General features: G+C 55.2%; 46 protein-coding genes and 4 pseudogenes (2 of these 50 running past the window's edge). 27 read left to right on the forward strand and 23 right to left on the reverse strand.

The window, feature by feature from the left end:
- From ABLU96_RS12560 to ABLU96_RS12580, 5 genes are all read left to right on the forward strand, one after another.
- Positions 1–526, forward strand: partial view of a phage minor tail protein L gene (locus tag ABLU96_RS12560; protein WP_025107965.1) — the 3' portion only. It extends 227 nt beyond the left edge of the window; only the last 526 of its 753 coding nucleotides appear in the window; its start codon lies off the left edge, out of view; the stop codon is at positions 524–526.
- Position 527: 1 nt separating this feature from the next.
- Positions 528–1,262, forward strand: coding sequence for a C40 family peptidase (locus tag ABLU96_RS12565; protein WP_004850353.1), 735 nt, complete (start codon positions 528–530; stop codon positions 1,260–1,262).
- Between the two features lie 167 nt (positions 1,263–1,429).
- Entirely contained in the window at positions 1,430–2,044 is a 615-nt protein-coding gene (locus tag ABLU96_RS12570) for a tail assembly protein (RefSeq protein WP_004850357.1), read from the forward strand.
- A 47-nt stretch (positions 2,045–2,091) separates the two neighbouring features.
- Complete coding sequence (locus tag ABLU96_RS12575; RefSeq protein ID WP_348862550.1) at positions 2,092–12,426, forward strand: carbohydrate binding domain-containing protein; 10,335 nt, start codon at positions 2,092–2,094, stop codon at positions 12,424–12,426.
- A 283-nt stretch (positions 12,427–12,709) separates the two neighbouring features.
- Positions 12,710–12,982, forward strand: coding sequence for a DUF333 domain-containing protein (locus ABLU96_RS12580; RefSeq protein WP_004101621.1), 273 nt, complete (start codon positions 12,710–12,712; stop codon positions 12,980–12,982).
- Here ABLU96_RS12580 and hslJ read toward each other — a convergent pair.
- The 3 genes from hslJ to ABLU96_RS12595 form a co-directional block, all read right to left on the reverse strand.
- Entirely contained in the window at positions 12,979–13,419 is a 441-nt protein-coding gene (gene hslJ / locus ABLU96_RS12585; protein WP_014229134.1) for a heat shock protein HslJ, read from the reverse strand. The two genes, ABLU96_RS12580 and hslJ, sit on opposite strands and share 4 nt — an antisense overlap.
- 125 nt (positions 13,420–13,544) lie before the next feature.
- Complete coding sequence (locus tag ABLU96_RS12590) at positions 13,545–14,534, reverse strand: 2-hydroxyacid dehydrogenase (RefSeq protein WP_004112629.1); 990 nt, start codon at positions 14,532–14,534, stop codon at positions 13,545–13,547.
- Positions 14,535–14,683: 149 nt separating this feature from the next.
- Complete coding sequence (locus ABLU96_RS12595) at positions 14,684–15,181, reverse strand: DedA family protein (RefSeq protein WP_004850371.1); 498 nt, start codon at positions 15,179–15,181, stop codon at positions 14,684–14,686.
- A gap of 195 nt (positions 15,182–15,376) precedes the next feature.
- On the opposite strand from ABLU96_RS12595, the gene ABLU96_RS12600 reads away from it, so the two are divergent.
- Genes ABLU96_RS12600 through ABLU96_RS12610 form a run of 3 tightly spaced genes read left to right on the forward strand, consistent with a single transcriptional unit; the run spans position 15,377 to position 18,532 of the window.
- The gene (locus ABLU96_RS12600; RefSeq protein ID WP_046877237.1) at positions 15,377–18,016 is read left to right on the forward strand and encodes a YdbH family protein; all 2,640 of its coding nucleotides are present in this window, start codon (positions 15,377–15,379) and stop codon (positions 18,014–18,016) included.
- Positions 18,016–18,201 (forward strand): YnbE family lipoprotein, encoded by a 186-nt coding sequence (locus ABLU96_RS12605; RefSeq protein ID WP_004121063.1) that lies wholly within the window; start codon positions 18,016–18,018, stop codon positions 18,199–18,201. The genes ABLU96_RS12600 and ABLU96_RS12605 overlap by 1 nt, the downstream gene beginning before the upstream one ends.
- Positions 18,202–18,208: 7 nt before the next feature.
- Positions 18,209–18,532 carry a YdbL family protein gene (locus tag ABLU96_RS12610; protein ID WP_014838317.1) on the forward strand — a complete coding sequence of 108 codons (324 nt, stop codon included), beginning with the start codon at positions 18,209–18,211 and terminating at the stop codon, positions 18,530–18,532.
- Here the strand turns inward: ABLU96_RS12610 and feaR are convergent, their stop codons facing one another.
- Entirely contained in the window at positions 18,533–19,441 is a 909-nt protein-coding gene (feaR, locus tag ABLU96_RS12615; protein WP_025107961.1) for a transcriptional regulator FeaR, read from the reverse strand.
- Between the two features lie 235 nt (positions 19,442–19,676).
- On the opposite strand from feaR, the gene ABLU96_RS12620 reads away from it, so the two are divergent.
- Positions 19,677–21,176, forward strand: a complete 1,500-nt coding sequence (locus ABLU96_RS12620; protein ID WP_049082367.1) for an aldehyde dehydrogenase family protein — start codon at positions 19,677–19,679, stop codon at positions 21,174–21,176.
- A gap of 156 nt (positions 21,177–21,332) precedes the next feature.
- On the opposite strand, the gene ABLU96_RS12625 is transcribed toward ABLU96_RS12620, so the two are convergent.
- The 4 genes from ABLU96_RS12625 to ABLU96_RS12640 are packed head-to-tail and all read right to left on the reverse strand — an operon-like array spanning position 21,333 to position 25,343.
- On the reverse strand, positions 21,333–22,064 hold the full coding sequence (locus ABLU96_RS12625) for a class II aldolase and adducin N-terminal domain-containing protein (RefSeq protein WP_032720803.1): 732 nt from the start codon (positions 22,062–22,064) through the stop codon (positions 21,333–21,335).
- A gap of 4 nt (positions 22,065–22,068) precedes the next feature.
- The gene (locus ABLU96_RS12630) at positions 22,069–22,899 is read right to left on the reverse strand and encodes an ABC transporter substrate-binding protein (RefSeq protein WP_064406336.1); all 831 of its coding nucleotides are present in this window, start codon (positions 22,897–22,899) and stop codon (positions 22,069–22,071) included.
- 23 nt (positions 22,900–22,922) lie between these two features.
- A complete protein-coding gene (locus ABLU96_RS12635) occupies positions 22,923–23,795 on the reverse strand; it encodes a phytanoyl-CoA dioxygenase family protein (RefSeq protein ID WP_064406338.1) in 873 nt (290 codons plus the stop codon).
- Positions 23,796–23,822: 27 nt separating this feature from the next.
- Positions 23,823–25,343 carry an amino acid ABC transporter permease/ATP-binding protein gene (locus ABLU96_RS12640; protein WP_064406340.1) on the reverse strand — a complete coding sequence of 507 codons (1,521 nt, stop codon included), beginning with the start codon at positions 25,341–25,343 and terminating at the stop codon, positions 23,823–23,825.
- A 487-nt stretch (positions 25,344–25,830) separates the two neighbouring features.
- On the opposite strand from ABLU96_RS12640, the gene ABLU96_RS12645 reads away from it, so the two are divergent.
- The 6 genes from ABLU96_RS12645 to ABLU96_RS12670 all read left to right on the forward strand — a co-directional run bounded on the left by ABLU96_RS12645 (position 25,831) and on the right by ABLU96_RS12670 (position 31,307).
- Positions 25,831–26,748, forward strand: coding sequence for a LysR substrate-binding domain-containing protein (locus ABLU96_RS12645; RefSeq protein ID WP_009653045.1), 918 nt, complete (start codon positions 25,831–25,833; stop codon positions 26,746–26,748).
- 169 nt (positions 26,749–26,917) lie between these two features.
- Complete coding sequence (locus tag ABLU96_RS12650) at positions 26,918–28,177, forward strand: NAD(P)/FAD-dependent oxidoreductase (protein ID WP_064406342.1); 1,260 nt, start codon at positions 26,918–26,920, stop codon at positions 28,175–28,177.
- 23 nt (positions 28,178–28,200) lie between these two features.
- Positions 28,201–28,635, forward strand: a complete 435-nt coding sequence (locus ABLU96_RS12655; protein WP_004139129.1) for a RidA family protein — start codon at positions 28,201–28,203, stop codon at positions 28,633–28,635.
- A complete protein-coding gene (locus ABLU96_RS12660) occupies positions 28,632–29,306 on the forward strand; it encodes a DUF1028 domain-containing protein (RefSeq protein WP_014229145.1) in 675 nt (224 codons plus the stop codon). Before ABLU96_RS12655 ends, ABLU96_RS12660 begins: the two co-directional genes overlap by 4 nt.
- On the forward strand, positions 29,299–30,468 hold the full coding sequence (gene argE / locus ABLU96_RS12665; protein ID WP_064358481.1) for an acetylornithine deacetylase: 1,170 nt from the start codon (positions 29,299–29,301) through the stop codon (positions 30,466–30,468). Before ABLU96_RS12660 ends, argE begins: the two co-directional genes overlap by 8 nt.
- A gap of 23 nt (positions 30,469–30,491) precedes the next feature.
- Complete coding sequence (locus ABLU96_RS12670; RefSeq protein ID WP_064406344.1) at positions 30,492–31,307, forward strand: phytanoyl-CoA dioxygenase family protein; 816 nt, start codon at positions 30,492–30,494, stop codon at positions 31,305–31,307.
- 110 nt (positions 31,308–31,417) lie between these two features.
- Here the strand turns inward: ABLU96_RS12670 and ABLU96_RS12675 are convergent.
- Positions 31,418–31,731, reverse strand: a pseudogene (locus ABLU96_RS12675) (DUF4158 domain-containing protein); the annotation flags it as partial.
- A gap of 378 nt (positions 31,732–32,109) precedes the next feature.
- Here ABLU96_RS12675 and ABLU96_RS12680 point away from each other — a divergent pair.
- On the forward strand, positions 32,110–32,907 hold the full coding sequence (locus ABLU96_RS12680; protein WP_064375766.1) for a hypothetical protein: 798 nt from the start codon (positions 32,110–32,112) through the stop codon (positions 32,905–32,907).
- 351 nt (positions 32,908–33,258) lie between these two features.
- Here the strand turns inward: ABLU96_RS12680 and ABLU96_RS12685 are convergent, their stop codons facing one another.
- The 6 genes from ABLU96_RS12685 to ABLU96_RS12710 form a co-directional block, all read right to left on the reverse strand.
- Positions 33,259–33,795: a dihydrofolate reductase family protein gene (locus ABLU96_RS12685; RefSeq protein ID WP_064406346.1), complete on the reverse strand. Its 537-nt coding sequence runs from the start codon at positions 33,793–33,795 to the stop codon at positions 33,259–33,261.
- Between the two features lie 72 nt (positions 33,796–33,867).
- Positions 33,868–34,986: an aspartate-semialdehyde dehydrogenase gene (gene asd, locus ABLU96_RS12690; protein ID WP_014838326.1), complete on the reverse strand. Its 1,119-nt coding sequence runs from the start codon at positions 34,984–34,986 to the stop codon at positions 33,868–33,870.
- 373 nt (positions 34,987–35,359) lie between these two features.
- Complete coding sequence (locus ABLU96_RS12695) at positions 35,360–36,160, reverse strand: hypothetical protein (RefSeq protein WP_064406348.1); 801 nt, start codon at positions 36,158–36,160, stop codon at positions 35,360–35,362.
- A 110-nt stretch (positions 36,161–36,270) separates the two neighbouring features.
- Positions 36,271–37,194 carry an HlyD family secretion protein gene (locus ABLU96_RS12700; protein WP_064406350.1) on the reverse strand — a complete coding sequence of 308 codons (924 nt, stop codon included), beginning with the start codon at positions 37,192–37,194 and terminating at the stop codon, positions 36,271–36,273.
- On the reverse strand, positions 37,191–37,406 hold the full coding sequence (locus ABLU96_RS12705) for a DUF1656 domain-containing protein (RefSeq protein ID WP_014229155.1): 216 nt from the start codon (positions 37,404–37,406) through the stop codon (positions 37,191–37,193). The genes ABLU96_RS12700 and ABLU96_RS12705 overlap by 4 nt, the downstream gene beginning before the upstream one ends.
- Entirely contained in the window at positions 37,396–39,435 is a 2,040-nt protein-coding gene (locus ABLU96_RS12710) for an FUSC family protein (RefSeq protein WP_064406352.1), read from the reverse strand. The genes ABLU96_RS12705 and ABLU96_RS12710 overlap by 11 nt, the downstream gene beginning before the upstream one ends.
- A gap of 77 nt (positions 39,436–39,512) precedes the next feature.
- Here ABLU96_RS12710 and ABLU96_RS12715 point away from each other — a divergent pair, with 77 nt between their 5' ends.
- A complete protein-coding gene (locus ABLU96_RS12715) occupies positions 39,513–40,307 on the forward strand; it encodes a helix-turn-helix transcriptional regulator (RefSeq protein WP_009653008.1) in 795 nt (264 codons plus the stop codon).
- 74 nt (positions 40,308–40,381) lie between these two features.
- Here the strand turns inward: ABLU96_RS12715 and ABLU96_RS12720 are convergent, their stop codons facing one another.
- The gene (locus tag ABLU96_RS12720; RefSeq protein WP_025107948.1) at positions 40,382–40,756 is read right to left on the reverse strand and encodes a helix-turn-helix domain-containing protein; all 375 of its coding nucleotides are present in this window, start codon (positions 40,754–40,756) and stop codon (positions 40,382–40,384) included.
- Positions 40,757–41,091: 335 nt separating this feature from the next.
- Between ABLU96_RS12720 and ABLU96_RS12725 the strand changes: the two genes are divergently transcribed.
- Together ABLU96_RS12725 and oqxB are read left to right on the forward strand one after the other, a co-directional pair.
- On the forward strand, positions 41,092–42,267 hold the full coding sequence (locus ABLU96_RS12725) for an efflux RND transporter periplasmic adaptor subunit (RefSeq protein ID WP_032720794.1): 1,176 nt from the start codon (positions 41,092–41,094) through the stop codon (positions 42,265–42,267).
- A gap of 24 nt (positions 42,268–42,291) precedes the next feature.
- On the forward strand, positions 42,292–45,444 hold the full coding sequence (gene oqxB, locus ABLU96_RS12730) for a multidrug efflux RND transporter permease subunit OqxB (protein ID WP_049082234.1): 3,153 nt from the start codon (positions 42,292–42,294) through the stop codon (positions 45,442–45,444).
- A 63-nt stretch (positions 45,445–45,507) separates the two neighbouring features.
- Here oqxB and ABLU96_RS12735 read toward each other — a convergent pair whose 3' ends face one another.
- Complete coding sequence (locus ABLU96_RS12735; protein WP_004121015.1) at positions 45,508–45,987, reverse strand: Rrf2 family transcriptional regulator; 480 nt, start codon at positions 45,985–45,987, stop codon at positions 45,508–45,510.
- 248 nt (positions 45,988–46,235) lie between these two features.
- On the reverse strand, positions 46,236–46,856 hold the full coding sequence (locus ABLU96_RS12740) for a histidine phosphatase family protein (protein ID WP_064406354.1): 621 nt from the start codon (positions 46,854–46,856) through the stop codon (positions 46,236–46,238).
- A 283-nt stretch (positions 46,857–47,139) separates the two neighbouring features.
- Between ABLU96_RS12740 and ABLU96_RS12745 the strand changes: the two genes are divergently transcribed.
- From ABLU96_RS12745 to ABLU96_RS12765, 5 genes and pseudogenes are all read left to right on the forward strand, one after another.
- Positions 47,140–47,829 (forward strand): YafY family protein, encoded by a 690-nt coding sequence (locus ABLU96_RS12745; RefSeq protein WP_025107944.1) that lies wholly within the window; start codon positions 47,140–47,142, stop codon positions 47,827–47,829.
- Between the two features lie 70 nt (positions 47,830–47,899).
- Entirely contained in the window at positions 47,900–48,646 is a 747-nt protein-coding gene (locus ABLU96_RS12750; RefSeq protein WP_025107943.1) for an SDR family NAD(P)-dependent oxidoreductase, read from the forward strand.
- Positions 48,647–48,944: 298 nt separating this feature from the next.
- A pseudogene (locus ABLU96_RS12755) lies at positions 48,945–49,091 on the forward strand (cytochrome b); the annotation flags it as partial.
- A gap of 111 nt (positions 49,092–49,202) precedes the next feature.
- Complete coding sequence (locus tag ABLU96_RS12760) at positions 49,203–49,751, forward strand: tetratricopeptide repeat protein (RefSeq protein ID WP_046877254.1); 549 nt, start codon at positions 49,203–49,205, stop codon at positions 49,749–49,751.
- Positions 49,752–49,773: 22 nt separating this feature from the next.
- Positions 49,774–49,911 (forward strand): annotated as a pseudogene (locus ABLU96_RS12765) (RNA polymerase sigma factor); the annotation flags it as partial.
- Positions 49,912–49,998: 87 nt separating this feature from the next.
- Here the strand turns inward: ABLU96_RS12765 and ABLU96_RS12770 are convergent.
- Positions 49,999–51,495, reverse strand: a complete 1,497-nt coding sequence (locus ABLU96_RS12770; protein ID WP_064406356.1) for a PLP-dependent aminotransferase family protein — start codon at positions 51,493–51,495, stop codon at positions 49,999–50,001.
- A gap of 38 nt (positions 51,496–51,533) precedes the next feature.
- On the opposite strand from ABLU96_RS12770, the gene ABLU96_RS12775 reads away from it, so the two are divergent.
- Both ABLU96_RS12775 and ABLU96_RS12780 read left to right on the forward strand, forming a co-directional pair.
- Positions 51,534–52,301 carry an arylamine N-acetyltransferase gene (locus tag ABLU96_RS12775; RefSeq protein WP_014229167.1) on the forward strand — a complete coding sequence of 256 codons (768 nt, stop codon included), beginning with the start codon at positions 51,534–51,536 and terminating at the stop codon, positions 52,299–52,301.
- 621 nt (positions 52,302–52,922) lie between these two features.
- The gene (locus tag ABLU96_RS12780) at positions 52,923–53,894 is read left to right on the forward strand and encodes a hypothetical protein (protein WP_014229168.1); all 972 of its coding nucleotides are present in this window, start codon (positions 52,923–52,925) and stop codon (positions 53,892–53,894) included.
- A gap of 291 nt (positions 53,895–54,185) precedes the next feature.
- Here the strand turns inward: ABLU96_RS12780 and gap are convergent, their stop codons facing one another.
- The 3 genes and pseudogenes from gap to ABLU96_RS12795 all read right to left on the reverse strand — a co-directional run bounded on the left by gap (position 54,186) and on the right by ABLU96_RS12795 (position 56,700).
- Positions 54,186–55,196 carry a type I glyceraldehyde-3-phosphate dehydrogenase gene (gene gap, locus ABLU96_RS12785; RefSeq protein ID WP_064406359.1) on the reverse strand — a complete coding sequence of 337 codons (1,011 nt, stop codon included), beginning with the start codon at positions 55,194–55,196 and terminating at the stop codon, positions 54,186–54,188.
- Between the two features lie 78 nt (positions 55,197–55,274).
- On the reverse strand, positions 55,275–56,255 hold the full coding sequence (locus tag ABLU96_RS12790) for a helix-turn-helix domain-containing protein (RefSeq protein ID WP_014229170.1): 981 nt from the start codon (positions 56,253–56,255) through the stop codon (positions 55,275–55,277).
- Positions 56,256–56,488: 233 nt separating this feature from the next.
- Positions 56,489–56,700, reverse strand: a pseudogene (locus tag ABLU96_RS12795) (hypothetical protein).
- 200 nt (positions 56,701–56,900) lie between these two features.
- Here ABLU96_RS12795 and ABLU96_RS12800 point away from each other — a divergent pair.
- On the forward strand, positions 56,901–57,353 hold the full coding sequence (locus ABLU96_RS12800; protein ID WP_014229171.1) for a GNAT family N-acetyltransferase: 453 nt from the start codon (positions 56,901–56,903) through the stop codon (positions 57,351–57,353).
- A gap of 287 nt (positions 57,354–57,640) precedes the next feature.
- Here the strand turns inward: ABLU96_RS12800 and ABLU96_RS12805 are convergent, their stop codons facing one another.
- A protein-coding gene (locus ABLU96_RS12805) for a LysR family transcriptional regulator (protein ID WP_025107939.1) crosses the window boundary here: on the reverse strand, positions 57,641–57,671 show its final stretch. 881 nt of this gene lie beyond the right edge of the window; 31 of the gene's 912 nt are visible here — the last part of the coding sequence; its start codon lies beyond the right edge, outside the window; the stop codon is at positions 57,641–57,643.

Genomic DNA, 57,671 nt, shown 5'->3' on the forward strand with positions numbered 1-57,671 from the left:
GATTGAATCCTCTACCAGCGGTCGGGACGCGCAACCATCGCTGAAGGTGGCAAATATTGATGCTTCGATTACCGCGCTGTGCTTGTATTACGATGACCTGGTTCAGGCGAAAGTCACCATTCACGATACGCTGGCAAAATATCTCGACGCACGTAATTTCCCTGAAGGTAATGCGAGAGCCGACCCCACGCAGGAAAAACGAAAAGTCTTCTTTATTGATGCCAAAAGTGAGGAGACCAATGAAGCGATTGAGTTCACTCTTGCCAGTCCAATGGATTTGCAAGGAATAATGATCCCAACGCGTCAGCTGCATTCTATCTGTACCTGGTGTATCAGGAATAAATACCGCAGCGGCGATGGTTGTGATTATACAGGTCAGCGATATTTTGATAACAATAATACACCTGTTACCGATCCGGCGCTGGATGTTTGTAACGGCACTTTGTCGGCCTGTAAATTACGCTTTGGCGAAGACAATGAGCTGCCTTTTGGTGGTTTTCCCGGCACATCTTTAATTCGGAGCTAACATGCGCCAGAAAGTTATCAGGGCTATTCAGGTGCATGCTCAGGAGCAATATCCTCGAGAATGCTGCGGTGCGATTGCCCAAAGGGGGCGGGTAGAGCGCTATTTCCCCTGTCGTAATATTGCCGATGCCCCACAGGAGCATTTTGTTCTTGCGCCGGAGGATTATGCACGGGTAGAGGATTGGGGCACCGTAACGGGGATCGTCCACAGTCACCCCGACGCGACGACCCAGCCAAGCGAGTTGGATAAGGCTCAGTGTGACGCGATGTTGTTACCCTGGCATATTTTCAGCTGGCCGGAAGGCGATTTTCGTACCATTTATCCGCGAGGAGAATTGCCGCTGCTGGAACGTCCGTTCGTGCTTGGCCATTATGATTGCTGGGGACTGGTAATGAGCTATTTTCGCCAGCAGCATAATGTTGAGTTGACGGATTATCGTGTGGATTATCCGTGGTGGGAAGATGGCTACCCTGATAACTTTTATCATGATTGTTGGTATGAATGTGGCTTTCGCGAGTTTGATGGCCCGCCGCAGCCGGGAGATATGATTATCATGCAGGTACAGGCAAATAAGTGGAATCATGCGGGTATTCTCCTTGAGGGAAATATGCTGCTGCATCACCTGTATGGTCATTTAAGCCAGCGAGTGCCGTATGGGGGATACTGGCAGGAAAGAACGGTGAAAGTTTTGCGCTATCATATTAATGATAATGCGTTGACTAATGAAAAAATCTGAAAGACGTTGGGATTTTAAATCACCCGATATGAAATGCGTTAGCAAGTGAATGTGATTCAACATCAGAGGGCTGGACTTGCTCTCGAGTCAACTCAGCGTACGATATTATCAATGGCGGAATAGATGCTTATGATTTATTCATAATGTCTGCTGCAGATGGAGTATTTATGCAAGAACATATGGTCAGAATAGAGTTGGGCGGTATTCTTGGTAAGAAATTTGGCAAATCTCATTGTCGGATGGTGGCAACGGCATCTGAAGCGATAAGGGCTTTATGTTGTACTATCAATGGATTTGAAAAATTCATGAACAACAGCAAAGCTATGGGATTAACCTATGCTGTTTTTAAAGGAAAGAAAAACATTAGCGAGGATGATATTCCTTTCCCCATCAACGATAAAGTAATACGAATTGTTCCTGTCGTTATTGGTAGTAAAAAAGCTGGCGTGCTACAGACGATATTAGGTGTTGCATTGATCGCGGTCGCTTCAATCGCCACTATGGGCACTGGAGGGATATTCGCCGCGATTGCTGCCGGCTCCGGGTGGGGAAGTGCCGCAATGCTGGGGGCCTCAATGGTACTTGGTGGTGTTCTTCAGATGCTTTCTCCTCAGGTTCCAGGTTTAGCCAGTCAACAATCTCCTGAAAATAAAGCCTCCTACGCATTTGGCGGGGTCACGAACACCACCGCTCAGGGATATCCGGTACCGTTGTTATACGGCAAGCGGCTTATCGGCGGGGCAATTATTTCAGCGGGAATTTATGTAGAAGACCAGCAGTAAAATATCCGGCTTCTCTCATTTCAGACCACCTTTGAGGTGGTTTTTTTATGGACAAAATATCTATGACACAGCATCTCATTAAAGGTTGTAAGGGCGGGAGTTCAAGCCCGCGTACCCCAACGGAACAGCCTGATGATTTACAGTCTGTTGCGAAAGCAAAAATTCTCATTGCGCTGGGCGAGGGTGAATTTGCCGGTGCGCTTACCGCAAAAGATATTTACCTTGATGGTACGCCACTGGAAAATTCCGACGGCTCGCAAAATTTTAGCGGTGTCGCCTGGGAGTTTCGACCGGGAACTCAGGCACAGAATTACATCCAGGGGATCCCCGGTTCAGAAAATGAAATTAACGTAGGAGTGGAAGTCTCCAGCAAAACGGCCTGGTCCCGCTCTTTTAGTAATACCCAGCTTTCCGCCGTCCGCCTGCGCTTAAAATGGCCATCTTTACTGAAACAGGAAGATAATGGCGATCTGGTAGGGAACGCCGTCAGCTATGCCGTTGATTTGCAAACCGATGGTGGTAGCTGGCAGACGGTGCTGGAGAGTGCGGTAAGCGGAAAGACCACTTCCGGCTATGAACGATGCCACCGCATTGATCTCCCCCGGGCGACGACGGGTTGGGTTTTGCGCCTGCGTAAGGTCACGGAAGACGCAAATACCTCAAAAACTGGCGATGTTATGATGCTGCAAAGTTATGCTGAGGTGCTTGATGCAAAACTACGCTATCCCAACACGGCCCTGCTTTACGTTGAATTTGACTCTCGTCAGTTTAATGGCTCTATTCCAAAAATTGCCTGCAGTCCTCGCGGGCGGGTGATCCGCGTTCCTGATAACTATGACCCGGAGACCCGCCAATATTCAGGCATCTGGACCGGAGCATTCAAATGGGCGTGGACGGATAACCCGGCCTGGATTTTTTACGATCTGATCGTCAGCGATCGTTTTGGCCTGGGGAATCGTCTTACCTCAGAAAATATTGATAAATGGACGTTGTATCAGGTAGCACGATATTGCGATGAACCCGTCCCCGATGGTAAAGGTGGGGAGGGTACCGAGCCGCGCTATTTATGTAACGTCTATGTTCAGGATCGCAACGATGCCTATACGGTGTTACGCGATTTTGCGGCCATTTTCCGTGGCATGACCTGCTGGAGTGGCGATCGGGTGATTGCTCTGGCGGATATGCCTCGTGATATTGATTACACCTATACCAGGGCTAACGTCATCAATGGTCGTTTTCACTATGCCAGCAGCAGTAGCAAAACGCGCTATACCAACGCGCTCGTCTCATGGTCTGATCCAGAGAATGAGTATGCGGATGCGATGGAGCCGGTTTTTGAGCAGCCGCTTGTCGCCCGCTATGGATTTAATCAGCTAGAACTTACGGCGATTGGCTGTACCCGTCAGTCGGAGGCCAACCGTAAAGGGCGTTGGGGAATTCTGACCAACAATAAAGATCGCGTAGTGACTTTTTCAGTCGGACTGGACGGTAATATTCCACAACCCGGCTATATCATTGCGGTGGCGGACGAAATGCTGGCGGGAAAAGTCAACGGTGGCCGTACCCGCGAAGTGGATGGCTGCGTTATTACGCTCGATCGTAAAACGGAAGCGAAAGCCGGGGACCGTCTGTTATTGAACCTGCCATCGGGGGGGACGCAAGGCCGAACCATTGAGAGCGTCGATGGACACGTCGTCACCGTCACCGCTGAATATGCCGAAAGACCAGAACCGGAATGCGTATGGGCCATTGAGTCTGACTCTCTGAGGGTCCAGCAATATCGTGTTGTGGGTGTTAAAGATAATAACGATAGCACCTTTGCAATTTCCGCAGCCGCTCACGATCCGGATAAATACGCCAGGATTGATTCCGGTGCGATTATTGATAGTCGGCCAATCAGCGTTATTCCTCCAGGGAAGCAAAGCGCGCCAGCTAATATCGTTGTTGAGTCTTATTCCGTGGTTAATCAGGGGATTAGCGTTGAAACGCTGCAGGTTCACTGGACGGCAGTACAGAATGCCATTGCTTATGAAGCACAGTGGCGCCGCAATGAAGGCAACTGGATAAACGTGCCCCGGAGTTCCGTTGCCTCGTTTGATGTCAGCGGAATTTATGCCGGCCGATACATCGTAAGGGTGCGCGCTATCAATGCCGCGGAAGTGTCGAGCGGCTGGGCATATTCGCAAGAGAAAACGCTGACCGGCAAAATCGGCCTGCCTTCGGCACCTGTTTCGCTGACCACAACATCCCTTCTGCATGGCGTTCAACTAAACTGGGCGTTCCCGGAGGGAAGTGGCGATACGCAAAAAACCGAGCTGCAGTACAGCCCAAATCCAACCGGCAACGGCGCGATGGCGCTTTCTGACGTAACGTATCCGGGAAACTCGTATCAGCAGATGGGCCTGCAGATTGCGGCGACGTTCTGGTACCGGGCACGCATTGTCGATCGCCTTGGTAACGAAAGTCCGTGGACCGTCTGGGTGCAGGGGATGGCCAGCGACGATATCGGGGAGTATTACGACAAGCTGACCGATGCAATTAAGGACACCGAAGCCTGGCAAGAATCTCAGCGGGATATGGAGGAAACCCACAAAACGCTGACGGAAACCGCTGATGCCATCCGTGAAGAGGTCGAGCAGCAGGTTAACGAAATAAACCAGAGCATTAATGAGACCGCCGGGGGGATCCGTAAGCAGGTTGATGGGCAGATAGCGACGGTCAATAAGTCGATGACAGAGAATATTGACCTCGTTAATCAGACCCTCAATGACGCCATCTCGACAGTAAACAAAAGCATCAACGATGCTGTGAGTGATATTAATACTTCCGTCGACCAGCAGATAGCAGATGTCAATAAAGCCCTGACTGCGGGGGACTCGGCGTTAAAATCCCAGCTGCAGACGGTTGAAAACGGCCTGAAACAGTCCATTGCTCAGGCAAATACGGGCTGGGATAAAGCGGTAAAACATGAGACCGCTGACCGCATTGCGGACGTCAACGCGAAAGCGGCGCAGGTGGCAGACCAGCTGCTCAATGAAAAAAATGAGCGGGTGGCCGCCATCGATAATCTGCAGACAATTATTCAGGATGGGGACGAGTCACTGGCGCGTCAGATCGCTGAAATCTCTGCCGGTAGTGGGCAGCAGTTTGATTCATTCAGTATCTGGTACTTCGATAAAGACAATGAAGGGTGGACCGAGGACGATGGCGGTCAGGTGCCGATGCAAATCACGGACGAAGGCTGGCTGAAAGCATCGAACAGCACGGCCTCCTGCCGTTCGCCAAACGGGCAAAAAATCCCGGGTTCCTCCTATCGCACCGTCATGCTGCGTATTAAGCGCGTGGGTAATCCGGCATGGAAAGGGCGGCTTTACTGGATTGGTACAGAGGAAACCGGCTGGAGTGATGCCCGCTCGGTGACTATCGCCGAGCAGGAGTTTGATGGCGAGGGTATCAGCGTGGTGGCCATTTCCGACGTGAACTGGAACGCGTCCGGCACGGTTCGCCGTTTTCGTCTCGATCTGGCCCAGGGGCAGAATGCCGACAACTATTTTCTGATCCACTGGATATCCGTTGGGCGCCCGGCGCCGGCAGCAAGTACGGCAGCTCTGCGTAATGAGGAGATGGCGCGGACGCAAGCGGATGAGGTAGAGGCGCTGAAACGTTCCACGCTGGCGGCTCAGATCAGGGGAACCTCTGACAGTAACAGCCTTGCAGACCTGCGCTCCGGCCTGCTGTATCAGGAGATGAACGCGCGTATCACCGCCGATAAAGCAGAGGTGACGGCCAGAGAATCGCTGCAGGCGCAGTTCAACGACAATAAATCCTCGGTGGCGGAGGAACTGAGCTCCCTGACGACAGCGCAGAGCGCGCAGGCCAGCAAAATTAGCGGTCTGGAAACCAGTCTGGGTAAAAAAGCCGACGCAACCGCGCTCCAGACGCTGACGCAAAAGGTCGAACAGCAGGGCACCACGTTAACCAGCCAGGGAAATACGCTGACCTCGCTGTCTAACCGCGTCGGGAAAACGGAATCGGGCGTGGCCGCAAACAGCAATGCCATTACGGGCCTGCAGTCCAGCGTCAGCCAGCAGGATAAAACGCTGACCAGCCAGAGCAGCGCCATCGCAAAGTTGCAGAACGACCTGACCACGACGAATGCCAGCGTCAGTAAAAAGGCTGATGCCAGTGCGGTCACTGCCTTAACCAATCGTGTGACCGGGACGGAAGGAAACCTGGCCACGCAGTCTGGCCAATTGACAATGCTGAAAAACTCCCTGGCTGAGGGGAGCCTGGTCAGCAATGGCGGAATGAATGTTGATTTATCCTTCTGGGAAAACTCCGGTACCGGTTCGGCGTTCACTTATGATTCGGGTGAAAAAGCCCTGAAAACCACGACTGGCTCCATTCGCGTCGCCAACGTCACGCGTATCCCCGTTGAGGCCGGACTGACTCTCACGGTCTCTTTTGAGTACCGGACTTCGGAAACGGTTAACAGCGTATCGTCTGACACCGTCGGTGTGATAGCGGATTTAGGCAATCCGATCGCCTGGTTATCGTCTATATCACCGTGGCTGAGTGGGGTAACGACCAACTGGCAGACGAAAACCGTGGAACTGACCATTCCGGCCAATTTTACCGGGCGTTACGTTTATCTGCGATTTGCCGCCGGGGGCTGGACACCGTCAAACAGTGCACGTCTGTATATCCGTAAAGTCGACGTCTTTTCATCGACCGGGGTGTCAAAGAAAGCGAATGCATCGGCGGTAACAGACCTGACCAGCCGGGTCGACTCGGCGGAAGGGAAACTGGTCAGCCAGAGCCAGGCGATCGCAAAGCTACAGAATGATCTGACAACGACCAACGCCACCGTAAGTAAAAAGGCGGATCAAAGCGCCCTGACGTCACTGACCGGACGAGTGGAGAAGACGGAAAGCGGCCTGACTGCAGCGAATGGTAATATTACTTCCCTGACCAGCGCGATTGGTGCTGCAAAAGCTGCAGGGGATGATTATATTCCTAACCCGGCGCTTGAACCTTCCTACGACCGCATGGGTTATGACGTCGTTTCAGCCACTGCTGCGGGTGTACCTGTAGATTGCCCGTTTGCGTATGTGGTTCGCCTGGCCGGTCGCGACCATGTACCTAAAATCAACAATGTTGCGGTGACTCCGGGTGATGTTTTCGAGATGTCGGCGGTGGTTGCTTGCGGAACCGGACAGGCGGATTTTAATCTCTATATCGCTAATGCCACTTCAGCGACAGGTGGTATCAAAGCGAGACTTTCCGGCGGGAATACCAAAGTCACCGCAGCGTGGAAACGCGTGACATGGCGCTTTACGGTGCCGGCCGATACGAATTTTATGCGTCCCTTCCTGCAGGTTAATCAGAGTTCACCCTTTGGTACGGTCTGGTATGCGGCAGACTGGCATCTGCGCAACGTTACTGCAGCGCAGAGTGCACAGAAAACCGCTGATGCAACAGCAAAAGCGGTGGACTCCCTGACGACAACAGTCTCTGTGCAGGGCGATACGCTGAGCAGCATCGGTAGCCGGACCACGGCGCTGGAAAACGGTCTGTCAACGACGAATGCCAGCGTCAGTAAAAAAGCGGATGCGAGCGCGCTGCAATTGTTGCAGAACACAGTCACCGAACAGGGCAAGACGCTGACCAGCCAGGGCAGCAGTCTGACGAAGCTGGATAACAGCCTGAAGGAAACTGTCGCGGCTGTTGATGCCACAAAAGCTGATGCCGATGCTTCCCGGGCGATAGTCGGAAATCTGTTAACAAATCCGTCTTTTGAACGAGGTAAAGATGGTTACAGCGGCTGGCAATCAGCGACGTCAATACTCACAGCTTCTTCGCCGCATAGTGGCACCCAAATTCTTAAAGTGGTTCCAGGCAGCAGTGTCGTCTCGTTGCTTCAGAAGATTTCGTTTACCAAAGATCGCACCTACAAAATAGGTATCTTCACGCGTGTTTCAGGTGGAACAACAATGCCGTCAGGCACCGCTGGCAACAATAAGCTGCGTATTGGTGATTCTGACGGGCCACTGAAGGAGGTTCAGTTTAACCCCGCGACGCTGCCCACGAGTTCTGTCTGGCAGGAAATTTCGGGCACATGGAAAGCCACGAAAACCGCAGTCCTTGACGTCTCGCTCATGGTGCTGCTGGCGACGGGAGAGCAGTATTTTGATGATTTCTATCTGGTAGATGTGACTGATGAAACCAATATTGCGGTCAGCGCCACCGCCATCAGCAACCTGACAAACCGGGCCAGTAGCGCTGAAGGAAAGCTTGAGAGCCAGAGTCAGTCCATCACAAAACTGCAAAACGGACTTGCCACTGCCGACCAGAACATCGAGAAAAAAGCCGATGCTTCAGCCGTCGCTTCGTTAGGCAACCGGGTTACTGAAGCTGAAGAGAAGCTGACGAGTCAAAGTAACAGTATTACCCAGCTAGAAGCTTCACTCGATAGCGCTCGCGATACCGGTGAGAATCTGGTTGAAAACTATGATTTCAGAAACCAATTAAATGCGTGGAATCTGCAGAATGCCGGGCGCATTGTGTGGGGAGCATCAAACGGGGAGGGTGCTCCCGGTGTGATAATCACGCATACGGGTGACGCAAGTAATCCTGGATTAATGTCGAATAACGCTAAATGGTTCCCGGTAAGTTCATCACGCCGGTTCCGTTTTAAGGTACGTGCAAAATTAATCTCAGGTTCAGGTGGGATTTTATGCCGCATCTTTAATTCGAAGACCGCTGGTACTTACACCCAGACGCAGGCTGTTGTAACCAGAAAAGATGGTTTTGAAACGCTGACGGTAGATATACCCGCGTTGCCGGCCACCACCACAGACGCAAGGATTGCTTTTTATGTATATCCGTCCGCGACAGTTGTTGCCGTCGACAGCATTGCCGTTTATGACGTTACCGATGAAACCGTGGGTTCGGCCAATGCCAGCGCAATCAGTGATTTGACAACACGGGTGACCAGTGCTGAGGCGGGAATGACCTCTCAGGGAGCGGCTATTACAAAGCTGCAGAATGATCTGTCAACCACCAATGCGAATGTTAATAAGAAGGCTGATGCTACTGCATTAAACGCGTTATCTAATCGTGTAACGCAGACTGAAAAGGATATCAACAGCCAGGCTGACAGCATTACCAGCCTGAACAGCACGCTGAATATTAACGCCCGCAAAGGCTCAAACCCGTGGCTGGACGGAACGTTTGAAACTTATGACGTTAATCAGAACCTGGGTGGGTCTGCGCGAGTTATTAGCGGAGTCAGCTACTCGGGCGGCAAATGCATGCGCGTGACGCGTGCACCGAACACTACCGGTAACAGCGACGACCTAATCGGTTCACGCCTTGCCATTCGCGACGCGGCAGTATTCAGGGTTGAGTTCTGGGCGATGATGCCATCCGGTGAAACCCCCTCAGGCGGCTGGGTCACCGTGGTCGGCCTCAACGTGCAAAATGATGCGGGCGCAAACTCATGGCTGGGAGCTGCTAATGTCAGCGAAACAGCGCTGGCCGGTCGTGACAAATGGGTTAAATTTTCCGGGTATGCAAAAGCCACCGCGAAAGGTGCAACCCGTGCCGTTGTTTGGATCTCTACGCGCGGGGCGAACGGCAGCAACACGCCGGGTTATAATCTGTTTATCGACGACATGGTTATTACAGATGTAACCGACGCTTACAATGCGCAGAGCACGGCAGACGCGACCGCCTCAGCTGTTGATTCCCTGACGACACAAGTCTCTCAGCAGGGTGATATCCTGACGAGTGTCGGAAGCCGGACCACCATGCTGGAAAACGGGCTGAATACGACAAACGGCAACGTCAACAAAAAAGCCGATGCTACCGCTCTGCAGACGCTCCAGAATACCGTGACGGAACAGGGCAAAACGATGGCCAGTCAGGGTAGCAGCCTGACGCAGTTGAATAACTCCCTGAATGATGCCACGGCCAGCCTGGCTGCTGATGGTAAAATTCCCGGCAACCTGATTTCCAACGGTTCATTTGAACGCGGCCAGGAGGCTTTCACAGGATGGGGAAGCGTCGGGTCCGTTATCAGTGCACAATCGCCCAACTACGGCAGCAAAATAGCGATGTGTGGTGTGGGCCTGGCCGGGATCTCTCAGAAAGTACCGGTCGTCAAAGGCAACACATATAAAATCGGTGTGTTTGCCCGTGCGCAGGGCGGTTCGGTCATGAGTGACCAGGGTAATAACAAACTGCGTATTGGTCAGTCGTCCCTGTTGTACGATCGCCAGTTCAACACCGCGAACCTTCCAACCAGTTCATCATGGATTGAATTGACCGGAACATGGAAGGCAACGGTAGACGGGATGGTCGATGTGGCGATCTACTCCTCCCTGAAGTCTGGCGCGCAGTATTTTGACGACTTCTATTTTGTTGATGTTACAGATGAAGTAAATATCGCAGCCAATGCCGGGGCCATCAGTAGCCTGACCACGCGTGTGACGAGCGCTGAAGGGAAGCTGACTAGCCAGGGTAGCAGTATCACGGAGTTGACGAACGACCTGACTACCACCATTAACAACGTTAATCACAAAGCGGATGCCGCCGCGTTGGCTGCTCTGACCAACCGGGTGACGAGTGCTGAAGGAAAGCTGGAGAGCCAGAGCAGCAGCGTCACGTCGCTGAATAACAGTATTGCGGCCACTCAGTCTGATGCCGACGCAGCAAAAGCGATTCCGGGAAATATGCTGGCGAATAACTCATTCGAGCGCAGTTTTGACGGATGGGTGAACTCAGGCTGGAGCATACTGGCGGCGCAGAACCCTAAGTCCGGAAAGTACATTATCCAGGCGACAAAGACATCCAGCGGCTCTACGGCCTGCGATCAGAACGTAAACCTGATTGCGGGGCATACATACCGCATTGGCGCGTGGGTGCGCAAGTCGGGTGACTTTGCGGTCAGCAATGCCAGTAATACTAAAATCAGCATCCGTAATAGCTCAGGGCCGCTGAAAGATATTCCGATAACAACCAGCATCGGAACCGGCTGGACGGAGATCTTTGGGGACTATAAACCGTCCTCCGATGCTGCACTGACTATTTCCCTGCGTTCCAGCCTGTCGGCCGGTTATCTGTATGCAGATGATGTATTTTGCATTGATGTCAGCGATCAAGTGGCAAATACAGCGAACGCTTCGGCACTTACTGCCCTGAATACACAGGTCAAAATTGACGGAGGAAATATTGAGGCTAATACCCGGGAGCTTAAAAGCCTGAAAGCTGATTTAGGGACCAAAGCGACGGCCAGTGCAGTGAGCGATCTGAACGCCAATGTGCAGGAAATCGACGGTACATTAAAGGCTAGCGTAGAGAAGGTAGATGGCCTGGATATAACGGTCGGAGAACTGAAGGGTAAAGTTAAGACCCAGGGAGAGACGATAGCGGATTCGGAAGGCAAAATTAACTCGATGTACTCAATTAAAGTTGAGACAAAAGGTGATAAGAGAGTTGGCGCAGGGATGGTATTAGCCAGTGATGGTTCGACAAGTGACATCATTTTTAATGCTGATCGTTTCTCTATTTTTAATGCCATCAGCAAAACCGCCGTGCCGGTGATGATTGCGGAAGGTAACGAGTTGTATATTGATTCGGCGCGAATTAAAAACGGCACGATTGATATTGCCAAAATCACAGATCGACTTTCCTCTACTAATTATGTGGCCGGATGGAGAGGCTGGAGTATTACCAAGAGCGGAAGTAGTGAATTCAATAACGTTGTGGTTCGCGGTGAAATTCAGGCTGATACAGGTACTTTAAATAATGTAGTTATTAATGAGAGTTGTAATATCCTGGGAACCGTAAGGGCTAATAAGATTATTGGAGATGTTGGCTCATGGGCAATCAATATTGCTCAGCACCGCTCCCGTCGAATTGCGAAAGCACAATGGGCCTGGTTCGATTTGCTTGCTGTTGATCGCCAGCCGTTCGAGCAACGAGTGCAGCTTTTAGGCGCGCTTCGCCAGGACGACTCAATTAATATTACGGGTGGAGGTAAATTAACGGCAGGTATGGAGTACAAGAGTTATGAAGGTGGCTCGTTGAGTATGGGTAAACTAGGGTACTGTATTCTCATGCTGGGTACCGGTGATACTTCAGGTGGCGGTCCCATGACCTGTGCGCTCTCTATTGATGGCGTTTTATATAAGCAGGAAAATGGGAGTATGGAAATTCAGTCAATGGACTTCATCGTTCCGCCAGGTACCGGCCAGACTGTTGTGCGTTATGGGTACTATCTGGACAGAAACGGTGGTATGACGGGCGTAATCTTGTCACGTTTTCACGCGTTTGTTATGCGTAATTCAAATATTATTCGAGGCGTTTCAAGTGATTAAAAGGCTAAGCTCTGTTCTAAGGTGATGATTTACCAGACCACGGATTGCGCAGTGAGTTAAATTTAATAGCCTGAAATACAAACCGAAACGGCGCCCTCATCATGGATGACATAGTGAGGGCGCTTTGCGTTCTGAAACTGAGGATGAATAAAAGCGACCAAAAAATTTGCTAATAAATGTTAATACAGCGCATAAATACGTACTTCGCCTCTCGACGCGGCGCGCTGAGCTGCCTATTATCCTTAGGCTTGTTCATTTTAAGATGTATCTGAGGGGAGAGAAGATGCGAGCTGCGTTTTTAGTGGGATGTGCTGCGCTGTTACTGTCGGCGTGTAGTAGCAATGATGAACCTGTTCAGCAGGCAACGGCGGCGCACGTGTCGCCGGGAATGCGTGCCGCGATGAGCAGCTCCGGCCAGGCAAACTGCGCCATGGTTGGCGGCTCGTTATCGGTCGCCCGCCAGCTTGATGGCTCCGCTATCGGCATGTGCGCATTGCCGAACGGCAAGCGCTGCAGCGAGCAGGCGCTGGCAGGCGGAAGCTGCGGTAACTATTAATTCATCAGGTCGGCGAGCTTATACACCAGCGTCTGGTCGGCGGTCGCCAGCGTTAGCTGCGTTTCCGTCAGGTCGACCTGCGCGCCTTCGCGCAGCATTTTGCTCAGCGTGGCGTCCAGCGCGTTCAGCTGCGAGTCCGTGCAGAGCATGCGGGTCATCGCCAGCTCTTCAACCTTCAGCTCGCCGTCCGAGACTTTGCCCGTGCCGCTGAAGCGGTTGCACATATTACCTGAAACAGACATCTTGCCCGTAATGGGCATTTTTTCGCCGAAGCTCAGCTCCTGCGGCTTATCCGCGGCATTCAGCGGCTGCCCGTTAACGCTGGTCAGCACAAAACGGTGATGCTGAAGCTGTTCCGCTCTGGTTGACACCTTGCTGTTATAAACGCAGCCCGATAGCAACATTCCCGCCGCCAGCAGCGCAGCAAACTTGTTCATTTAGTCTCCATAAATATTTATCGTATTAATAAATGAAGGGAATTGTAACTTTATCGCAGGCGATTACTGTGGGGATTATCTGAATGTGCCCCCCGCAGAGGAGGAGCACAAAAGGGAAAGGAATATCAGACCAGCGCGTTAGGGCAGGTTTCGCCAGCATCCACCTGACGCAGGTTGTCGAGGGTGGTTTGTGAAATGCTGATCAGCGCTTCCGCGGTCAGAAACGCCTGGTGACCGGTAAACAGGACGTTATGGCAGGCAGAGAGACGGCGGAACACATCATCCTGAATCACGTCATTAGACTTATCTTCAAAGAACAGATCGCGTTCGTTCTCATACACGTCCATCCCCAGCGCGCCAATTTTCTGATGCTTTAGGGCGTCGATTGCTGCCTGCGAATCGATGAGCGCGCCGCGGCTGGTGTTGATGATCATCACCCCGTCTTTCATGCGATCGAACGCGGCATGGTTCAGCAAATGGTAGTTTTCATCGGTCAGCGGGCAGTGCAGGGAAATAACGTCAGACTCCCGGTACAGGGTTTCAAGATCGACATACTCCACGCCCATATCCAGCGCGGCGGCGCTTGGGTAGGGATCAAATGCCAGCAGACGCATACCGAAGCCTTTCAGAATGCGCAGCGCGGCGACGCCGATTTTACCGGTACCGATAACGCCGGCGGTTTTACCGTGCATGGTGAAACCGGTTAGTCCTTCAAGGGAGAAGTTCGCATCGCGGGTGCGCTGATAGGCGCGATGAATGCGGCGGTTTAGCGACATCATCATGCCGATCGCGTGCTCTGCGACCGCTTCCGGTGAGTAGGCGGGGACGCGCACCACGCGCAGGCCCAGCTCTTTCGCGGCATCGAGATCAACGTTGTTGAACCCCGCGCAGCGCAGCGCGATGTACTTCACGCCGTGGGCTTTCAGTTCTTCGAGTACCGGGCGGCTACCGTCATCGTTTACGAAGATGCACACCGCTTCACAGCCGTTGGCGGTTTTGGCGGTCTTTTCGGTTAGCAGGAAGTCAAAAAATTCCAGTTCAAAGCCGTATGCATCATTGACGTGCTGCAGATACTTCTTGTCGTACTGTTTCGTACTGTATACAGCGATTTTCATAAGACTTTTCTCCAGTGATAATACCGTCACGGTAGCATAATTAAAATAATCTTACAAATGTTAAAAACTAGTTTAATCAGCAGGTTATAGTATTAATTCTAGAGCATATCGTAGAGTTAAGAAATCTCTTTAAAAGACAATACGTTTCATTAAAAGTTGAGGCTCAGCGCCCCTGGCGCCAGCAGGACCAGCGGCCAGAGTAAACCTGAACTGACGTTAGCGAGCTGAAACTGCCAGAGAGAGGTCCCGCTGGCGCCGGTGACCAGCGGCACGGTGGCGCGCAGCGGAGAGAGAAAGCGGCTAAAAAAGACCGCCCACGCGCCGTGGCGGCGCAGGAATAGCTGGCCGCGAGCGAGGCGTTCGGCATTAAGCCAGCGGATACGATGCAGATGGTGCCGGTAGCGGTAGCCCGTCAGCCACGAGAGCCAGAATCCGCCGATGGCGCCGAGGCTGGCGCTCATCCACATTAACAAAAAATGGCCGACGCTGGCCGATGCCAGGGTGCCGAACAGCAGCAGTCCGGAGGTACCGGGGATCAGCAGCGAGATAACGGCGCAAGATTTCGTGAACGTCAGCAGGAAAACCATCAGCAATACCAATGAATAGCGGCTCTGAGCGTATTCCATCAGCGAGATAATTAAGTCCACAGCACCATCCGTTTACGTTCGCAGGTGTGGACCAGTGTCGCAGGCGAAAACTAAACCCCGGTTAAATAGCCGGCTGGTGAATCACATGGCGGCGACTACGCTTAAACGGGATGGAAACTTTAACTCACAGGTCGAACGTGCCACAATAGCGGCCTCTCGGCTTTTACTTATTTCGAATCAGGATATTAGCTGCCCATGAAGGGTAAATATAAAGCCGCCATCGCGCTATTATTAGCCCTCGTGCTGCTACCGCTGGCTTTGCTATTAACGCTCACCCACTGGGTGCCCACGCTGGCAGGTATCTGGCTACCGGCGGGAACCCGAATCTCACTTAATGAAAGCCCGCGACTGACGCGCTCCGCGCTGCGTATTCCGGATCTGCGCTACCTGGTCGGCGACTGCGAAATCGCGCGCGTCGCCAATGCCTCGCTCTCGCGTCCCAGCCGCTGGCGTTTACATATCAGCGAGCTGGATATAAACAGCGCCTGCCTGAACAAGCTCCCGGAAAGCGAAGCCGCGCCGGGGGCGCCGAAAACCCTCGCCGAATGGCAATCAATGCTCCCTTACAGCTGGCTGACGATTGACAATCTGCGCCTGTCGCCGTGGGAGAAATGGCAGGGGCGGCTGGTGATGTCGCTAACGCCACAGCAGCAGGATATCGGCTATGCCGGTAAAGAGGTTACCCTCCAGGCGCGGCTGCGCGGCCAGGCGCTGACGGTCAGCGATTTTTCCGCGCGTCTGGTGGAAGACCAGGCGCCGGTGAAGCTGGTGGGCGAGTTTCAGATGCCGCTGGTGCCGGACGGTTTGCCGGTCGACGGCCACCTGTTCAGCACCTTTGAATTTCCACAAACCCCCGGTCTTGTCGATGCCGAGCTGGAGTGGCAGAAGAACCGCGGGCAGCTGCTGGTCACGCCGCGCGGTGAAGTGGAGCCGATGCTTGACCTGCCGTGGGAAATCACCCCGGATCGTATCGTCATCAGCGATGGCCGTTGGCACACCGAATACGCGGGCAACGCCTTGAGCGGCCGGGTTGCGCTTTCGCTGGGCAACTGGCAGCAGGGCACCGAGCAGATGCAGGTCAGCGGGCGTCTTAACGTGCTCACTCAGGGCCAGGCCGGGAAGGGCAACGCCGTGCTGAATATCGGCCCCGGTAAGCTGAGCATGGACAGCAGCGACATGCCGCTACAGCTGACCGGCGAGGCCAAGCTCGGCGATCTGATTTTTTATGCCCGACTGCCCGCGCAGCTGAGCGGGCCGCTTACCGCGCCGGTGCTCAATTTTCACCCCGGCGCGCTGCTGCGTTCGCGCGGGCGGGTCATCGATTCGTTGAATATCGATGAAATCCGCTGGCCTCTGGCGGGCGTTAAAGTGACGCAACAGGGCGTTGATGGCCGCCTGCAGGCTATTCTGCGCGCCCATGAGCAGGAGATGGGGGATTTTATCCTGCATCTTGATGGCCAGGCCGACAACTTTATGCCCGACCGCGGCCGCTGGCAGTGGCGCTACTGGGGCGATGGCCATTTCACCCCGATGCAGGCGCGCTGGGATGTTAAAGGCGCGGGCGAATGGGTTGATAGCGCCATTGTGCTCAACAGCCTGTCGACCGGCTTCGATAAGCTGCAGTATGGATCCATGCTGGTGAGTACCCCGCGCCTGACGCTGGAAAAACCGATCCACTGGCTGCGCGATGAGCAGCATCCTAAACTGACCGGCGCGCTGTCGCTGGATGCCGGGAAAACCACCTTCAGCGGCGGCAGCGAACTGCCGCCGTCAACGCTTAAGTTCAACATTGATGGCCGCGATCCGACCCGGTTCCGGTTCAGCGGCTCCCTGCATGCGCAAAAAATTGGCCCCGTGCGCGTGACCGGGCGCTGGGACGGCGAACGTCTGCGCGGCGAGGCGTGGTGGCCAAAACAGTCGCTGACCGTTTTCCAGCCGTTGGTGCCGCCGGAGTGGAAGATGAACCTGCGTGAGGGAACGCTCTACGCGCAGGTGGCATTCTCTGCCGCCGCCGAACAGGGCTTCGAGGCGGGCGGTCACGGTGTGCTCAAAGACGGCAGCGCCTGGATGCCGGATAACCAGATCAACGGCGTCGATTTTGTGCTGCCGTTCCGCTTTAGCGACGCCACCTGGCAGCTTGGCACCCGCCATCCGGTATCGCTGCGCATCGGCGAAGTCGTCAACCAGTTCACCGCGCGCAATCTGACGGCGGATCTCCAGGGCGCCTGGCCCTGGAGTGAAGACGCACCTTTACAGTTAAGCAACGTCAGCGTCGATATTCTCGGCGGCAAGCTGACCATGCAGCAGCTGCGGATGCCGCAGCACGATCCGGCGCTGCTGCGTCTGCAAAACATCTCCAGCAGCGAGTTAATTAGCGCGATTAAAGTGAAGCAGTTCGCCGTGTCCGGCCCGTTTAACGGCGCGCTGCCGCTGTGGCTGGATAACGATAAATGGATTATCAAGGACGGCTGGTTCAGCAATCCGGGGCCGATGACGATGCGTCTTGATAAAGACACCGCTGACGCGCTGGTGGCCGACAACGTCTCCGCCGGGGCGGCCATTAACTGGCTGCGCTATATGGAAGTGGCCACCTCGTGGACGCGGATCAACCTCGATAACCTCGGCGTACTGACGCTGAAGGCGACGATTAGCGGCACCAGCCGGGTAGAAGGCAAAAGCAATACGGTGCACTTAAACTACTCCCATGAAGAGAATATTTTTGACCTGTGGCGCAGCTTGCGTTTCGGCGACAATCTGCAGGCGTGGCTGGAGCAGAACGCCAGGCTGCCCGCGCCGCGCTGTCAGGACAGTCATACCTGTAAGGAACAACAATAATGATCAAACTATTCGCCGCCTTTCTGGCCACCGCGCTGCTGGCGGGCTGTACGCCACGTATTGAAATCGCGGCATCGAAAGAGCCGATCACCATCAATATGAACGTCAAAATTGAGCATGAAATTCATATCAAGCTGGATAAAGACGTTGAGAATCTGCTCAAATCGCGTAGCGATCTGTTCTGAGGCGATGATGAGAATACGACTGATAACCGCCGCGCTGGCGCTGGTGCTGTTCAGCGCTCAGGCGCAGGCCCTGACCCTGAATGAGGCTCGCCAGCAGGGGCGGGTCGGCGAAACCCTCAACGGCTATCTTGAACCGCTGCGTCAGGATAAAGAAACCCTTGAGCTGGTGAAGCAGATCAACGCCGCCCGCAGCGACAGCTATCAGCAGCTGGCGGATGACAATAATCTACCGGTGGATCAGGTGGCGAAAATGGCCGGTCAGAAGCTGGTCGCCAGGGCGCAGCCGGGCGAGTACGTGAAGGGCCTTAACGGCAAATGGCTGAAAAAATAGCTATCGGCAGCGCTTGCGATACTCCCCCGGCGAGACGCCGAAGCGCTGCTTAAAGGCGGTGGAAAAATGGCTATGATCGCTGAAGCCCCAGCTGTAGCCGATCCCCGCCAGCTTTTCGTCATCATGGGCGCTTTGCAGCGCGCGGGCGCACAAATCGAGCCGACGATTTTTGATATATTGCGCCACCACCAGCCCCTTTTCCGCAAACAGCCGATAGAGGCTGCGCACCGACATGCCGGTTTCGCTGGCCAGCCACTCCGGGCGCAGATGTTCCGCCTGAATCGACTCATCGATTAACGCCATGATTTTCTGAAACTGCTTATCGCGCCGGGACGGCTGGGCCTCCTGATGATGCAGCATCGGGCGCAGCAGGCAGACGATGGCCTCCAGCGCCGCTTTGCTTTCGCTGGCCGAGAGTTCGGGGCTGTTCATGCTTTCATGCAGCAGGCGCTGGCTGAGCTGGACCATCGGCAGGCTTTTCGCCAGCCGGGTAGCTATGCTGATTTCACTGCCGCGCAGCTGTTGCTCCAGCAGCGATCTTGGCAGCAGCAGGGAGGCCTGACGCGAGGTTTGCTGCCAGATAATTGAACAGGGACGAGACGCGTCGATCAGGGTGATATCGCCGCTTTCCAGCATCGCCTGGCGGCCATCCTGCTCGATCGTCGCCTGTCCCGCGAGCTGGAAGACGGTATAAAACCAGGCGTCGTTATCGCGCTGGATCTCTTGTCGGGTGCGATAAAGATTAATGCCGCAGGCGGTCACCGTGCTGACTTTCAGGTCGCCGGCATAGCTGGCGTCGATCTCACCGTGGAAATTATCAGCCAGCGGACGGGCGGCAAACTGCCCGCAGACCTGATTGATTTTTGCTAACCAATGCTGGTAGTTCTGCCCACGATTTGCCGTACTCATCGCGCATCCCTTGTAATAATAATGTTTTTGCATTGTTGCACTTATGATGCCGGAGGCAAGGGTCAACGGCGGAGTATATGAAAGAACTATTACCTGCTGCACATTTTCTGTCCGCCTCATCGACTTAATTGCGGCGCCTGTCACAGCGGCAACAGCGAATGTCACAGAGAAAAAAGCGTGAATCGCGACCCCGGCATAAACTGAAACCACTATCCGTGAACAATAAGGAAGGGGTATGTCCACATCACAGGTCGCGCTACTCGCCAGCGTGCAGCAGTTTTTAGACAGACAGCATGGGTTGTATCTCGACGGTGCGCAGCAGGCGGCAGAGAGCGAAAAGCGCTTAACCGTCTGGGATCCGGCCACCGGTCAGGCTATCGCCAGCACCGCGGATGCTAACGCCGCGGATGTCGATCGGGCGGTGATGTCCGCCTGGCGCGCTTTCGTTTCCCGCAGCTGGGCAGGGCGTACGCCCGCCGACCGCGAACGGATCCTGCTGCGCTTCGCCGATCTGGTGGAGCAGCACGGCGAGGAGCTGGCGCAGCTGGAGACGCTTGAACAGGGGAAATCGATTAACATTTCCCGCGCCTTTGAAGTGGGCTGCACGCTGAACTGGATGCGCTATACCGCCGGACTGACCACTAAAATCAGCGGCCGCACCCTCGACGTATCGATCCCCTTCCCGCAGGGCGCACGCTATCAGGCGTGGACCAAAAAAGAGCCGGTGGGCGTGGTGGCCGGGATCGTGCCGTGGAATTTCCCGTTGATGATCGGCATGTGGAAAGTGATGCCCGCGCTGGCGGCTGGCTGCTCGATCGTCATTAAGCCGTCGGAAACCACGCCGCTGACCCTGCTGCGGGTAGCGGAACTGGCAACCGAGGCCGGCGTGCCGGACGGCGTTTTTAACGTGGTGACCGGCAGCGGCGCCGGGTGCGGCGCGGCGCTGACCTCTCACCCTCAGGTCGCCAAGGTGAGCTTTACCGGATCGACCGCTACCGGTAAACAGATTGCCCGCGTGGCCGCTGACCGCCTTACCCGGGTCACGCTGGAGCTGGGCGGCAAGAACCCGGCCATCGTGCTGAAAGATGCCGATCCGCAGTGGGTTATTGAGGGATTAATGACCGGTAGCTTTCTGAATCAGGGGCAGGTGTGCGCCGCCAGTTCGCGAATTTATATCGAAGCGCCGCTGTTCGATACGCTGGTGAGCGGCTTCGAGCAGGCGGTGAAGTCGCTACAGGTTGGGCCCGGTATGCTTGAGAGCAGCCAGATTAACCCGGTAGTGTCGCAGGCGCACTGCGCAAAAGTGGCGGCCTATCTTGATGAAGCCCGTCAGCAGAAGGCAGAGCTGATTAGCGGTAACGTGGGGCCGAATGCGCAGGGCTACTATATTGCGCCAACGCTGGTGATTAATCCCGACGCCGGGCTGCGCCTTAGCCGGGAAGAGGTTTTCGGTCCGGTGGTGAACCTGGTACGCGTGGCCGACGGGGAAGAGGCGCTGCGCCTGGCCAACGACAGCGATTTTGGCCTGACCGCCAGCGTCTGGACCCGCGACCTGAGCCAGGCGCTGAGCTATACCGATCGCCTGCAGGCGGGGACGGTGTGGGTCAACAGCCATACGCTGATCGACGCCAACCTGCCGTTCGGCGGCATGAAGCAGTCCGGTACCGGCCGCGATTTCGGCCCCGACTGGCTGGACGACTGGTGCGAAACAAAGTCGGTCTGCGTACGCTACTAGCCGCCTGTTCCCCGGTGGCGGCTGGCGCCTTACCGGGGCTACAAGCGAGTAACTTGCGGATTCTGTCGCCAGTCCTGCGGCAAAATCCGCGCCTCGATACCTCAAATCCGGCTCATCTCCGTATGCCCTGTGGCGCCTTTCTCCGGGAGTAAACCGTCACTCCAGCAAGGACGGGTCGGCGTCGATCATCATCTGCTTCATCTCTGCAAAATGCTGGCGTGAAAAGTCGGCGATCCCCTCCCAGTCCTGCGCGGTTTTCTCCGCCACCGCATCGGAGAGCACTTTCAGCGGCTGCCCCGTTGACCAGGCGGTCACCAGAATCTGGCAGGCGCGCTCCAGAGTCCAGATATCATCGAAAGCCTCGCCAATCGACGGTGCGGTCACCAGTACGCCGTGGTTGCCCATCAGCAGCCGGCGCTTGTCGGCCAGCAGCGACGCCAGACGCGCGCCTTCCGCCGTGGTGTCCGCCATGCCGCCGTACAACCTATCGACGGCTACCCGATTGAAATAGCGCGCCGTGTTCTGATCGATCGGCGGGATATGCGGCGTCTCGAGGCAAGCAACGCTGGTGGTATACACCGGATGCAGGTGCAGTACCACCCGCACCTCCGGCAGGCGCTGGTGGATTTGCCCGTGAATCGCCCACGCCGTGGCGTCCACGTCCGCTCGCCGGGCGCAGGCTTCATCATCGGCGTCCAGCAGCAGCAGGTCGCTGGCGCGGATGCGCGAAAAGTGTTTCCACTTCGGATTCAGCAGGAATTTTTTGCCGTCCGCCGAGATGGCCGCGCTAAAGTGGTTGGCCACCGCTTCGTGCATCCCGAGATGGGCGATGATGCGAAAGGTCGCCGCCAGGTCGATACGCGTCTGTTCTTCATAAGAGCGGGCCATATGATTACTCCGCTTTCGGCATTAGAGTCTGCAGATCCTCTGGCGTCGGCGCCTGGAAGTTATATTTCTTCAGCAGCGCGGCGTATTCCGGCGTCGCGCTGTATTTCTTCAGCCCTTCCTCCAGGGCGGTTTTCACTTCGCTATTGCCTTTTTTCACCCCAAAGCCGTTGAGCACCGGATAAATTAAGGTTTCGGAAGAGATGGTCACCCGATCGCCAAGCTTGTCGATCACGCCGCGCGCCACCGCCGCATCGGTGATTTGCGCCTCAACCGCCCGCGAGAGCAGCGCCTGGGTGGTTTGCGGGTCGGTGGTGTATTCACTGAGCGCTATCGGCTTCAGGCCCTTTTTCACGCAGTAGTCGGCGGAGAGCTTTTGCAGCTGCGCCAGCCATGACGTCGCCCCCATTGAACCAATTTTATGACCGCAAAACTCTTCCGGCGTTTTCGGCTGATAGTCGCTGCCTTTCAGCGCGAGGATCGCTTCGCCGCTTTTCAGATAGGGCACCATATCGATAACCTTCAGACGCTCGGCGGTGATGTACATTGACGAGTTGGTGATATCGAAGCGTCCGCCCTGCAAGCCCGGAATCAAATTCGGAAACCGGGTATCAATATTCACCGCCTCGCGGCCCATGGTTTTCGCCAGCCCGGCAAGAAACTCGATATCGAACCCGGCGGGCTTGTTGTTTTCCATATATTCATACGGGAAAAAGGTCATATCCGAACCGGCGGTGATTTCCCCCGGCTGCTGGAAGGCCTGGGCGCTAAAGGACGACAGGGCGCCAGCGGTGCAAAGGAGCAGGGCAGCAGGGCGGAAAGCTTTAAAACGTTTCATACAACCTCCAGAGAGTGGGCAAATTACATGCTGGCGCGATCGGTACCGGCCTGCTGGACGAAAAAGGATGCGCCGCGCGGTTTTTGCGGCAGGCGTAAATGATTCACGGTACTGCGCACCAGGCCGCTCTCTTCCCCGGCAACCATCTGCCCGGCGTGCGCGCTGGGCAGCGGATTTTCGCCGTACGGCAGGGCATCTTCCGCCGCGTAGACGCTGATAAACAGCGTCCGCGGCAGGTCGGTTTCATTGGGGCTGGAGGCGTGGAGCAGACGAGTATGCATAAAGCACACCGATCCCGCCGGGCCGAAACAGGCCTGCGGCTGCTGGCAGTAGGTCGCTTCAACCTCCCGATCCACGGCGCCGGTAAAACGATCGTTTTGCCAGTGGGACCACAGCGGCCCCCGATGGCTTCCCGGCACCACGTTGAGCGGGCCGTTCTCCGGCGTCACTTCGCTGACCATCAGCAGGGCGGTGATGATGTCGTCATTGCTGTGGGGGGTAAACAGAAAATCCTGGTGCCATTTTACCTGCGTGGCGGTGTGCGGCAGCTTGGAGTTGATTTTGCTGTGATGGAAGCGGGTCCCGCTGCCGCCGATCAGCTGGCCGGCAATCGCCGCCATTCTCGAATCAAGCGCGGCGTGGCGGTAGGCGGCGGAAATCTCCGTGGGGGAACTCACACGGCGCAGCGACGGATGATGGGGCGCGTGATCGCTTTCGAGGTCGAAACGCGGCCGACCGTCCAGGGTTTCGCCCCACACCTCGCTATGCTGTCGGCTCTCTTCGACCCAGGCGTCGAAATCGGCCTGCAGCAGCGCGACATCCTCGGCGGAAAGCACCTCTTCGACAACCAGAAAACCCTGCTGATGAAACTGTTCGATTTGCCACTGCGCGATCATATTTTTCTCCTTTCGGGAACGGAGGCGTTAAGCCAAAGAGACATCTTTCAGGAAGGCGTCCACGCGCGGATGCTGGCCGTCGCGCATTGCCTGAGGCGTGTCGTCGCAGACCACGCGTCCTTTTTCCATAAACACAATTCGATCGGAAACCTTAAAGGCGAAGTTCATTTCATGGGTGACGATCACCATGGTGATGCCTTCATGGGCCAGCGATTCGATAACCTGCAGAACCTCGTTAACTTTTTCCGGATCCAGCGCCGAGGTGGGCTCATCGAACAGCATAATTTGTGGGCGCATCATCAGGGCGCGGGCAATCGCTACCCGCTGCTGCTGGCCGCCGGAAAGCTGATGCGGATATTTCCACGCGTGTTCCAGCATGCCGACTTTATGCAGCAGTTCGCAGGCGTGCTGCTTCAGCTCGCCTTCGCTGGCCAGATGGTGATAGCGCGGCGCCAGCAGCAGGTTGCCGAGTACGGTCAGGTGGGGGAACAGGTTGAAGCTCTGGAAAACCATGCCGATATTCTGGCGATGCTCGCTGTTCTCCATAAAACGCGGCTTCTGCTGCCCCTGGCGGTCAAGGTGAATAAAAGGCTGGCCGTTGATTTTGATCTCGCCGTTATCAATCTGCTCAAGGCCGTTCAGCAGGCGGATCAGCGTGGTTTTACCGGAGCCGGACGGGCCGATGACGGAGACCACTTCGCCGGGCTGAATTTGCAGGCTGACGGCGCCCAGCACTTCGACATTGTTATAGGCTTTATGCAGCTTTGACGCCTGCAGCGCCGGTTCCTGCGCGACGCTAACGCTGCGGGCCATTGCCGGACGCCGCGCGGTGGCCAGCTGCTGCATTTCTTCATCCACCAGTCGCGTGGTCTTACGCTGGGTGACGTCGAGCCAGGTCTCGAGGCGCTTAAGCAGGAAATCAAACACCGTGACGATCAGGATGTAGTAAAACGCCACCGCCGCCATGGTCTCCATGACGAGGAAATTCTGCGAATAGAGGCGCTGGCCGACCATTAAGATCTCGGTCAGGGAGATAACCGACACCAGCGAGCTGAGCTTGACGATGGCGATATACTCATTAGCCAGCGCCGGCAGGGCGACGCGCAGCGCCTGCGGGATCACCACACGCCACTGGGTGCCAGCATAGCGCAGCCCGAGCGCGCGGGCGGCTTCGCTCTGTCCTTTGGGAATCGACAGCAGTCCGCCGCGATGAATTTCAGCAATATAGGCGGCTTCGCTCAGCACCATCGCCAGCAGTCCGGCCCAGAACGGGTCGTTCAGCACCGGGGCGAAGGAGGGTAGCGCCTGCGGCATGTTGTAGACAAAAATCAGCAGCACCAGCAGCGGCATGCTGCGAAACAGCCAGATATAGAGGCGGGCAGGCGCGTTAAACAGCTTGCGCGGCGACTGTTTGGCCAGCGCCAGAATAAACCCCAGCACAATGCTGAAAGCCCAGGTCAGCAAACTTAATTTGATGACGGTCCAGGTGGCCTGCCAGAAATCGACATCGCTGAGCAGGCTTAACATATAGTTCCAGTTAAACGTCATGGGCTATTTCACTCGCCATAATTAACGGAAATTAAGGCGATTCCCCTGTTCTAAAATGGGGAGCCGCCGGCGTTCATCTTGCCATGACACTATGCTGGCTCTCTTCGACCGGTGGCAATTAGTAAATTTTTGGCCTTTAAGTTTAAAAAAACTATACAGCTATATTAACCTCAGGGAATTTAACGCAATTAATGAGAAACAGCATTGAAACAACTTAAAAACAATCACCCTTATTTTTAAACCTAATTTTTCGTAAAATGACAATTTGTGCAATATTGGGGCGCGCCGCGGGCGAATAAGGTGCAGGGCGATGCTTTATGGTGCAATAGGCGAAATCAGGCAAAAAAAGAGGGCGGGTTATTAAATAGAAACGGCGGCTATTTGCCGACGAGGTAAAGCGCAAACGGCATGGCACGATGCTTGCAGGCTGCTTATCGTAAAACTAAGCCCGTTCGTAATAAGACAATATTTTATCAATGGTGAAGCGATGAACCGATTTACCCTAAAACAGCTTAAATATTTCGTGACGGTGGTGGAAACGGAGAGTATCGCTGAGGCTTCCCGTCAGCTGCACATTGCCCAGCCGTCGATCTCTATTGCGATTAAAAACCTCGAAAGTACCTTCGACCAGCAGCTGTTTATTCGTCACCATGCGCAGGGCGTATCCCTGACCTCAAGCGGGCGGCGCTTCTACGATAAAGCTAAAGAGCTGCTGCGGCTGTCCTATGAGTTTGAGCAGAACTCGCGGGCGGATAAAGAGCTGGTATCTGGGACTATTTCCGTCGGCTGCTTTGAATCCGTCGCGCCGCTGTATATGCCAAAACTGGTAGCGGGATTTAAAAAAATGTATCCCGAAATCACTCTCCAGCTCTACGACGGCGAACAGCATGAACTGATGCACGGTCTGCACCGCGGGCGCTTCGATCTGGCGCTGGTCTACGACCTGGAGCTGGGTCACTCCATTCATAAAGAGCTGCTGAACGCCCCGCATAAACCCTATGCTTTGCTGCCCGCTTCTCATCCGCTGGCGCAGAAAAAATGCGTCACGCTCCAGGAATTAAGCCGGGAGCCGATGATTTTGCTCGATGCGGTCCCCAGCAAAAACTATTTTGTCTCGATATTTAAAGAGAAAGGTTATCACCCGGAAGTGGCCTACAGTTCGCCGTCCATAGAAATGGTGCGCTGTATGGTCGGGCAGGGATTAGGCTTTTCGGTACTGGTTACCCGTCCGCTGTGCGATATGACCTATGACGGCGAAAAGCTGGTGCAGCTGGATATTGCCGACGAAATGCCCGCATCGACATTAATTATGGCGCATCTTGCCAATAATGAACCCACGCGTCCGACGCAGCTATTTATGGATTATTGCCGCAGCATAGAATTAACGCCGCATCAGCACGCGTAATTTAATTAACGCGGCCGAAAGCGTTATTTTTTTGTCGCGTCATTCAGCCTCGTAAATTTCTATTCAGACGATCGTTTTATAATAATTTACCATTTCATCACACTTACTTAACCTGAGTTCTGTCAATCCCGGCGGATAAGCCGGACAACCGTGCTTGAAGGACACAGATATGACAGAGCAGATTACAGAGATCGATACCCTGGTGGTAGGCGCGGGGCAGGCGGGCGTCGCCATGAGCGAGCATCTGACGCATCACGGCATTCCGCATCTGGTGCTGGAAAAAAAGCGCATCGCTGAGGCCTGGCGCAGCGGCCGCTGGGATTCGCTGGTGGCCAACGGCCCGGCCTGGCACGATCGGTTTCCCGGCATGACCTTTCCCGGCTGCGACGCCGACAGCTTTGTCGCCAAAGAGCAAATCGCCGACTATTTCGCCGCGTATGCCAAAACCTTTAATGCACCGATCAAAACCGGCGTTGAGGTCTTTAGCGCCGAGCGCTTAAACGGCCGTCCGGGGTTTCGCGTGGAAACGTCACTGGGCGTGATTGAGGCGCAGCGTATCGTCGCCGCTACCGGGCCGTTCCAGCGCCCGGTGATACCGGCCATCGCGCCGCAGGATAGCGCTGTACAGCAGATTCATTCTGCGCACTATTTCAACCCGCAGCAGCTTCCGGAAGGCGGCGTGCTGGTGGTTGGCGCGGGGTCGTCCGGCGTGCAAATCGCCGATGAGCTCCGCCGGGCGGGGCGCGCGGTATGGCTCTCCGTCGGCGCGCACGATCGCCCGCCGCGCCGCTACCGCCAGCGCGATTTTTGCTGGTGGCTGGGGGTGTTAGGGCTGTGGGATGCGGCGGCCAATCAGCCCGGCAAAGAGCACGTGACGATTGCGGTCAGCGGCGCGCGCGGCGGTCATACCGTTGATTTTCGCCAGCTGGCGCACCAGGGAATTACTCTGGTCGGACAGACGCACGGCTTTACCGAGGGCAAAGCCGTTTTCCGTGCCGATCTGGGGGACAACATTCGTCTCGGCGACGCCTCCTATCTGGCGCTGCTCGACGCCGCGGATGAGTATATCGCTCGCAACGGGCTGTCGCTGCCGGAAGAGCCGGAAGCGCGCTTTTTCCTGCCCGACCCCGATTGCCTGACCCAGCCCCTCACCGAGCTCGACCTGGCAGCCGCGGGGGTGAGCTGCATTATCTGGGCTACCGGCTATACCACCGATTACCGCTGGCTGAAGGTCAACGCCTTTAATGAACAGCAGCGCCCGCAGCATCATCGCGGCGTTTCCAGCGAACCGGGCGTCTATTTCCTCGGTCTGCCGTGGCTCTCCCGCCGTGGCTCAACCTTTATCTGGGGCGTCTGGCACGATGCGAAATATATCGCCGACCAGATTGCCATTCAGCGCCAGTATCAACGCTATCAACCTTCCTGCTAATGCCTGATTTGAGGACGCAACCTATGCCAACCCATACCCGTATTCGGATGTTTAACACCAAAGAAACCTATCCCAATCAGACGCTCAATAACGATCTGTGCCAGGCGGTGCGCGCGGGAAATACCGTGTACGTTCGCGGTCAGGTGGGTACCGATTTTGACGGCAATTTGATCGGCCTGGGCGACCCGCGCGCCCAGGCAGAACAGGCGATGAAGAACGTTAAACAGCTGCTGGAAGAGGCCGGCAGCGATCTGACGCATATTGTGAAAACGACGACCTATCTGATCGACCCGCGCTACCGCGAACCGGTGTACCAGGAAGTGGGGAAATGGCTTAAAGGCGTGTTTCCTATTTCGACCGGCGTGGTAGTGTCGGCTCTCGCCCAACCGCAGTGGCTGATGGAAATTGACGTCACGGCGGTGATCCCTGACGACTGGCATGCGCAGGAGGCACCATGACCCTCTCTATTTCCGCCCTGTGCCCGGAGTCAGGTCAACTGGGCATTGCGATTAGCTCATCCAGCATTGCCGTCGGCGCCCGCTGCCCGTGGCTGCTGGCGGGCGTTGGCGCGGTGTCCAGCCAGAACATCACGCTGCCCGCGCTCGGACCGCAGATCCTTGCCGGGCTTGAGGCGGGACTCACGCCGCAGCAGGCCCTGACGCAGGCGCTGGGCGAAGACCGGTTTAGCGATTATCGCCAGGTGGCGGTCATCGACGCCAGCGGCGAGAGCGCCGTGTTCAGCGGCGAGCATACGCTCGGCATCTGGCAGCTGGCGCAGGGCGAGAACTGCGTGGCGGCGGGGAATATGCTGGCCAACCCGCAGGTGATTACCGCCATGACGGCGGCGTTCGAAGCCGCCAGCGGCGAACTGGCCAGTCGCCTGATCGCGGCTTTGCAGGCGGGTATCGATGCGGGCGGCGAAGCCGGGCCGGAGCACTCGGCGGCGCTTAAAGTCGTGGAGGATTACGCCTGGCCGGTGGTGGATTTACGCGTCGACTGGGCGGAAGAACGCCCGGTAGCGGCGCTGGAAGCGCTGTGGCTGGCCTACGAGCCGCAGATGGAAGCGTACATCACCCGCGCGCTTGACCCGCGCGAAGCGCCGACCTACGGGGTGCCGGGCGATGAATAACCGCGTGCGTGAGATCCTCGGCGCGCTGCTGGCGTTTGATACCACCAGCCGCGAGTCGAATCTGGCGCTGATTGCCTGGATCGGCGACTTTCTGCGCGCGCGCGGCGTGGCGTCGCAGCTGTTTTATGACGACGAAGGGCGCAAGGCAAACCTCTATGCCCGCCTTGGGCCAACCGGCCCCGGCGGGGTGATGCTCTCCGGCCATACAGACGTGGTGCCGGTGGATGGTCAGGCGTGGACGGTGCCGCCGTTCGCCCTTACCGAACGCGACGGGCGCTACTACGGTCGCGGCAGCGCGGATATGAAAGGGTTTATCGCCTGCGTGCTGGCGTCGCTGGAGGCGTTTCTTGCCGCGCCGCTGCGGATGCCGCTGCACCTGGGGTTCTCTTATGATGAGGAGGTTGGCTGCCTGGGCGTGCACAGCCTGGTGGATTTTCTCCGCGCCTCCGCCGGGAAACCGGCGCTGTGCATTATCGGCGAGCCGACCGACATGCGCCCGGTCTACGGCCATAAAGGCAAGCTCGCGGTGCGCTGTCGCGTGGAAGGGCACGCCTGCCACTCGGCCTACGCCCCGGAAGGGGTTAACGCGATCAGCTATGCGGCCAGGCTGATTTCCCGGCTGGACGCGCTGGGTGAAAGCCTTGCGCAGCAGCAGGATAGCCGGTTTTCGCCGCCCTCGGGCACGCTGCAGGTGGGGACGATTCACGGCGGCGCGGCGCTGAATATCGTTCCGCAATCCTGCTGGTTCGACTTTGAAATTCGCTATTTACCCGGCACGCGCCCGCAGGCCGTGACCGACGCCCTGGGCGATTATGCCCGCGAGCAGCTGCTTCCGGCGATGCGCAAGGTGGCGCAGCGCAGCGATATTCATTTCCAGACGCTGAGCCACTATCCGGGGCTGCTGAGCGACCCGCAGTCAGAGTTCGCCCGCTGGCTGGCGCAGTGGTGCGGCAGCGACGATTTCACCACCGTCGCCTACGGCACCGAAGGCGGCCTGTTCGATGAGGCGGGCGTCGCGACGCTGATCTGTGGGCCGGGCAGCATGGCGCAGGGCCACAAGGCGGACGAATATATCAGTATCCCCCAGACCGAACGCTGTATGGCGATGCTGGAAAACCTTTGCGCCTGGATGCGCGCCGATCCCTCCGATTCTCTTCGCTGATTTATCAACACAGGATGGCGACTATGCAAAACCCGAACTCCCCGCTTATTGATCAACAGACCGTCGACCGCTGGCAGGCCGACGGCGTCGTGATACTTAAAGGCGTGTTCACGCCGTGGATCGAGAGCCTGTCGCGCGGCGTCGCCGCGCTGATGGCGAACCCCAGCGAGTACGGTCACGCGCGAACGGTGATCCCCGAGGACGGCTCGGCGCCGTTTTTTCAGGACTATTGCAACTGGCAACGAATCCCGGAATTTCGCGATTTTGTTTTTCAGTCGCCAGCGGCGGAGATCGCCGCGGCGCTGATGGGGTCGCAGACGGCGAAGTTTTTCCACGAGCACACGCTGGTGAAACAGCCCGGCGGCAGTACGGTAACGCCATGGCACCACGATCAGCCCTATTACTGCGTGGAGGGGCGGCAGAATGTCAGTCTGTGGATCCCGCTCGATCCGGTAGCGGAGGCGATTTCGCTGCGCTGTATTCGCGGTTCCCATCGCTGGGACGATGAGTTCAGCCCAACGCGGTTTAACGGTTCAAAGCTCTATTCCCATTCGCGCTTTAAAGAGCTGCCGGACATTGATGCCCATCAGGAGGATTACGATATCGTCAGCTGGGCGCTGGAGCCGGGCGATGCGGTCGCTTTTCATTTCCGCACGCTGCATGGCGCAAAGGGCAATTCAACCGCCCGCGCGCGGCGGGTATTTTCCGCCCGTTGGGTAGGGGATGATGCGACATTCGCCGACCGCGGCGGCGTGACGTCGCCGCCGTTTCCGGGGCTTAAGCTTCGCGACGGAGAGCCGCTTGTCGCCGATGAGTTTCCGCAGGTCTGGCCGCGGTAGCGGGCCCAGACCACGTTGCGGATAGATGTTTTTACTCTACGACTGAGGGGATCCAAAGCCCATTCCCTCTTCTTTTTCTGGTTGTTCCAGTTGCCAACCAGCTTTGTCATAAGTTCGGTTGAATGCTCACAATGGGTCGTATCCCTGCCGCAAAGGTAAGCGGGCCAGAGGTTCACAGTGAGTTTTAAACTGTTGGCGATATGCTTCAGTAGCGCATCAGAGGTTTTTTATCTGGGGGCAAAGCCGAAATTTTTCAGATAGCAAAGAAGGACGGCAAAACCAAAACGGCTGGCGGGTTTATGTTGACCACTTATAAGGCCAGATCATGCTTACTGAATGTCCCACTTGGACTGCGTTAATTCATCGTCTGGCAATGCGAGTAATGATTCTCTTCCGACAGAGAAAAAATATGCCTCCTTGCCATATAGTTTCCCTAATAAATTATTCGATTTCTTATTTTTAACAAAAATGGTTATCGCATCAGGGTAGGCCTAATTGCGATAGGTAAACCCATTCAATAAATAGCTTGCTGAATAACACTATCATAATACTGAATGCCCCTAAAAGATCATTGCGACTTATATTTCAGCGTGATTATATTCGCATAAATGATTAATCATTAAGAATTGATCGGTTTTTATAATATATACGCTAAATTTAAGATCCTTATCACATTTTAAACGTTCTTCCACGGGCATCATTATTAATGAAGGCCGTACCCGAATCATAAGGATATGTAGCATATTACATATTTTTGGCGTTTCTATGCCTTCTGTCATATATCTATTAATGAGGGGGGGTTATGATTATTGAAAAATTAGTCGGAGCTGATATTTGTAAAACTGTTAATGCAGGTTCCGTCCCGTTGGATTCATACACTTTCGCATCACCTGCACTCACAAAAAATGCAGGTGGTAATTTTATGGCTGCGAGTAACGGTGATACTGAGAAGGAAGCCCAATTCCGAATGAACCAAACGGGAAATATATTTTATGTGTCTACTACACCGGAACTTACTCACAGGACTAAAGATCTATTTGATAGTGTCACAGTATTGTTCGCTGCCATGACCGCAGCGCTTCATGAGACAAAAAAATCATTATTCGATTATGAAGCATGGAGTAATTTAATCGGTGGATCTGGATTTTTTGTTGAAGTGCAAAAGACCAGAAACATGATGACCATTAAAAACAGCGGTGTTACCGTTAACACTCAGATTATTCAGCAGCTTCTTCCTGGTTTAAGTGGCGGCAGCGCTATGGAGATTGCAAAAGGTGTACTGAGTGCAGTAAATGGTGAGTTTCAGGCGGTTGAGCGCGATGAAAATGCCAAACTTGGCCACATCCTTTTCATCTGTGAAGAGCTTTTCGGCGCTCCAAGCGTGACCGTACGCTTGTTCTTTGCGTCAAAAAAATCGCACAGTGCAATCACACAATCGCCGTGCCACAAATCTGTCACTACAACCTTTGAACAATTGCAGGAGTCCAATACGTTCCTGTTTGTATCACCGGACACTATAGCTAAATACGCCAAACTATTCACTGAGCAACCGGAGGAATATACGAACTTAATCGGTCGCCTTAAAGAATTGATTAAATAAGTCAACACAGAAATCCACGATAGGCTGTGAATCAACAGCCTATAATGATACTGAATCGCCACGGGTTTAACAGACCGACCCCCTGCGTCAGTGTGAAAAATATTAAGTAGTTCAGAAACGAATTACGTGGAAAACAATATGGTTATAGTCGCCCGAAAATAGTGAGGCAGGACTGAGGAGATGTCATGGAAGTTTACGATCTGTTTGGTTACCGGCTCTGCTTCTGTTAAAGCTAATTTGCGCTGTTCAATGCAAAGGGAGTAGCCAGAGGTATCGCAAGAACAAGGTAAGTACCGCTGGCAGGGCGGCACTGTTGCTTTAGCGTAGGCCGCCGTCAGGTTTATAGGCCGTTTATGACGTCAGCCGATAGTGCGACTGCACCAGTCCCGAAGGGAAGTTGCGGCTTGATAACAGCGTCAAATCGATATCCCTGGTCAGGGATCCGAACAATGGTTTTCCCGAACCAAGCAGGACAGGAACGGTCGTGATAACGATATCGGCGACCAGACCTTCGCGCAGGAACGACTGTATTACCTGCCCGCCATCCAGATAGACGCGATGCGCGTTTTGCGCCGCCAGGTCAGCAAGCACTTCGCCCGGCGTGCGGCTTGAGAGCTGCACTTTGCCCTTCAGCGCCTCGGGAATGGCGGTATCGGTTAGCTGTCGGGAGAGAACCAGTACGGGTCGATCGTAAGGCCATTGGTCAAAAGTCAGCGCCTTCTCATAGCTCCCCCGGCCCATAACGATCCAATCTTTGTCCGCGATGAATGCGGCATAGCCATGATCTTCTGTCGGGTCATCGCGCTGCAACAGCCAGTCGATATCGCCATCCTGTCGGGCGATATAACCATCAAGACTGACCGCGATAAAAACATGTGTGGTGACCATCAAGTGCTCCGTAGACAGCTTATATTTATGCCGTTGAGTTTAGGGGGAGGTGTTTTGTCCACATAATATGATTCAAGCTTTGCCAGCCAAAATATTCAACATGCGGCGTAATGGTTCCGCTGCTCCCCACAATAGCTGATCGCCAACCGTCAGGACCGAGTAGATAGGTTCATTGTTTAGCGACATTTTCTTGTAACGGCCAATACCAACCTTAAGCGAACCGCTGATACAGGCCGGTGTCAGGGTACTGACACTCTCTTCCTTGTTATTGGGCACATAGTTAACCCAGGGGTGGGAATTCATCACTAATTCTGCAAACTCCTCTTCGTTGACTTCACGCTTGAGCTTAAGGGTTATAGCAGCGCTGTGGCAGCGGATCACGCCGACGCGTATGCATAAGCCGTTTACCGGGATCGTACCGGGAGACAGGCCTAAAATTTTGTTGGTTTCCGCCTCACCTTTCCATTCTTCACGGCTGTTGCCATCGCCTAAATCGCTGTCGATCCAGGGAATGATGCTGCCCATCAAAGGTGCACCGAAGTTCTGGGTCGGCATATCAGCGCTGTTAATCAATTCACTGACCTTATTAACTAACGGAAGCACTGAACCTGAGGATGCCAGCTCATCCGGAGATAAATGGCGGCTTATGTAGGCACTTTGCGCAATGAGTTCCCGTACATACTGTGCACCAGCACCCGATGCGGACTGGTAGGTCATCACACTCATCCATTCGATCAAGTCAGCCTTTATCAACCCAGCCAGCCCCATAAGACTCAGCGTAATGGAACAGTTGCCGCCGACAAAAAGTTTAATACCTTCTTTAATTGCACGATCGATATTGTTGCGGTTGACGGGGTCGAGAATAATGCAGGCTTTCTCATCCATCCGTAGCGCTGAGGCCGCGTCAATCCAGTAGCCTTCCCAGCCATGGTTAAGCAAAGCAGGGTATATTGCTTTGGTATAATCCCCGCCCTGGCAGGTTATGATGATGTCCATTTCGGCCAGCGCACTTACGGAATTAGCATCTTTAAGTGTGTAGCTGACGCCATCAATGACAGGACCGGCGGCTCCTGCACTGGAGGTGCTGAAAAAATGCGCCGATATATTGTCGAAGTCGTTCTCTTCGATCATTCGCTGTAGCAAAACAGAACCGACCATTCCTCGCCAACCAACAATGCCAACCTGCTTCATTTGCTTAACCCTAATTACGTTATGAGAATGTTAATTTTCTTCGAGGCACGTTATATCTCATTCCAAATTAAAGGTCATTACGAACAACATCCGATTCCGTCATTATTAAAATGTTTCATATAGCATCAGCGATTTTTATCTCTTCCATAGCTAAAAATCCATTGCAAGTATTTGATATGAAATCAATAATATTCAGGTCGATATCCTGCGGTATTCGCGTTTAAAGGAAAGAACAGGCTTAAGACATCCGCTTCTGGCATATAGCTGCCAGACTCAACAAAGCCAGGGTTTGCAATGAGGAGGAGCGGGCCTTCAATGATGTGTATCAGACTCTCTTTTACATTCCGGCCACTTAAGCGGCCGGAAGTATCGTTTAAACCCGTTCAGAATACGCTTTCAGCATGGCAAGGAGCGCCCGTCGTGCCGCATCGTCCGCGATATTTTCAGGCAGCGCATCAGCGCGCAGATTGATATAAGCGTCAACCGCCTTGCTGATGGCGATGCTGACGGAGTCACGATCGTGCGTGGCCAGCGTGGAGGTCAGCAGGCCCTCAGGATCGATATTGTGGCATTCAATGCGGCGAACCCCACGCTGCGGTAGATTGGCGCGGCGGTACAGCATCGGTCCCAGCACTTGCTCCCGGAAGAATGACAGCATACCCATCGCTTCGAAAAGTTCGCCCCTTCCCAGTTTAACCACCGCATAATGAAGCCAGATCCAGGCTCGGGACTCAAACCACTCCGGCGTCATGTCAGGCCACTGGGCCCGAAATTGTGCCAGATGTCGCTCCAGGGCATGGCGATCGCGAGAAAATAACACTACCGGCTCCTCAACGCGTTGAGTGAGCATGTCCAGGGTGACAAATTTCAGATCGACATGGAGGAGTTCAGGGCCATACAGGCATATCAGCAGGCGAGGCTCTCCGACATGTTCCCCGGCGAACGCATGCAGCAGGTTGCCTGCTGTTCCGGCGAACGCCACACGCTGCTCCATGATTTCATCGTAGTAGAGAGGGTCTACCACAACGACAAAATCCAAATCGGAGTATTTATCAAATCCGCCATGAATAAGCGATCCGCCCCCGAGCAGGGAGTGAATCCGGGCGTCAGACTGAACGTTAAGCTTGAGTTGCTCTGCAAAACTTCTGTGTAAATCGGGTAACGTACTAAGCATACTTTTTCCTGTTCACAAAAAATACAAAGCATTACAGAATATCGAGTTCGGTATATTCGGGCCAGATATTTTTGCAGGAAGCGTCGTTTCCTCATTGAGTCTTGTGTCTACTATGGGTGGATAGCCTGAGCCACGTAGCCCGATCCTCCGCTACGCCCGCCGTCAGGGTTTTCAGGCAGGATGGAAACGCTGGCGGATAGTCCCGCCACCAGTTCAATCCCTTCCGGTATCTTATCTAACTGAATACGAACGGGGACTCGCTGCGCAAGTCGCACCCAGCTGAAGGTGGGATTGACATCCGGCAGCCCCAGCCCGCCGGTCTCGTCATTGCTATCATCGATCCCCCGGCCGATACTCTCCACGTGCCCGGTGATGAGCGGGTCAAACCCCATCAGCGAAATGTGTGCGGCGCTCCCGACGCGAATATGACGCAGCTTAGTCTCTTCAAAATAGCCCACCACCCAGAAACTGTGCGCATCGACCACGGCGATCTTTGTCTCTCCCGCCGCGGCGTAGTCGCCGGGGCGGAGCCGAAGATGCGTCACGTAGCCGGTAACCGGTGCGCGCACCGTTGTATGGGATAAGTTCAGCTGCGCCAGTTCCAGCGCAGCCAGCGCCCCCTGATAATTGGCCGCCGCGACGCGCGCTGCGCTGCCTGTTTGCTGGATATCCTCGCCGGAAATGACCCCTTTGATGAGCGCGCGTCGCCGGGCGGCATCCTGGCGCATCAGCATTTCATGACGTTTTGCTTCGACGTCGGCCTGCGCGCTGAGCACCGCCAGCTTCAGCCAGCGCGGGTCGATGGCATAAAGCACATCGCCGCGGTTAACCCACTGATTATCCCGCACCGCCACGCTGCTCACCGGCCCGGAAACATCCGGCGCAATCTGCACCACATCTGCCCGAACCCGGCCATCGCGCGTCCAGGGCGTCTGCGTATACTGTTTCCAGAAAATAAACGCCACGCAGGCCGCTACCGCTACTGCGATTAACGTCAGCGCGTAACGGCCCAGCAAAGAGAAAAAAGATTTCATGCGAATAACCCCAGTGTGGTCAGGCCCTGCAAAAGCAGGAAAAAGGTCACGATATAGGTTGAAACATCAAGCAGCGGGCGTAAGGGCAAGCGGCGGTAAAGCCTGCTGCAGGAGAAAAGCGGTACGAGTAACAGCGTACAGACCAGGGCAATGAGCGCGGTCAGCAGCAGTCCGGGGATAAAAACGCCCCCGATATTGATGTCATTTATCATGGGTGGGTTCCTCGTTCTGCGTCCGTAACGCGCAGTGCAGATCGACCAGTCGGTCGACAAACTGGCATGATTGTTCATCCCTCGCGGGCAAGCAGCGGTTCGCCATGGCGGCAATGCGCTCGCGTAAGGCTTCGGTCTCCGTTGTGCGTGTAAGACGAGAAAGCACCTCGTGGATATCGCTGCCGGCGGGCGTTTCGCAACGGCGCAGGCGCATCACGCAGAGGCCTATGCGCAGAAAGTGCACCAGGCGATCGAGCGCCCGGGCGGAGGACTGCCCGCTGCGCGGCAAGCGTGGTAGCAGCAGGGCGGCCCGGTCGATCATCAGATTGGTCCAGTGCGTTTCATCGCCTTTAAATACGCCGCTCACGCTGCGGCGAATATCGCGTTGGCACAGTTTCAGCAGACGCTTTATCGCCGCGTCCGCCTGTACGGTTTGCAGCAGACTCATGCCGATAACCGCAAAGCCGGTCGCGAAAAACAGGGCGATCGCGGTGTTGGCCGCGTCGGCGAAGTCGCCGCTGTAGCGCGCGCCCAGCTCGCACAGTACCGGCAGCGTCAGCGTTATCCCCATGGCCATAAAGGTCGTGGGGGGCCGCGCCTGCAGCGATCCGGCAAGCAGATAGACCGGGGCAAGCACCGCCACCAGCACGGGGAAATCGCTGAGCGGAGGAAGCAGGGCGAAGCTATAGATAAGGCTTATCACTACGCCCCAGACAGAGCCGATAATATATTTCACAATATGCGGGGCCGGCGTGTCGAAACTGCCAAACAACGTGCAGCAAACCCCGAGAATCGACACCGCCGTGCCGCCATCGGGCCAGGCAGAGTAAATCCATAGCAGACAGCCGCTCAGAATGATGACAAAAGCGCCCAGCGCCGTGCGGGCGGCGCTGAGGGGATCGCGATGGAAAACGTATCCTGTCGCCGCACGATCTTCCGCCTGCGCTGGCGCAGGCCTGGCGTGATGAATGGTCTCCGAAAGCCGCTCACACTGTTGCAGGAGGGTAATCAACTCAGCGATGTAGCGTAAGAAATTTACCCGCAGCGCATCTTCAAAGGTCCGCGCCTGCGCCGCGAGCCGCTGCGCTAACTGCGCGCTGCGCTGGTGCAGCGCTTCTGCGGCGTTTTTGCGTTGGCCGGTATCGTCGCAGGTCAGCCAGACCTGCACGTCATTCAGTAGAGCCTGCATCGCGGCGGGCATCTCGGCGATGATCTGCAAACGATCGCGCACTTCGCCGTTGACAATCACTAACCGCGCCAGCCTGTCATGGAGCGCTTTCCTGGCCTGGCGGGCCGAAACCGAAAGGGCAAAATCATACGGGATATGGTGGCTGATACCCTGCAGAAACTGTAGCGCCAGCGCCAGATGCAGCGGCTCTGACTGCGCGTCGGCCTTGCCTGCCAGGGTGTCGGCAATCCGCTGGCGCGCGGCGTGCAGCGTCTGGGCTAATTTGCTGTTGAACAGCCCTGATATCCGGGCAGGTAAAATGTAGCGGTGAATCAGCGCGGCGCAGACGATACCGATCGCGATTTCCTGTACCCGGATGAGGGCGATGTTAAACACCGTGCCGGGATCGGCGACGGCGGGAAAACCAATCAGGCTTGCGGTATAACCGGCCAGCACAAAGGCATAGGCGCGGGGCGTGCGTTCAAGCAGGGATAAATAGAGGCAGAAGGTGATCCAGCCTGCCAGAATCACGCTACATAGAATTGGCGTATTCACAAACGTCGGCACAATCAATACCGTGGCCCCCGCGCCGGCCACGGTACCGGCCAGGCGATAAAGGCTTCTGCTCAGGGACGCGCCCACCGAGGTTTGCGACACGATGTAGACGGTGATGATGGCCCATGAGGGCCGTTCAAGGCCAATCGCCAGGGCAACGTAATAGGCGAGCATCGCGGCGGCAAAACTCCTGACGGAATAGAGCAGGGCATGGGCGTCGCTCAGCAGCGAGGGAGAGGCTATGCGGCCTGACCAACGGCTTATCGCGTGTAAAAAACGGCTGTGATGGGAAGTTAATGTGCTCATGCCGGGAATTATTCCCGCTTTGCGCGTCTCCTTAAATACTCTATTCTGTCAAAAAATACCTAAATGTTGCCAATGAGATGCCATCCAGACTTGCCCATACCCTGTTTGATCCCGATAGCACGCCGAGCCCTGCCGTCGCGCGGCATATTGATTTCGTTGATTACGCGGCAGAAGTGCCGGTTCATACCCACCGCAAGGGACAACTGATCGTTGCCCTCTATGGGGCGGTGATTTGTCGTGCGGAAAACGATATCTGGATAGTGCCGCCAGACTGCGCGGTGTGGATCCCCGGTGGGATCCCGCACAGCGCCAAAGCGACCTGGAATGCGCATCTCAACTATTTGTTTATTGAACCCGGCGCCGCCGCGCTGCCGGAGAAATGCTGCACGCTGGCGATTTCGCCGCTGATTAAAGCGTTAGTTGACCGCTTAACGAATGCGGACGTCGATTACGCCGCGGAGAGCCATGTCGGCAGGCTGACCAGAGTGACGCTCGATGAGCTGGCCACCATGCCGCAGCAGAAGCTGAGTCTGCCGGTTTCGGCGCATCCTAAGATCCGCGCCATGGCGGATGCGCTGGTCAGCCACCCGGAGGATCGCAGCACCTTTAAAGTTTGGGCGAAACGGCTGGCGCTCAGCGAGCGCTCATTAGCACGCCTGATGCTGCGCGAAACCGGTCTGACCTTCGGGCGATGGCGTCAGCAGCTGCATTTGATTATTGCCCTGCGGGAGCTGGCAAGCGGGGTATCGGTGCAAAACGTGGCGGCTAATCTGGGGTATGAGTCGGTCAACGCGTTTATCACCATGTTCAGAAAAACGATGGGGAGCACCCCCGCGCACTACTTTGCCGGTCGAAGAACGGCAGATCCCTGAGCGGCGCGCAGGTTGGATGCGGAGTGAGGCGCTTAATATCCGCCGCGGCCACAGCGCCGCGGCGAGCGCAAAATTTAGTCAGAGAAGGGCGGAGGCGGCTGGCGTAATCCCGTCGTATCCGGGTTGCCGATGCTGCGGCGCCATGCGCCGGGGGCCTGGCCGAACTGACGCTTGAAGCTGCGGTTGAAGGACTGCTGGGAGTCAAAGCCCAGGGCGATCGCCACGTTCAAAATCGGTTCGTCGCTGTGGGCTAAGCGCTCGACCGATTTTTGTAGCTTTTGCGCGCGAATATACTCGGCGAGAGGATAACCGGTATGCTCCTTAAATAGCCGCTGCAGATGCCATTTCGAATAGCCTGCTCGCCTGGCGACGGTGCCAATATCCAGACGGCTATCAAGATTGTTGTCGATCCAGTCGAGTAAATCGTGAATGAATGCGCCAGTGTTCATCTGATGTACCTCTACGCAGCGTCTAAAAAAGCATCTTTATCTGTTGCATTTAAAGGTGGCCCGTTTTTGCACTAATTGCAAGTTTTATTGTTGCATTTAAATCCATGCCGGAAACGCGCCATTTTTAGGCGCCAGGAATAGCACATAAAGTGCAACAATTATTCTTGCACTAAATTTAGCGCCTTCCTACAATCGCCGCGATAGTGTATTCGCAACTGTTACAATTTTGTGGCGATGAACGACACAAATGGCCTTAAGCCAGCCCGGACAAAGGAAGTGGCGCGGTGTCTTCCGCTGCGTCTTGCCCGGCGGCTACCAATACCGGAATAAAAATAATGAGCCTGCAAAAATACTGGGGTAACTTTCATCTGACTGTGCCGGGCGTGATGCTGCTCTCGGCGCTCCTCGTTGGATGCGATGAGGGCGTCGCGCAAAACGCCGCGCCGCAGGCGCCCGCCGTCAGCGCCGCTGATGTGGTCGTCAAATCCATTAGTCAGTGGGACAGCTTTAACGGTCGGATTGAAGCGGTGGAAAGCGTCCAGCTGCGACCCCGCGTCTCCGGCTACATTGACAAAGTGAATTACACCGACGGCCAGGAGGTGAAAAAGGGGGAGGTGCTGTTCACTATCGATGACAGAACCTATCGCGCCGCGCTGGAACAGGCGCAGGCGACGCTGGCGAGAGCCAAAACGCAGGCCAGCCTGGCGCGAAGCGAGGCTAACCGTACCGATAAATTAGTCAATACCAACCTGGTCTCCCGCGAAGAGTGGGAGCAGCGTCGCGCCGCGGCCACCCAGGCGCAGGCCGACATTCGCGCCGCCCAGGCGGCAGTCGACGCCGCGCAGCTTAACCTGGACTTCACCAAAGTGACCGCGCCTATCGATGGCCGCGCCAGCCGGGCGTTGATCACCAGCGGTAACCTCGTCACCGCCGGCGACAGCGCCAGCGTGCTCACCACGCTGGTGTCGCAGAAGACGGTTTACGTCTACTTTGACGTGGACGAGTCGACCTACCTCCATTATCAAAATCTCGCCCGCAGCGGGCAGGGCGCGTCCAGCAATCATCTGGCGCTGCCGGTGGAGATTGGCCTGGTTGGCGAAGAGGGCTACCCCCATCAGGGCAAAGTGGATTTTCTGGATAATCAGTTAACGCCGAGCACCGGCACGATCCGGATGCGCGCGCTGCTGGATAACGCGCAGCGTCAGTTCACGCCGGGTCTCTTTGCCCGCGTCCGCCTGCCGGGCAGCGCGGAATTCAACGCCACGCTTATCGATGATAAAGCGGTGTTGACCGATCAGGATCGCAAATATGTTTATGTCGTTGATAAAGAGGGTAAAGCGCAGCGCCGTGATATTACGCCGGGCCGTCTGGCCGACGGTTTGCGCATCGTGCAGCAGGGGCTGAAGCCGGGCGACAGAGTCATCGTCGATGGTCTACAGAAAGTGTTTATGCCGGGCATGCCGGTTAACGCGAAAACCGTGGCCATGACCGCCAGCACCGCCCTCAACTGATCCCTTGACCTGAGAATCCAACCCATGGACTTTTCCCGTTTTTTCATCGACAGGCCGATTTTTGCCGCCGTTCTGTCGATTCTGATTTTTATCACCGGATTAATCGCCATCCCGCTGCTGCCGGTGAGCGAATATCCTGACGTCGTACCGCCCAGCGTGCAGGTGCGCGCGGAGTATCCGGGCGCCAACCCGAAAGTGATTGCCGAGACCGTGGCGACGCCGCTGGAAGAGGCGATCAACGGCGTTGAAAATATGATGTACATGAAATCCGTCGCCGGTTCTGACGGCGTACTGGTGACCACCGTAACCTTCCGTCCGGGTACCGATCCCGATCAGGCGCAGGTTCAGGTGCAAAACCGGGTATCGCAGGCCGAAGCGCGTCTGCCGGAAGATGTGCGGCGTTTGGGGATCACCACCCAGAAACAGTCGCCGACGCTGACGCTGGTGGTGCATCTGTTTTCGCCCGGCGGTAAATACGATTCCCTGTATATGCGTAACTACGCCACGCTGAAGGTGAAGGATGAACTGGCGCGCCTGCCCGGCGTCGGCCAAATTCAGATTTTTGGCTCGGGCGAATACGCGATGCGCGTCTGGCTCGATCCCAACAAGGTGGCGGCGCGCGGGTTGACCGCGTCGGATGTGGTCACGGCGATGCAGGAGCAGAACGTCCAGGTTTCCGCCGGGCAGCTTGGCGCCGAGCCGCTGCCGAAAGAGAGCGACTTCCTGATCTCCATTAACGCCCAGGGGCGCCTGCATACCGAAGAAGAGTTTGGCAATATTGTCCTGAAAACAACGCAGGACGGTACGGTCGTCCGCCTGCGCGACGTGGCGCGTATCGAAATGGGCTCCGGCAGCTATGCGCTGCGTTCCCAGCTGAACAATAAAGACGCGGTCGGGATTGGTATCTTCCAGTCGCCGGGGGCGAACGCCATCGATTTGTCTAACGCGGTGCGCGCCAAAATGGACGAGCTGTCGAAGCGTTTCCCGCAGGATATGAAATGGGCGGCGCCTTACGATCCGACGGTATTTGTTCGCGATTCCATTCGCGCGGTAGTGCAAACGCTGCTGGAAGCGGTGGTGCTGGTTGTGCTGGTGGTGATCCTGTTCCTGCAAACCTGGCGCGCGTCGATTATTCCGCTGATCGCGGTGCCGGTTTCGGTTGTGGGTACCTTCAGCATTCTCTACCTGCTGGGCTTCTCGCTGAATACCCTGAGCTTGTTCGGGCTGGTGCTGGCCATCGGCATCGTGGTGGATGATGCCATCGTGGTGGTGGAAAACGTCGAGCGAAATATCGAGGAAGGGCTGGCTCCGCTCGCCGCGGCGCATCAGGCGATGCGTGAGGTGTCCGGCCCGATTATCGCCATTGCGCTGGTGCTGTGCGCGGTGTTTGTGCCGATGGCGTTTCTCTCGGGCGTGACCGGCCAGTTCTACAAGCAGTTTGCGGTGACGATCGCCATCTCCACGGTGATCTCCGCCATCAACTCGCTGACGCTCTCTCCGGCGCTGGCCGCGCTGCTGCTAAAACCGCACGGCGCGCCGAAAGACTTCCCGACCCGGCTTATCGACCGTCTTTTCGGCTGGATTTTCCGTCCGTTTAACCGCTTTTTCCACCGCAGCTCGAACGGCTATCAGGGGCTGGTGGGAAAAACGCTCGGACGACGCGGGGCGGTGTTTGTGGTCTATGTGCTGCTGCTCTGCGCGGCGGGCGTCATGTTTAAAGCGGTACCCGGCGGATTTATACCGACGCAGGATAAACTGTATTTAATCGGCGGCGTGAAAATGCCGGAAGGTTCTTCGCTGGCGCGCACCGATGCGGTGATCCGTAAAATGAGCGAAATCGGGATGAATACCGAAGGCGTGGATTACGCGGTCGCGTTTCCGGGGCTTAACGCGCTGCAGTTCACCAATACGCCGAATACCGGAACGGTCTTCTTTGGCCTGAAGCCGTTCGACCAGCGTAAACATTCGGCGGCGGAAATTAACGCTGAGATCAACGCGAAAATCGCGCAAATCCAGCAGGGCTTTGGCTTCTCTATTTTGCCTCCGCCGATTTTAGGGCTCGGCCAGGGTTCCGGCTATTCGCTCTATATTCAGGACCGGGCAGGTCTTGGCTATGGTGCGCTGCAAAGCGCGGTAAACGCGATGTCCGGTACCATTATGCAGACGCCGGGGATGCACTTCCCGATCTCCACCTACCAGGCGAACGTGCCGCAGCTGGATGTCCAGGTCGATCGTGATAAGGCGAAAGCGCAGGGTGTGTCGCTCACCGATCTGTTTGGTACGCTGCAAACCTATCTGGGATCGTCTTACGTCAATGATTTTAACCAGTTCGGGCGGACCTGGCGCGTGATGGCGCAGGCTGACGGCCCGTTCCGCGAAAGCGTGGAGGATATTGCCAATTTGCGCACGCGGAATAATCAGGGCGAAATGGTGCCAATCGGCAGTATGGTGAATATCAGCACAACCTACGGGCCGGACCCGGTGATTCGCTACAATGGCTATCCGGCGGCGGATTTGATTGGCGATGCCGATCCGCGCGTACTCTCTTCCTCGCAGGCGATGACGCAGCTGGAGAAGATGTCCGGCCAGATATTGCCGAACGGGATGAATATCGAATGGACGGATCTGAGCTTCCAGCAGGCCACGCAGGGCAATACGGCGCTGATCGTCTTCCCGGTGGCGGTGCTGCTGGCGTTCCTGGTGCTGGCGGCGCTGTATGAAAGCTGGACGCTGCCGCTGGCGGTGATTCTTATCGTGCCGATGACGATGCTCTCCGCGCTGTTTGGCGTCTGGCTGACCGGCGGCGATAACAACGTGTTCGTACAGGTGGGGCTGGTGGTGCTGATGGGGCTGGCCTGTAAAAACGCGATTCTAATCGTGGAGTTTGCCCGCGAGCTGGAAATCCAGGGGAAAGGGATCATGGAAGCGGCGCTGGAGGCGTGTCGCCTGCGTTTACGCCCGATTGTGATGACCTCTATCGCCTTTATTGCCGGGACCATCCCGCTGATCCTCGGTCACGGCGCGGGCGCGGAAGTGCGCGGCGTTACCGGGATCACGGTGTTCTCCGGGATGCTGGGGGTGACGCTGTTTGGTCTGTTCCTGACCCCGGTGTTTTACGTGACGCTGCGTAAATTCGTGACGCGCGGTAAACCAGTCGAGGACGTTTCGCCGGCGTAGGGTGCGGCAGATAACAAAAAACCGCCTTCACTGTGAAGGCGGTTTTTTTTCGCTCAAGGAAAATTAATGGGCTTCTTTATATTTGGCGATAAGTTCAGGCACCGGATCGCACCCGCTGGTATCGGCTTTTTTCACTTCTTCCAGCGCGCTTGCCACGGTGTGGCGTGCCAGTACCTGTAGCGAAGCCTGCTCCGCTTCATCGGCGATAGATTTGAAGTACCAGCACGCGTTTGCGCTGACCACGCAGCGGGCGGGGACGTCAGGGCGCGACGCCCACAGTTTTTTATCTTCGATAACGGAGACGTAGATATCGCGCAGGGTGATCTCTTCCGCCGGGCGGCCAAGATGAATAGAGCCGTTGCGGCCAAGCGTTGAGACAATAATGCCGTCACGGGTGAGAGGAACCATGAGTTTGCGGATAAAGCTCGGGTTCGCTTCCAGGCCGTAGGCCAGAATCGCGCTCGTCGAACGTTCACCCAACTGCTCCGCCATTGCTACGCTGAGAACCATCTGCAAAGCTGTCGGGAAGCGGTAATCTAACATTTTCTTATCCTGGGTAGCGGTGAATCTTGTTCTTTTTGGCACCGCAGAGGTGAGTAAGCAATAAACAACAATATACCAAATACGGTAATTTTTTTGAAGCAATCTGCGCTTTTCCCACCAGGTAAAAAAGCGTGAGTGAGAGCGGGACCAGCCGACGCTTCACGCCATGGCGTGAGGCACTGATGAAAAATGTATCAGCATTTAATACCCGCTCGGGCACACAGGACCCCCGGGGTCTTAATGGGCGTTTATCGTTGAAGTTGAATGAGGTGGGTAGCCATCCCCCATCTGAGCGCGGCGCATTTGCCGTCCGTAAAATCGAAAACAGAGTAACTCGCATTGGGGTGAGCATAGCGAGAGAAGTTATCGAGAGTCCCCTCTTTAAGTAACGCCAGCACGCCCTGACTGACATGCCCGTGAGAAACAACACAGACGATCTGATGTTCATTGGTATTTTGCAGGTGTCGTAAGAAATTTATCACGCGTCGAGTCGCCTGGGCTAACGACTCTCCCTCCGGGGGACAATAGGCTGCATCAAGGGCGAGCAACGCATCTGCATCACGCGGATTGTCTCGCCTGAAGTGCTCAAAAGATATCCCTTCAAAGCAACCAAACGACTGTTCCTTAAGAGATTCTTCAACTTTTAATGGGCAGCCAAGACCTTCAGACAGCTTCAGCCCCATGTGCAAGGCGCGCCCAAGCGGGGAGCTGTAAACACATTCTATCGGATATGCCTCTTTCGTCAGCGCTGTCAGTAACGCCGCTGTTTCTTGCATACCGCGGTGGGTTACGAAGCTGTCGCGACGCCCCTGAATAATCCCTCTATGATTCCACTCGGTTTCTGCATGCCTCACCCATATCACTTTCATCGTATTTGAGATCCGTTATCCAACGTGACTACCCGTTTGTTTATCTGATTCAGGGCGAAAGTGTAGCATGGTGAACGTTTGAAGCCGGTTTCTGGATATTATCCAGCGATAATGTCCGCTTCTGGCACAAAGCACTGCCTACCAAACTCACCCTATGTCCTGTCGCGGTGTATTAAACAACGGGGAACCACTCAGCTTAAGCATGTACGTTTGCTTTATACTAAGATATTTATCCAACAGAGGCGTTAAGATATCGTCTCAGGATCAAGATGGATTTATCAGCATGACCAGAACAGAAAGGCTTCTCGAATTACTACAGATATTAAGGGCGCAAAGATATCCGATCACGGCATCCGCTCTCTCAGAAAGATTAGAAATAAGCGTGCGTTCCCTTTACAGAGATATAAAAACGCTACAGCAGCAAGGCGTGTGCATTGAAGGGGGGGCTGGAATTGGTTATATCGTTAAGTCTGACTTTCATTTACCGCCCTTAAATCTTTCTCATGAAGAAATCAATGCTATTATACTTGGGCTTAATTGGGTTTCTCATAATACGGATAATGATTTCAAAAAAAACGCAAGGAATGCGCTTGCCAAAATACATGCCGTTATTCCCGGCGAATTAAAAAATCTTATTGAGAGTCAATCCTATCTGACCGGTCCCACAGAAAAGAATGAGGTGTTTTTTGAAGACTTGCGTAATGCGATTAAAAAACGAAAGAGGATCAAAATAAAGTATTGTGATAAGAGCAATGTTAACTCTTCTCGAGTCATATGGCCCATCGCATTGGTATATATGGAGTCATGCTGGCTTTTGGTTGCATGGTGTGAAATGAGAAAGGATTTCCGTCATTTTAGAACGGACAAAATACAAGGCATTGTGCCGCTGGATTCCAGGTATAGTGAAAGCAGGTTAGTTTTATTGAATAAATGGAGAATGAAAGAGGGGATCGGCCCGGAGAAAGAGTACTGACAAAAACTGTCACTGCGAATTTGTATACTTCCTCAGATGTAAGACTCAATGCTACGTCATAGGGGGGATTATGAATTTTCAAAATAAAGTGGCTGTTATCACCGGCAGCACTGCAGGTATAGGCGAGGCAGTCGCAGAGCAGTTACACAAACATGGCGCGAAGGTCGTCATTGTATCCCGCTCGTCAGAGGAGGCGAAACAAAAAGCGAAACAATTGTCTTCACAGGGACAACCAGCAATGGGGATCGGATGCGATGTGTCACAGCCCGAACAAGTACGGCAAATGATAGATGACGTTATCAACTATTTTGGCAGGCTTGATTATGCTGTCAATAATGCAGGCATAACAGGTGAGCATGGTAAAAAGATAACAGAGCAGACAGTTGAAAACTGGGATAAGGTCATTGCCACCTCATTGAGCAGCGTTTTTTACTGCCTAAAATACGAGATACCTCAGATGATGAAGATGGGGGGCGCTATCGTTAATTTATCTGCAGTAAATGGTCTGGTTGGCATTCCTGGGCTGGCGCCTTACACCGCCGCTAAGCATGGTATAATTGGTTTAACCCAAACCGCAGCGCTGGAGTTTGCATGTCAAGGCATTCGCATCAATGCCGTCGCTCCGGGCTATGTCCAAACCCCACGAATAAGCGAATTCCCTGAAAATATCGTACGCAGTTTCGCAAATAGCCACCCTATGAAAAGGATGGCAAAAATGCAGGAAATCGCAGACTTCATATTGTTTTTGTTGTCAGATAAATCAGCGTTCTGTACCGGAGGCGTTTATCCCATTGATGGTGGTTTTTTAGCTGAGTGACATTCCCGTTAGGTTTTTAAGCCTCCGTTTTACCGCGTCAGAGGCCAGGGGCATGCCGGGCCGTTCCGTCAGCGTCAGCCCGGCGCTGGCTATCACTGATATTTGGCGACAAGATACTCCTCTTCGCTGCGTCGCCAGAAATGTGAAGGAATAAACGGGGATATATACTCATACGAGGGCGCGAAGAAGGATCGTACCTGAGCCCGGCGATAAAAAACGAAAAAACGTATTTTTTATCGAATAGATTAAAAGGTTGTGGCGTTAACTCATCATCAACGTACTGATGGAGTCATCATTTATGACTGCAACAACGCAACCGCTAACACAACAGTGCCGCGATAGTTTTACCCTGGCACGGCATTGGGTCACCGCAGCCAATGTCATTTTCCTGTTTGCAAGCGCACATATCCGGGAGCCGCTGGAGCGGGGAACGCCCCTGAAAAAAAGCGGCGGGCCGGTCATATTTGCTGCGCGCTTTTCCCTCACTATCTGCTACGGGACAGCATACCGCGTCGTATGCTGCCTTGCCGTTCTTTTCGTTAACCCGGAGTTCACTATGAACACGTTGTCGTTTTTACATTCCGCCATTAATCAACGTCTGCTGCTGCCCGTGGTGTTTGCTCTGCTGACCACGCCGGTTTTGGCCGCAGGTGACAATAGTACCAATAGCAAAACGCCGGACTGCCCCAGCGGACAGGTGTATGACAGCACGAAAAAACAGTGCGTCCCTGAAAAAACAAGCCAGCTCAGCGATGAAGACAAAACGCGTTATGCCTATCATCTGGCCAAAAAAGGGGAGTACCAGGCGGCCCTGGACCTGCTCAACACCCTGAAAAATGGCGATACCGCGGAAGCCTGGAATTACCGGGGCTATGCCACGCGTAAGCTGGGCCGTACCGATGAGGGCATCGGCTACTATCAGCGTTCAATCGCGCTCGATCCGACCTATGCCAAAGTACGTGAATACCTTGGTGAAGCATGGCTGGCGAAAGGCCGTCCTGACCTGGCAAAAGAGCAATTGAAAACTATCGCCACGCTGTGCGGCCATAGCTGCGAGGAGTACCGGGATCTTCAGGCAGCGATCGACGGTCATGCTGAGTCCTGAATAAGAGTATGAGGATAAAAAAATTACGACCAGCGGCGTCCGTCAGCATCTTGCTGCATATCTGACACGCCTGTGGCGCTATGGGCTGGTTCTGGTTGTCGAAGAGCTGGTTCAGTCTGCCTGTGTCCGCGCGCTTGAAAAAAGCGCGCGGTTCACCCCGAGGAGGCGGCCGACACGTTGCCCGTCCCGATTGGTTACCCTATCCTGGTTTTATCTCCAATTGACCGGCCCCGGGCAATAGCCGCTGTCAATGTTCCCTGGCCAATTCGTGGCATACGATACCGAGCTGTTCAACGGCATGCAAAAGCGCGGGGGTGGGTTCATTCGCACCGTTCAGGCGCAGGTAGTTTTGCAGTTCCGCCGCGCCCGGGGAAAACAGCGGCCCCGGACTGACGCCAATGCCCAGGGCGAGTGCGCGACGATGTACCTCCAGCGCATCTATCCTGGAGGGGAGTTGTACCCAAATCAAAAAGCCGGCTTCCGGAGCCGCGACGCGCGTGCCCGGTGGGAAGCAGGCTTCAACTCGGGTGATGATGGCGCGCATACCTTCCGCAATCCGCAGCTTCAGGTGCCGCAGGTGCCTGTCGTAATCGCCGCTGGCGAGGATCTCGTTTGCCGCGGCTTCAATCAGCGGCGCGCCTGCCCATTCTCCGGCCATGCGGGCCTGCAATACCGCGGAGTGGTAGCGTCCGGCAGCAATCCAGCCAATTCGCCAGCCCGGCGCCAGGGTTTTCGACAGCGAACTGCAATAAATCACATTTCCGTCCCTGTCGAAGGCTTTACACGCGGGCGGACGCTGGGCGCCACCGGCCAGATCGCCATACACATCGTCCTCAATGAGCGGGATGCCCTTATCGGCGAGCAGCGCCACCAGCGCCTGTTTGCGCGCCACGGGCATGCTGGCACCCAGCGGATTTTGCACCGTGGGTGAGGCAAGCACGGCCGCAGGGCGGTGGCGCTGGATAGCCTCTTCAAGGGGCGCCAACAATAAGCCTTCAATCGGGTCTGTGGGGATCTGTAACGCCTTCAGACCCAGATCTTCCAGCAGCAGAAGCGTGCCGAAGTAGGCGGGCTGCTCTATCGCGACAGCATCGCCAGGCTGGCATACCGCGCGGAGCGCCAGACGTAGCGCCTGGGTTGCGCCTGCCGTAATGATAAGGTCATCCGCGCCAAAAAGAGCGCCCCACTGCGCAGCGCGTGCGGCAATCTTTCTGCGCAGGTCCGCTCTTCCCGGGGGCAGGCTGTAGCTCTGCCCGCGCGCATCAAGCCGACGACCGGCGGTGTGCAGCGCCCGCTGTAGTGCATCCACGGGAAGCCAGGCGGGATCGGGTAGCGCGGCGCCAAGCGGCACCAGACGCGCTTCAGCGCTACCGAACAGCGACCGGGCAATGGCGGACATTGTCACCGGCACCGGCCCGGGCAAAGAGGCAGCGCGCTGTTCGTTTCCGGAGGCGGCTGGCTGGCGGACAAAATAGCCTGAACGCGGTCGCGCGATAATCAGGCCCTCCGCCTCAAGATAACGCAGCGCTTCCAGGGCCGTGGGGAGGCTGACCTGTTCGCGTTCGGCCAGTTTACGCGCGGAGATAATGCGATCTCCTGCCCGTAAAGCGCCTGAAGCAAGCGTCAGCCGCAGCATATCGGCTATACGGCGGTAGTGGGGCGTCGGCGGGGATATTTCGGACATCGTCATCTGTATAGTCTGCTTTTTGATAAATCTGACTATACAGGCGAAGCGGGGCGCCATCTATAGTGTGTTCCACACCAACCAGCCGGGGAAATCACATGCACAGCGACAGTTTTGACCTTTCACTTTACTTCCGCCGCATAGGCTATAGCGGGCCTGCGGCAGCGGATACCGCAACGCTACACGCGCTCATGCGTCACCAGCTCTTTGCCATCCCCTTCGAAAATCTGGACGTACAGGCAGGTAAAATCGTGTCGATGGAGCCCGATGATATTGCCAACAAGCTCTTACGGCAGAGACGGGGCGGCTACTGCTATGAACTCAACGGGCTGTTTACCATGGCGCTGGAAGCGCTGGGCATTGCCTGGCGGTTTGTCGCGGCGCGGCCCATGTTTTATCCCGCGCGCCGGCCTAAAACCCATATGGCGGTCGTCGCGGAAGTCGAGGGCCGTCAGTGGCTTTGCGACCTTGGCTTTGGGAGCTACGGTATTCGCGCGCCGCTGGCCCTGGATGAACTTGATACGGACATTATCCAGGATTTCGATACGTTCCGGCTTAGCCGCGATGCGCACGGCGACTATCTGCTGCAGGCAAAAGTTGAGGGAAGCTGGGCCAACCAATACGGTTTTGACCTGTCACCTCAGGAATGGATTGATTTTGCTCCGGCCAATTTCCTTAACTCCACGCACCCCGACGCGGTCTTTGTACAAAAGCTGCTGGTTATACAGCATCAGCCCGAGGGGCGCTTTATTCTGCTGGGCAATACGCTCAAGAGCATTACCGCGGATCGGGTAGAAAAGCAGCGGCTGGAAGACGATGAGATTGCGCATGTACTTGAGCAGCGCTTTGCGTTATCTGCCCGCTAATTAATCAAAAGGGCCAATGAGTCCGGGGCGGAACGGGCATGAAGCAGGGATGCCGGGGGAGCCATCGCGATCGCCATGAGGCGGGAGTGACCGCTTCCCCGTGCCTCTCTCAATCTGTTCATCTGCTGCGATATCAGCAGCGGGCGATTATTTACGTTGCCGGCGGGTATATGAAATAGCAGATAATGCAAATAAAAAACTAACGCCACTTTTAATAAACAAGGCTATTCAGTTAATTACCACTACAAAAATAAGATAATTCTATCTGAGCTGGCCAATCCGTATCCGTAGTACATATTTTCGCCTCATAATCCCCTGCGTCTGGAAATTCATTGCTAACAAGTAGTTACAGCTATGCGGCAATATTTTTGGCGATAAAGAATGGTTAAAATAAAATCATCTACTAAAATCAAATTGTTGATTAAATTCATACACTGCTCGTTCGTATTAATTTAGATAATTGGCTCTGTGTCGAATGCCCAAAATTTAAGCAGCGGGTGATAGCTGCTGACGATAATTATCCCGCTCGATATTGCCCTGGGTCTGGCAGGTAAATTCCTGCTCTGGACGTTTGTGTAAAACGACACCGGGCTAATTGAGTTATTTCAAAGGACAACGTAAATGACGAATATCTACGACTCTACCAATATAAGCAGTCAGGAAGCGGCCAGGCACTTGCCTGCGGCTGCTGTAAACAGCGCGAGCGCGGTTTCATGGGGGGCGATATTTGCAGGCGCCGCCGCTGCCGCCTCGCTGGCGCTTATGCTGCTCATGCTTGGCGCCGGATTAGGCCTCACCTCAATCTCTCCCTGGGAAAATCAAGGTCTTGCGGCGGGTACCGTCGGTATTGCCGCCATCGCCTGGCTGACGTTTACCCAAATTGTGGCGTCAGGAATGGGGGGATATCTGGCCGGACGGCTTCGGACTAAATGGGTTGATACGCATACCAATGAAATCTATTTCCGCGATACGGCGCATGGCTTTCTGACGTGGGCGGTGGCGCTGCTGGTATCAGCCGTCCTTTTAACCACCACCATCAGTTCACTCATCGGCGGCAGCGCAAAAGTCATTGGTTCCGTTGCCGGGGGCGCGACGGCAACCGCCGTGAATAACGCGGGGGAGGGATCATCGATGTTATCGAAGTCATCGATGGAATATTTTACCCGCTCGCTGTTCAGGGCTAGCGGCTCCACTCCGGCAGGTAACAGCAACGCATCGGGCAATGATGTTATGGCCATGAATCAGCCGGCGCCGCCAAAGGCGGAGTCACCCGCTCAATTAGCCGAGGTGACGGGCATTTTTGCTAACAGTATTTATTCTGGCGCGCTTCCCAAGGATGATCTGACCTATGTGGCGCAGCTGGTTTCTCAGAATACCGGCATCAGTCAGCAAGAGGCCGAGCAGCGGGTACAGGCGGTTTATGATAAAGCCCAGGCTAATTTGAAAGAGGCAAAAGATAAAGCGCAGCAGGCCGCAGACGCTGCCAGAAAAACCACCAGCTACGTCACTCTGTGGTCATTTATTTCTCTGTTAATTGGCGCTTTTGTTGCCAGTCTCTGTGCCACCTATGGCGGCCGTCAGCGTGATTTATAACGTCTAATACTCATTATACGGGAGGAACCTATGCGTTCAATATTGCTTTTCTTTCTGGGTGTGCCAATCCCTATCATTATTTTAATCGCGCTATTTGTGCACTGACTATTTTCCGGCCCCGCAGGAATAGTGGTTAAGTAAATACTGACCCTCGCACATTACCGCTAAAGCATAAATGCCCTTCGAGGGCATTTATGCTTTTTATCAGGCGCTCAGAGGAGCCTGCTGCGCGTCACCAGGGAAGCTCTCCGCGACAGAGTGATGTCAACTAGCAATAACACCCGCAGTGAATTAACGCTCACGCCTTGCCATCATTAGCGCCAGGTCAACGAGGCGGTTAGAGAAGCCCCATTCATTGTCGTACCACGCCAGAATTTTAACCATATTGCCGCCAATCACCAGTGTTGACAGACCGTCGATAATCGACGAGCGCGGGTCACCCTGATAATCGCTGGAGACGAGCGGTTCATCGCTATAGCCGAGGATCCCTTTTAGCGGCCCCGCCGCGGCGGCTTCGCGAAAGGCATTGTTCACCTCTTCGGCCGTCACCTCTCGCGCCAGCGTCACGGTCAGGTCGACAATGGACACCACCGGCACGGGGACGCGCAGCGAGTATCCCGTTAAGCGGCCATCCAGCTCAGGAATAACTTTGCCCAGCGCCTTCGCTGCGCCGCTGGAGTAAGGCACTATCGACAGCGCGGCGGCGCGAGCGCCACGCAGATCTTTTTCCGGCTGATCGTGCAGGGCCTGGCTGTTGGTGTAGGCGTGGGTGGTGTTCATTAAGCCGTGCTTAATACCGAAATGCTGGTGCAGAACCTGCGCGGCAGGCGCCAGACCGTTGGTGGTGCAGCTACCGTTGCTGACCACGAAGTGTTTATCCGGGGAGTAGAGGCTATCGTTAACGCCCATCACGATGGTTAAATCATCGTTTTTGCCGGGGGCGGAGATAATCACGCGCTTTGCGCCACCGCTGTGGATATGCACCGCCGCCTTGTCGCGATCGGTGAAGAATCCGGTGGCTTCAATGACGATATCGACTTCACGCTGATGCCACGGGATATTGGCCGGGTCGCGTTCGCTGAATACGGTTATGGGTTTACCGTCAACCACAAGCTGCCCTTCACCGGCGGTAACGTCCGCGTCGAGCTTACCGAGCAGCGAATCGTATTTTAGCAGATGCGCCAGCGTTTTGCTGTCCGTCAAATCGTTGATCGCCACAATCTGAATATCCGAATTGCCCAGTGCAGCGCGCAGTACGTTGCGTCCAATACGGCCAAAACCGTTAATACCGACCTTTACCATGATTAACTCCTTATCCATTGTCTCTGGCGTCAGAGTAGGCCGGGCAGGCTTTGGCGTAAATGACAAAAAAGGATCACTTTACGCCATTTTGCGACAGTGAAATCGCTGGCGATATTCCCCGGGTGTGAGGTGAAGCTGTTTTTCAAACAGCCGTCGCAGGTTAATGCTGCTGCCAAATCCAGTTTGTTCGGCGATACGATCCAGCGTCTCGTTAGTTTGCTCCAGACGCTGCCGCGCGGCGGCCAGACGGGCTTCGGCGACGTAGCGCGCCGGCGAAGCACCGGTTTCCCGGGTAAATACGCGGGTGAAATTCCTTGGACTCATGGCGACCCTTTCCGCCAGTTTATCCACGCTGAGATCGGCGGTGAGGTTTGCGAGCAACCACGCCAGCAGATCGTTAATGGGGCCCAGGGTGCTGGTCTGCTGAAGGTTGTAGCGGCTAAACTGCAGCTGGCCGCCGGGACGACGCAGGTACATGACGAAATCCTGGGCAATATCGCGCGCCAGGCTGAAGCCGTAGTCCTCTTCAACCAGCGCCAGGGTGAGGTCGAAGCCGGAACTGACCCCGCCAGAGGTCCATATGTGTTCGTCCTGAATGTAGAGCGGACCGCCTTCGACGCGTACCTGAGGAAATTCCGCCTGCAGGGTATCCAGTAGCTTCCAGTGGGTAGTGGCTCGCCTGCCGTCCAGCAGCCCGGTTTGCGCCAGCAGCAGGGCTCCGCCGCATATGGAGGCAATGCGGCGGGCATGGGGAGCCGCAAGGCGCAGCCAGTCAACCACCGCAACCCCTTCCTGCGGGTTTTGACCTCTGCCGGTAATCATGATGGTATCGAGCGGCTCGCGAGGGTCTATCTCATGAAGGCGATGATCGGCCAGCAGATTTAAACCGGACTGACCATGGATCACCTGATGCGGCTGGGTGGTCGCTAGCTGGACCTGGTAGCAAAGCTCCCCGGCGCCTTCCGGGTGCAGACGGTTGGCCTGCATCAGAATGTCGGCAATACCGGCGGATTCAAAAAGCATGCCGCCATCCGGGACAATAATAAGTATCTTCTTCATGTCCTGAAAAGTAATCTTTTTACAGAATAAGTCAACAGAACAGACGGGGAAGGGGAAATTTTTGCCACCGCAGCGACGCTCTCGTCTCGCTCGCTGATGGTGTGACGTCGACGGGATGGGGTTGCCTGATGAGGCTGGTCTCGCACAAACTGGACTGGAAAAATAGTACCGAATGTCTGCTATGAGCGAGGAATGGAAGTTGAACACTCTGCTCAACGTCGCCAAATGGAGCCTTAATCTCCCAGTTTTTCGCGAGTGGGACCTTCAAAGTTGATGCTACTTATATGGCAACTACGCGGTTGACCTAACAAAAAACGAATGGTTTCCCAGATCGAGCGCCCCTTCATTAAACGTTCCCCATTTTTGATGGGCTATCTATAAACGTATCTAACCCTGTCAGTTCGAAATCCGGGGGGACAACCCGGTCACACGTATACTGTTTAATAGCGAACCAGGGAGAAGACAACGTCTGATCCTGGCACGGAGCGGACGAACTAACTGAGTTGAATCTCCGCTATGAGCTAATAGCAGACATAACATCCCCGGGATAGTTTGGGAAAGGATACTCTTCCAGCATCAGTTTCGGTTCATGCTTTCTGAGGCAGGATACTTTATGCTGGTTACTCTCATTTATAGGATACGACCATGATAACTGTAGAGAAATCCGATCCATTTTCTTCAGAGTCCCATCGCTTAATCGAAATGCTATCAGCTGAACTTGCCGCTATTACGGGGGATAGTGGCAAAAGCAATTTCACCGTTGAAGCAATGAATGATGACAAAGCCTTATGGGTATTGGCAAAGAATACTCATGGCGAAGCAATAGGATGCGGCGCTATTCGGCCGATAACGCAAAATATAGCCGAGCTTAAAAGAATGTTTTCAGACCGAAGCGTGCCTGGAGTTGGGGGAGCTTTACTCACTTTTCTGGAAACATCTGCAAAAGATATGGGATATAGCGAACTCAGACTGGAAACCCGACACATCAACCATCGGGCAGTAAATTTCTACGAGAAAAATGGATATATTCGTATTGAAAATTACGGCCCCTATGTCGGTAGGACAGAAGCCGTGTGTTTCTCAAAAGCATTGCGCTGATTGTATTAATTGGACCCGCTTTCCGCTCCAGGCACAACGCTGTCTACCAAACTCCACCAATGCCCATTTAGCTATAGCGTTAAGGCTGTGAGAGTAAAGACAGATAATGATAATGCGCAGGATCGTGTGTTGCGCTCATGCAGAACCATGGTCATCGCGGTTTCTGCATCGACGCGGAGCTGCCGGAGGAGGGCGTAGCGGCCGGCATGACCGAGGAGCGGGATTCCTCCCGGAGAAAACGCGCGGAGTATACAGGCACTTTAAAGGGGCCATTTCTCCATGGCGATTCACTGCGCCTGTTTCTGGCCGATATATTCC

Origin of the sequence: Klebsiella sp. CN_Kp106 (assembly GCF_040064575.1) — a bacterium.
Classification (GTDB): domain Bacteria; phylum Pseudomonadota; class Gammaproteobacteria; order Enterobacterales; family Enterobacteriaceae; genus Klebsiella; species Klebsiella michiganensis.

Excerpts from the sequence above, each read along its gene's own strand:
- ABLU96_RS12565 (WP_004850353.1), top strand. The coding sequence starts at position 528 with ATGCGCCAGAAAGTTATCAGGGCTATTCAGGTGCATGCTCAGGAGCAA.
- ABLU96_RS12570 (WP_004850357.1), top strand. The coding sequence starts at position 1,430 with ATGCAAGAACATATGGTCAGAATAGAGTTGGGCGGTATTCTTGGTAAG.
- ABLU96_RS12575 (WP_348862550.1), top strand. The coding sequence starts at position 2,092 with ATGGACAAAATATCTATGACACAGCATCTCATTAAAGGTTGTAAGGGC.
- ABLU96_RS12580 (WP_004101621.1), top strand. The coding sequence starts at position 12,710 with ATGCGAGCTGCGTTTTTAGTGGGATGTGCTGCGCTGTTACTGTCGGCG.
- hslJ (WP_014229134.1), bottom strand. The coding sequence starts at position 13,419 with ATGAACAAGTTTGCTGCGCTGCTGGCGGCGGGAATGTTGCTATCGGGC.
- ABLU96_RS12590 (WP_004112629.1), bottom strand. The coding sequence starts at position 14,534 with ATGAAAATCGCTGTATACAGTACGAAACAGTACGACAAGAAGTATCTG.
- ABLU96_RS12600 (WP_046877237.1), top strand. The coding sequence starts at position 15,377 with ATGAAGGGTAAATATAAAGCCGCCATCGCGCTATTATTAGCCCTCGTG.
- ABLU96_RS12605 (WP_004121063.1), top strand. The coding sequence starts at position 18,016 with ATGATCAAACTATTCGCCGCCTTTCTGGCCACCGCGCTGCTGGCGGGC.
- ABLU96_RS12610 (WP_014838317.1), top strand. The coding sequence starts at position 18,209 with ATGAGAATACGACTGATAACCGCCGCGCTGGCGCTGGTGCTGTTCAGC.
- feaR (WP_025107961.1), bottom strand. The coding sequence starts at position 19,441 with ATGAGTACGGCAAATCGTGGGCAGAACTACCAGCATTGGTTAGCAAAA.
- ABLU96_RS12620 (WP_049082367.1), top strand. The coding sequence starts at position 19,677 with ATGTCCACATCACAGGTCGCGCTACTCGCCAGCGTGCAGCAGTTTTTA.
- ABLU96_RS12625 (WP_032720803.1), bottom strand. The coding sequence starts at position 22,064 with ATGGCCCGCTCTTATGAAGAACAGACGCGTATCGACCTGGCGGCGACC.
- ABLU96_RS12630 (WP_064406336.1), bottom strand. The coding sequence starts at position 22,899 with ATGAAACGTTTTAAAGCTTTCCGCCCTGCTGCCCTGCTCCTTTGCACC.
- ABLU96_RS12635 (WP_064406338.1), bottom strand. The coding sequence starts at position 23,795 with ATGATCGCGCAGTGGCAAATCGAACAGTTTCATCAGCAGGGTTTTCTG.
- ABLU96_RS12640 (WP_064406340.1), bottom strand. The coding sequence starts at position 25,343 with ATGACGTTTAACTGGAACTATATGTTAAGCCTGCTCAGCGATGTCGAT.
- ABLU96_RS12645 (WP_009653045.1), top strand. The coding sequence starts at position 25,831 with ATGAACCGATTTACCCTAAAACAGCTTAAATATTTCGTGACGGTGGTG.
- ABLU96_RS12650 (WP_064406342.1), top strand. The coding sequence starts at position 26,918 with ATGACAGAGCAGATTACAGAGATCGATACCCTGGTGGTAGGCGCGGGG.
- ABLU96_RS12655 (WP_004139129.1), top strand. The coding sequence starts at position 28,201 with ATGCCAACCCATACCCGTATTCGGATGTTTAACACCAAAGAAACCTAT.
- ABLU96_RS12660 (WP_014229145.1), top strand. The coding sequence starts at position 28,632 with ATGACCCTCTCTATTTCCGCCCTGTGCCCGGAGTCAGGTCAACTGGGC.
- argE (WP_064358481.1), top strand. The coding sequence starts at position 29,299 with ATGAATAACCGCGTGCGTGAGATCCTCGGCGCGCTGCTGGCGTTTGAT.
- ABLU96_RS12670 (WP_064406344.1), top strand. The coding sequence starts at position 30,492 with ATGCAAAACCCGAACTCCCCGCTTATTGATCAACAGACCGTCGACCGC.
- ABLU96_RS12680 (WP_064375766.1), top strand. The coding sequence starts at position 32,110 with ATGATTATTGAAAAATTAGTCGGAGCTGATATTTGTAAAACTGTTAAT.
- ABLU96_RS12685 (WP_064406346.1), bottom strand. The coding sequence starts at position 33,795 with ATGGTCACCACACATGTTTTTATCGCGGTCAGTCTTGATGGTTATATC.
- asd (WP_014838326.1), bottom strand. The coding sequence starts at position 34,986 with ATGAAGCAGGTTGGCATTGTTGGTTGGCGAGGAATGGTCGGTTCTGTT.
- ABLU96_RS12695 (WP_064406348.1), bottom strand. The coding sequence starts at position 36,160 with ATGCTTAGTACGTTACCCGATTTACACAGAAGTTTTGCAGAGCAACTC.
- ABLU96_RS12700 (WP_064406350.1), bottom strand. The coding sequence starts at position 37,194 with ATGAAATCTTTTTTCTCTTTGCTGGGCCGTTACGCGCTGACGTTAATC.
- ABLU96_RS12705 (WP_014229155.1), bottom strand. The coding sequence starts at position 37,406 with ATGATAAATGACATCAATATCGGGGGCGTTTTTATCCCCGGACTGCTG.
- ABLU96_RS12710 (WP_064406352.1), bottom strand. The coding sequence starts at position 39,435 with ATGAGCACATTAACTTCCCATCACAGCCGTTTTTTACACGCGATAAGC.
- ABLU96_RS12715 (WP_009653008.1), top strand. The coding sequence starts at position 39,513 with ATGCCATCCAGACTTGCCCATACCCTGTTTGATCCCGATAGCACGCCG.
- ABLU96_RS12720 (WP_025107948.1), bottom strand. The coding sequence starts at position 40,756 with ATGAACACTGGCGCATTCATTCACGATTTACTCGACTGGATCGACAAC.
- ABLU96_RS12725 (WP_032720794.1), top strand. The coding sequence starts at position 41,092 with ATGAGCCTGCAAAAATACTGGGGTAACTTTCATCTGACTGTGCCGGGC.
- oqxB (WP_049082234.1), top strand. The coding sequence starts at position 42,292 with ATGGACTTTTCCCGTTTTTTCATCGACAGGCCGATTTTTGCCGCCGTT.
- ABLU96_RS12735 (WP_004121015.1), bottom strand. The coding sequence starts at position 45,987 with ATGTTAGATTACCGCTTCCCGACAGCTTTGCAGATGGTTCTCAGCGTA.
- ABLU96_RS12740 (WP_064406354.1), bottom strand. The coding sequence starts at position 46,856 with ATGAAAGTGATATGGGTGAGGCATGCAGAAACCGAGTGGAATCATAGA.
- ABLU96_RS12745 (WP_025107944.1), top strand. The coding sequence starts at position 47,140 with ATGACCAGAACAGAAAGGCTTCTCGAATTACTACAGATATTAAGGGCG.
- ABLU96_RS12750 (WP_025107943.1), top strand. The coding sequence starts at position 47,900 with ATGAATTTTCAAAATAAAGTGGCTGTTATCACCGGCAGCACTGCAGGT.
- ABLU96_RS12760 (WP_046877254.1), top strand. The coding sequence starts at position 49,203 with ATGAACACGTTGTCGTTTTTACATTCCGCCATTAATCAACGTCTGCTG.
- ABLU96_RS12770 (WP_064406356.1), bottom strand. The coding sequence starts at position 51,495 with ATGGCGCCCCGCTTCGCCTGTATAGTCAGATTTATCAAAAAGCAGACT.
- ABLU96_RS12775 (WP_014229167.1), top strand. The coding sequence starts at position 51,534 with ATGCACAGCGACAGTTTTGACCTTTCACTTTACTTCCGCCGCATAGGC.
- ABLU96_RS12780 (WP_014229168.1), top strand. The coding sequence starts at position 52,923 with ATGACGAATATCTACGACTCTACCAATATAAGCAGTCAGGAAGCGGCC.
- gap (WP_064406359.1), bottom strand. The coding sequence starts at position 55,196 with ATGGTAAAGGTCGGTATTAACGGTTTTGGCCGTATTGGACGCAACGTA.
- ABLU96_RS12790 (WP_014229170.1), bottom strand. The coding sequence starts at position 56,255 with ATGAAGAAGATACTTATTATTGTCCCGGATGGCGGCATGCTTTTTGAA.
- ABLU96_RS12800 (WP_014229171.1), top strand. The coding sequence starts at position 56,901 with ATGATAACTGTAGAGAAATCCGATCCATTTTCTTCAGAGTCCCATCGC.